Origin of the sequence: Marinomonas sp. CT5, from assembly GCF_018336975.1 — a bacterium.
Taxonomy (GTDB): domain Bacteria; phylum Pseudomonadota; class Gammaproteobacteria; order Pseudomonadales; family Marinomonadaceae; genus Marinomonas.
The window spans coordinates 2,313,727-2,368,054 of sequence record NZ_CP025572.1 but is presented as its reverse complement, the minus strand read 5'-3'; the positions used below and the strand labels follow the sequence as shown (position 1 = coordinate 2,368,054).

57 protein-coding genes and 3 tRNA genes (1 of these 60 cut by a window edge) are annotated in these 54,328 nt (G+C 40.2%); 18 read left to right on the top strand and 42 right to left on the bottom strand.

Annotated elements, in window-relative coordinates:
- A partial coding sequence (locus C0J08_RS11110; RefSeq protein ID WP_212652675.1) for a helix-turn-helix domain-containing protein occupies window positions 1–258 on the bottom strand: 258 nt, incomplete at its 3' end.
- 235 nt (window positions 259–493) lie between these two features.
- Between C0J08_RS11110 and C0J08_RS11105 the strand changes: the two genes are divergently transcribed.
- Both C0J08_RS11105 and C0J08_RS11100 read left to right on the top strand, forming a co-directional pair.
- Window positions 494–799 (top strand): hypothetical protein, encoded by a 306-nt coding sequence (locus C0J08_RS11105; protein WP_212656192.1) that lies wholly within the window; start codon window positions 494–496, stop codon window positions 797–799.
- Between the two features lie 40 nt (window positions 800–839).
- Entirely contained in the window at window positions 840–1,433 is a 594-nt protein-coding gene (locus tag C0J08_RS11100) for a CBS domain-containing protein (protein ID WP_212656191.1), read from the top strand.
- Between the two features lie 61 nt (window positions 1,434–1,494).
- Here the strand turns inward: C0J08_RS11100 and tusA are convergent, their stop codons facing one another.
- Complete coding sequence (tusA, locus tag C0J08_RS11095; RefSeq protein WP_212656190.1) at window positions 1,495–1,722, bottom strand: sulfurtransferase TusA; 228 nt, start codon at window positions 1,720–1,722, stop codon at window positions 1,495–1,497.
- On the bottom strand, window positions 1,700–2,317 hold the full coding sequence (locus tag C0J08_RS11090) for an alpha/beta family hydrolase (protein ID WP_212656189.1): 618 nt from the start codon (window positions 2,315–2,317) through the stop codon (window positions 1,700–1,702). Before C0J08_RS11090 ends, tusA begins: the two co-directional genes overlap by 23 nt.
- Window positions 2,318–2,484: 167 nt before the next feature.
- Here C0J08_RS11090 and hemN point away from each other — a divergent pair, with 167 nt between their 5' ends.
- The 3 genes from hemN to C0J08_RS11075 are packed head-to-tail and all read left to right on the top strand — an operon-like array spanning window position 2,485 to window position 5,204.
- Window positions 2,485–3,855: an oxygen-independent coproporphyrinogen III oxidase gene (hemN, locus tag C0J08_RS11085; RefSeq protein ID WP_212656188.1), complete on the top strand. Its 1,371-nt coding sequence runs from the start codon at window positions 2,485–2,487 to the stop codon at window positions 3,853–3,855.
- Window positions 3,856–3,875: 20 nt separating this feature from the next.
- Window positions 3,876–4,637, top strand: a complete 762-nt coding sequence (gene fnr, locus C0J08_RS11080) for a fumarate/nitrate reduction transcriptional regulator Fnr (protein WP_212656187.1) — start codon at window positions 3,876–3,878, stop codon at window positions 4,635–4,637.
- Between the two features lie 24 nt (window positions 4,638–4,661).
- Window positions 4,662–5,204 (top strand): adenine phosphoribosyltransferase, encoded by a 543-nt coding sequence (locus C0J08_RS11075; RefSeq protein WP_212656186.1) that lies wholly within the window; start codon window positions 4,662–4,664, stop codon window positions 5,202–5,204.
- 53 nt (window positions 5,205–5,257) lie between these two features.
- On the opposite strand, the gene C0J08_RS11070 is transcribed toward C0J08_RS11075, so the two are convergent.
- The 4 genes from C0J08_RS11070 to C0J08_RS11055 form a co-directional block, all read right to left on the bottom strand.
- Window positions 5,258–5,821 carry a YfaZ family outer membrane protein gene (locus C0J08_RS11070; protein ID WP_212656185.1) on the bottom strand — a complete coding sequence of 188 codons (564 nt, stop codon included), beginning with the start codon at window positions 5,819–5,821 and terminating at the stop codon, window positions 5,258–5,260.
- A gap of 11 nt (window positions 5,822–5,832) precedes the next feature.
- Complete coding sequence (gene ttcA / locus C0J08_RS11065; RefSeq protein ID WP_212656184.1) at window positions 5,833–6,672, bottom strand: tRNA 2-thiocytidine(32) synthetase TtcA; 840 nt, start codon at window positions 6,670–6,672, stop codon at window positions 5,833–5,835.
- Window positions 6,673–6,793: 121 nt separating this feature from the next.
- Window positions 6,794–7,309 carry a SprT family zinc-dependent metalloprotease gene (locus C0J08_RS11060; RefSeq protein ID WP_212656183.1) on the bottom strand — a complete coding sequence of 172 codons (516 nt, stop codon included), beginning with the start codon at window positions 7,307–7,309 and terminating at the stop codon, window positions 6,794–6,796.
- On the bottom strand, window positions 7,300–9,051 hold the full coding sequence (locus C0J08_RS11055) for a RecQ family ATP-dependent DNA helicase (protein WP_212656182.1): 1,752 nt from the start codon (window positions 9,049–9,051) through the stop codon (window positions 7,300–7,302). The genes C0J08_RS11060 and C0J08_RS11055 overlap by 10 nt, the downstream gene beginning before the upstream one ends.
- A gap of 96 nt (window positions 9,052–9,147) precedes the next feature.
- On the opposite strand from C0J08_RS11055, the gene C0J08_RS11050 reads away from it, so the two are divergent.
- Window positions 9,148–9,792 (top strand): YecA/YgfB family protein, encoded by a 645-nt coding sequence (locus tag C0J08_RS11050; RefSeq protein ID WP_212656181.1) that lies wholly within the window; start codon window positions 9,148–9,150, stop codon window positions 9,790–9,792.
- A gap of 27 nt (window positions 9,793–9,819) precedes the next feature.
- On the opposite strand, the gene C0J08_RS11045 is transcribed toward C0J08_RS11050, so the two are convergent.
- The 7 genes from C0J08_RS11045 to C0J08_RS11015 are packed head-to-tail and all read right to left on the bottom strand — an operon-like array spanning window position 9,820 to window position 17,514.
- On the bottom strand, window positions 9,820–10,971 hold the full coding sequence (locus tag C0J08_RS11045; RefSeq protein WP_212656180.1) for a fused response regulator/phosphatase: 1,152 nt from the start codon (window positions 10,969–10,971) through the stop codon (window positions 9,820–9,822).
- A 10-nt stretch (window positions 10,972–10,981) separates the two neighbouring features.
- On the bottom strand, window positions 10,982–11,353 hold the full coding sequence (locus C0J08_RS11040) for an STAS domain-containing protein (RefSeq protein WP_249344623.1): 372 nt from the start codon (window positions 11,351–11,353) through the stop codon (window positions 10,982–10,984).
- Window positions 11,310–11,615: a BolA family protein gene (locus tag C0J08_RS11035; protein WP_212656179.1), complete on the bottom strand. Its 306-nt coding sequence runs from the start codon at window positions 11,613–11,615 to the stop codon at window positions 11,310–11,312. Before C0J08_RS11035 ends, C0J08_RS11040 begins: the two co-directional genes overlap by 44 nt.
- Window positions 11,616–11,626: 11 nt before the next feature.
- The gene (locus tag C0J08_RS11030; RefSeq protein ID WP_212656178.1) at window positions 11,627–15,043 is read right to left on the bottom strand and encodes an SbcC/MukB-like Walker B domain-containing protein; all 3,417 of its coding nucleotides are present in this window, start codon (window positions 15,041–15,043) and stop codon (window positions 11,627–11,629) included.
- 9 nt (window positions 15,044–15,052) lie between these two features.
- Window positions 15,053–15,706 carry a DUF4194 domain-containing protein gene (locus tag C0J08_RS11025; protein ID WP_212656177.1) on the bottom strand — a complete coding sequence of 218 codons (654 nt, stop codon included), beginning with the start codon at window positions 15,704–15,706 and terminating at the stop codon, window positions 15,053–15,055.
- A complete protein-coding gene (locus C0J08_RS11020) occupies window positions 15,706–17,097 on the bottom strand; it encodes a Wadjet anti-phage system protein JetA family protein (protein ID WP_212656176.1) in 1,392 nt (463 codons plus the stop codon). The genes C0J08_RS11025 and C0J08_RS11020 overlap by 1 nt, the downstream gene beginning before the upstream one ends.
- A gap of 39 nt (window positions 17,098–17,136) precedes the next feature.
- A complete protein-coding gene (locus C0J08_RS11015; RefSeq protein ID WP_212656175.1) occupies window positions 17,137–17,514 on the bottom strand; it encodes a sirohydrochlorin chelatase in 378 nt (125 codons plus the stop codon).
- Window positions 17,515–17,573: 59 nt separating this feature from the next.
- On the opposite strand from C0J08_RS11015, the gene C0J08_RS11010 reads away from it, so the two are divergent.
- Window positions 17,574–18,596 carry a TIGR01777 family oxidoreductase gene (locus C0J08_RS11010; protein ID WP_249344622.1) on the top strand — a complete coding sequence of 341 codons (1,023 nt, stop codon included), beginning with the start codon at window positions 17,574–17,576 and terminating at the stop codon, window positions 18,594–18,596.
- Window positions 18,597–18,603: 7 nt separating this feature from the next.
- On the opposite strand, the gene C0J08_RS11005 is transcribed toward C0J08_RS11010, so the two are convergent.
- From C0J08_RS11005 to C0J08_RS10980, 6 genes are all read right to left on the bottom strand, one after another.
- Window positions 18,604–19,119, bottom strand: a complete 516-nt coding sequence (locus C0J08_RS11005) for a DNA topoisomerase family protein (RefSeq protein WP_212656174.1) — start codon at window positions 19,117–19,119, stop codon at window positions 18,604–18,606.
- Window positions 19,120–19,124: 5 nt separating this feature from the next.
- A complete protein-coding gene (locus C0J08_RS11000; protein ID WP_212656173.1) occupies window positions 19,125–19,496 on the bottom strand; it encodes a hypothetical protein in 372 nt (123 codons plus the stop codon).
- Window positions 19,493–20,233, bottom strand: a complete 741-nt coding sequence (locus C0J08_RS10995; protein ID WP_212656172.1) for an HAD family hydrolase — start codon at window positions 20,231–20,233, stop codon at window positions 19,493–19,495. Before C0J08_RS10995 ends, C0J08_RS11000 begins: the two co-directional genes overlap by 4 nt.
- A 1-nt stretch (window position 20,234) precedes the next feature.
- Window positions 20,235–21,227, bottom strand: coding sequence for a ferrochelatase (gene hemH / locus C0J08_RS10990; RefSeq protein WP_212656171.1), 993 nt, complete (start codon window positions 21,225–21,227; stop codon window positions 20,235–20,237).
- A 145-nt stretch (window positions 21,228–21,372) separates the two neighbouring features.
- Window positions 21,373–22,188 (bottom strand): sulfite exporter TauE/SafE family protein, encoded by an 816-nt coding sequence (locus C0J08_RS10985; protein WP_212656170.1) that lies wholly within the window; start codon window positions 22,186–22,188, stop codon window positions 21,373–21,375.
- Window positions 22,189–22,266: 78 nt separating this feature from the next.
- On the bottom strand, window positions 22,267–23,202 hold the full coding sequence (locus C0J08_RS10980) for a chemotaxis protein CheV (RefSeq protein ID WP_212656169.1): 936 nt from the start codon (window positions 23,200–23,202) through the stop codon (window positions 22,267–22,269).
- 113 nt (window positions 23,203–23,315) lie between these two features.
- Between C0J08_RS10980 and C0J08_RS10975 the strand changes: the two genes are divergently transcribed.
- Together C0J08_RS10975 and C0J08_RS10970 are read left to right on the top strand one after the other, a co-directional pair.
- A complete protein-coding gene (locus tag C0J08_RS10975; protein ID WP_212656168.1) occupies window positions 23,316–24,500 on the top strand; it encodes an EAL and HDOD domain-containing protein in 1,185 nt (394 codons plus the stop codon).
- A complete protein-coding gene (locus C0J08_RS10970; protein WP_212656167.1) occupies window positions 24,497–25,279 on the top strand; it encodes a TatD family hydrolase in 783 nt (260 codons plus the stop codon). Before C0J08_RS10975 ends, C0J08_RS10970 begins: the two co-directional genes overlap by 4 nt.
- 6 nt (window positions 25,280–25,285) lie before the next feature.
- Here the strand turns inward: C0J08_RS10970 and C0J08_RS10965 are convergent, their stop codons facing one another.
- Genes C0J08_RS10965 through C0J08_RS10955 form a run of 3 tightly spaced genes read right to left on the bottom strand, consistent with a single transcriptional unit; the run spans window position 25,286 to window position 30,806 of the window.
- The gene (locus C0J08_RS10965; RefSeq protein WP_212656166.1) at window positions 25,286–27,634 is read right to left on the bottom strand and encodes a DNA polymerase II; all 2,349 of its coding nucleotides are present in this window, start codon (window positions 27,632–27,634) and stop codon (window positions 25,286–25,288) included.
- Between the two features lie 32 nt (window positions 27,635–27,666).
- The gene (locus tag C0J08_RS10960; protein ID WP_212656165.1) at window positions 27,667–30,126 is read right to left on the bottom strand and encodes an ABC transporter permease; all 2,460 of its coding nucleotides are present in this window, start codon (window positions 30,124–30,126) and stop codon (window positions 27,667–27,669) included.
- Window positions 30,123–30,806 (bottom strand): ABC transporter ATP-binding protein, encoded by a 684-nt coding sequence (locus tag C0J08_RS10955; RefSeq protein WP_212656164.1) that lies wholly within the window; start codon window positions 30,804–30,806, stop codon window positions 30,123–30,125. The genes C0J08_RS10960 and C0J08_RS10955 overlap by 4 nt, the downstream gene beginning before the upstream one ends.
- Window positions 30,807–30,831: 25 nt before the next feature.
- On the opposite strand from C0J08_RS10955, the gene C0J08_RS10950 reads away from it, so the two are divergent.
- From C0J08_RS10950 to C0J08_RS10940, 3 genes are read left to right on the top strand one after another with little or no spacing between them, the layout of a single operon-like run.
- Window positions 30,832–31,467 carry an arylesterase gene (locus C0J08_RS10950; protein WP_212656163.1) on the top strand — a complete coding sequence of 212 codons (636 nt, stop codon included), beginning with the start codon at window positions 30,832–30,834 and terminating at the stop codon, window positions 31,465–31,467.
- A 13-nt stretch (window positions 31,468–31,480) separates the two neighbouring features.
- On the top strand, window positions 31,481–32,419 hold the full coding sequence (locus C0J08_RS10945; RefSeq protein ID WP_212656162.1) for a D-2-hydroxyacid dehydrogenase: 939 nt from the start codon (window positions 31,481–31,483) through the stop codon (window positions 32,417–32,419).
- On the top strand, window positions 32,416–33,144 hold the full coding sequence (locus C0J08_RS10940; protein WP_212656161.1) for a pseudouridine synthase: 729 nt from the start codon (window positions 32,416–32,418) through the stop codon (window positions 33,142–33,144). The genes C0J08_RS10945 and C0J08_RS10940 overlap by 4 nt, the downstream gene beginning before the upstream one ends.
- Here C0J08_RS10940 and C0J08_RS10935 read toward each other — a convergent pair.
- Window positions 33,113–33,661: a GNAT family N-acetyltransferase gene (locus C0J08_RS10935; RefSeq protein ID WP_249344660.1), complete on the bottom strand. Its 549-nt coding sequence runs from the start codon at window positions 33,659–33,661 to the stop codon at window positions 33,113–33,115. The two genes, C0J08_RS10940 and C0J08_RS10935, sit on opposite strands and share 32 nt — an antisense overlap.
- A gap of 140 nt (window positions 33,662–33,801) precedes the next feature.
- Between C0J08_RS10935 and yciH the strand changes: the two genes are divergently transcribed.
- From yciH to C0J08_RS10915, 4 genes are all read left to right on the top strand, one after another.
- Window positions 33,802–34,149 (top strand): stress response translation initiation inhibitor YciH, encoded by a 348-nt coding sequence (yciH, locus tag C0J08_RS10930; RefSeq protein ID WP_212656159.1) that lies wholly within the window; start codon window positions 33,802–33,804, stop codon window positions 34,147–34,149.
- Window positions 34,150–34,318: 169 nt separating this feature from the next.
- Window positions 34,319–35,329 carry a GGDEF domain-containing protein gene (locus C0J08_RS10925; RefSeq protein ID WP_249344621.1) on the top strand — a complete coding sequence of 337 codons (1,011 nt, stop codon included), beginning with the start codon at window positions 34,319–34,321 and terminating at the stop codon, window positions 35,327–35,329.
- A 24-nt stretch (window positions 35,330–35,353) separates the two neighbouring features.
- Window positions 35,354–35,761, top strand: coding sequence for an acyl-CoA thioesterase (locus tag C0J08_RS10920; protein WP_249344619.1), 408 nt, complete (start codon window positions 35,354–35,356; stop codon window positions 35,759–35,761).
- 55 nt (window positions 35,762–35,816) lie between these two features.
- On the top strand, window positions 35,817–37,718 hold the full coding sequence (locus C0J08_RS10915; protein ID WP_212656157.1) for a metallophosphoesterase family protein: 1,902 nt from the start codon (window positions 35,817–35,819) through the stop codon (window positions 37,716–37,718).
- Window positions 37,719–37,780: 62 nt separating this feature from the next.
- On the opposite strand, the gene C0J08_RS10910 is transcribed toward C0J08_RS10915, so the two are convergent.
- Together C0J08_RS10910 and C0J08_RS10905 are read right to left on the bottom strand one after the other, a co-directional pair.
- A tRNA-Ser gene (locus C0J08_RS10910) sits at window positions 37,781–37,868 on the bottom strand.
- Window positions 37,869–37,954: 86 nt separating this feature from the next.
- The gene (locus tag C0J08_RS10905; RefSeq protein ID WP_212656156.1) at window positions 37,955–38,521 is read right to left on the bottom strand and encodes a nitroreductase family protein; all 567 of its coding nucleotides are present in this window, start codon (window positions 38,519–38,521) and stop codon (window positions 37,955–37,957) included.
- 110 nt (window positions 38,522–38,631) lie between these two features.
- Here C0J08_RS10905 and C0J08_RS10900 point away from each other — a divergent pair, with 110 nt between their 5' ends.
- On the top strand, window positions 38,632–40,146 hold the full coding sequence (locus tag C0J08_RS10900) for a coiled-coil domain-containing protein (RefSeq protein WP_212656155.1): 1,515 nt from the start codon (window positions 38,632–38,634) through the stop codon (window positions 40,144–40,146).
- A 40-nt stretch (window positions 40,147–40,186) separates the two neighbouring features.
- Here the strand turns inward: C0J08_RS10900 and nadA are convergent, their stop codons facing one another.
- From nadA to C0J08_RS10830, 14 genes are all read right to left on the bottom strand, one after another.
- Window positions 40,187–41,233 carry a quinolinate synthase NadA gene (nadA, locus tag C0J08_RS10895; RefSeq protein ID WP_212656154.1) on the bottom strand — a complete coding sequence of 349 codons (1,047 nt, stop codon included), beginning with the start codon at window positions 41,231–41,233 and terminating at the stop codon, window positions 40,187–40,189.
- 43 nt (window positions 41,234–41,276) lie between these two features.
- Window positions 41,277–41,352, bottom strand: a tRNA-Lys gene (locus tag C0J08_RS10890).
- A 26-nt stretch (window positions 41,353–41,378) separates the two neighbouring features.
- A tRNA-Lys gene (locus C0J08_RS10885) sits at window positions 41,379–41,454 on the bottom strand.
- Window positions 41,455–41,495: 41 nt separating this feature from the next.
- Window positions 41,496–42,296, bottom strand: a complete 801-nt coding sequence (gene ybgF, locus C0J08_RS10880; RefSeq protein WP_212656153.1) for a tol-pal system protein YbgF — start codon at window positions 42,294–42,296, stop codon at window positions 41,496–41,498.
- Entirely contained in the window at window positions 42,296–42,874 is a 579-nt protein-coding gene (gene pal, locus C0J08_RS10875) for a peptidoglycan-associated lipoprotein Pal (protein WP_212656152.1), read from the bottom strand. Before pal ends, ybgF begins: the two co-directional genes overlap by 1 nt.
- A 19-nt stretch (window positions 42,875–42,893) precedes the next feature.
- Window positions 42,894–44,192 carry a Tol-Pal system beta propeller repeat protein TolB gene (gene tolB, locus C0J08_RS10870; RefSeq protein WP_212656151.1) on the bottom strand — a complete coding sequence of 433 codons (1,299 nt, stop codon included), beginning with the start codon at window positions 44,190–44,192 and terminating at the stop codon, window positions 42,894–42,896.
- Window positions 44,192–45,133: a cell envelope integrity TolA family protein gene (locus tag C0J08_RS10865; RefSeq protein WP_212656150.1), complete on the bottom strand. Its 942-nt coding sequence runs from the start codon at window positions 45,131–45,133 to the stop codon at window positions 44,192–44,194. Before C0J08_RS10865 ends, tolB begins: the two co-directional genes overlap by 1 nt.
- Window positions 45,133–45,561, bottom strand: coding sequence for a protein TolR (tolR, locus tag C0J08_RS10860; protein WP_212656149.1), 429 nt, complete (start codon window positions 45,559–45,561; stop codon window positions 45,133–45,135). Before tolR ends, C0J08_RS10865 begins: the two co-directional genes overlap by 1 nt.
- Window positions 45,561–46,241, bottom strand: a complete 681-nt coding sequence (tolQ, locus tag C0J08_RS10855) for a protein TolQ (RefSeq protein ID WP_212656148.1) — start codon at window positions 46,239–46,241, stop codon at window positions 45,561–45,563. Before tolQ ends, tolR begins: the two co-directional genes overlap by 1 nt.
- A gap of 9 nt (window positions 46,242–46,250) precedes the next feature.
- The gene (gene ruvB / locus C0J08_RS10850) at window positions 46,251–47,264 is read right to left on the bottom strand and encodes a Holliday junction branch migration DNA helicase RuvB (protein ID WP_212656147.1); all 1,014 of its coding nucleotides are present in this window, start codon (window positions 47,262–47,264) and stop codon (window positions 46,251–46,253) included.
- Window positions 47,265–47,267: 3 nt separating this feature from the next.
- A complete protein-coding gene (gene ruvA, locus C0J08_RS10845; protein ID WP_212656146.1) occupies window positions 47,268–47,870 on the bottom strand; it encodes a Holliday junction branch migration protein RuvA in 603 nt (200 codons plus the stop codon).
- On the bottom strand, window positions 47,867–48,424 hold the full coding sequence (gene ruvC / locus C0J08_RS10840) for a crossover junction endodeoxyribonuclease RuvC (RefSeq protein WP_212656145.1): 558 nt from the start codon (window positions 48,422–48,424) through the stop codon (window positions 47,867–47,869). Before ruvC ends, ruvA begins: the two co-directional genes overlap by 4 nt.
- A gap of 159 nt (window positions 48,425–48,583) precedes the next feature.
- Window positions 48,584–50,353 (bottom strand): aspartate--tRNA ligase, encoded by a 1,770-nt coding sequence (gene aspS / locus C0J08_RS10835; RefSeq protein WP_212656144.1) that lies wholly within the window; start codon window positions 50,351–50,353, stop codon window positions 48,584–48,586.
- 187 nt (window positions 50,354–50,540) lie between these two features.
- Window positions 50,541–51,035, bottom strand: coding sequence for a GreA/GreB family elongation factor (locus C0J08_RS10830; RefSeq protein WP_212656143.1), 495 nt, complete (start codon window positions 51,033–51,035; stop codon window positions 50,541–50,543).
- Between the two features lie 237 nt (window positions 51,036–51,272).
- Here C0J08_RS10830 and C0J08_RS10825 point away from each other — a divergent pair, with 237 nt between their 5' ends.
- On the top strand, window positions 51,273–52,013 hold the full coding sequence (locus C0J08_RS10825; RefSeq protein WP_212656142.1) for a siderophore-interacting protein: 741 nt from the start codon (window positions 51,273–51,275) through the stop codon (window positions 52,011–52,013).
- 58 nt (window positions 52,014–52,071) lie between these two features.
- On the opposite strand, the gene cysN is transcribed toward C0J08_RS10825, so the two are convergent.
- Both cysN and cysD read right to left on the bottom strand, forming a co-directional pair.
- Window positions 52,072–53,685 carry a sulfate adenylyltransferase subunit CysN gene (cysN, locus tag C0J08_RS10820; protein ID WP_212656141.1) on the bottom strand — a complete coding sequence of 538 codons (1,614 nt, stop codon included), beginning with the start codon at window positions 53,683–53,685 and terminating at the stop codon, window positions 52,072–52,074.
- Between the two features lie 18 nt (window positions 53,686–53,703).
- Window positions 53,704–54,328 carry the 3' portion of a sulfate adenylyltransferase subunit CysD gene (gene cysD / locus C0J08_RS10815; protein ID WP_212656140.1) on the bottom strand. It continues 281 nt past the right edge of the window, so only the last 625 of its 906 coding nucleotides appear in the window; the start codon falls outside the window, past its right edge — the gene reads right to left on this strand; its stop codon occupies window positions 53,704–53,706.

Below are 54,328 nucleotides of genomic sequence, written 5' to 3'. Positions count from 1 at the left end.
TCTTTTGATTGTTTGAGCAGGTGTCTCTTTGGCTTTCGGGGATTTAGACATGGGTAGCCTCACTTTGGTAGACCAATCCATTTTGCCGTGTTTTCGAAGCCAAGTCAGCACCGTTGATCGCCCTTGGATTCCATAGATTTTTTGAGCTTGCTTATAAGTCATGTCGCCTTTTTCGACGGCCATCACTATCTGTAATTTAAAGCCCATTGTGTAGTCACGTTGAGTACGCTTGCGCTTGGTATTACTTGATGTCCCCATAATAGGTCTCCTAGGTGTAAACCTATTTCAGGACGGGACAACTGATATAAAAAAGGCGACTTCTCTTCTTAAAGAGGTCGCCTTTTTTGTGGCATCAATGATCTGATAGAAAAAAATCACAATGCTTAGGCAAAGAGGATGATCGTGAAAAAAAGAGGCATTTCTATAAAAAGACTGGGCTTTATGAAGTGGCAGGCCTATATTTAAAGTCATAGAACAGGGATTAGGTGTTGCTATGAAAATTCAATTACTCGTGATCATTGCCGTGTTAGCCTCGTCTTTATTGACGATATCTCAGCGCGCCAATGCTCAAGAAGTGAATCAATTCAGATGGCTAGAACCTAACTTGGAGCAATTATGCGATGATTCTGTCTTAGCTGACTTAAACAACGAAGTAGACGATGACGCTGCTTTGTATTTTTCTCTCAACGCAGCCACAACACCTCCTATTTCCATTCTTTTTCCAAATCATCACTTACTAGTCACGTCAGCCGCTGATAACAACGGCAACCCAAGAGCACCACCAATTTCATCGATATAAATCGCCAAAATTCAATCCATTTTTATATCGAGGAATTATCATGAAAACCTTAACTTATGTTTCAACAAAAGATGTGAGTAATTTGACTTGGCCTATTACAACCGAGGATATAAACCTTTATTCTCCAGCATTAACTGTTTTTACCGATTTTCGCACTACTGGACCACGCGTTATAGAATCCAGTACACGCGCTGATGAGCTTGTTCAATTAATGCGCAAAGAACACGTACGAATGAAAATCGTAGTGGATACCAACAACCAATTTATAGGTGTTGTCAGTCTTGAAGACCTATCCGAAGATGTATTCATCAAGCATGTTGCTAATGGCTTTAAGCGCTCAGAATTAATGGTTTCTGACCTAATGAGAGGCAAAGAAGACCTACTTGCTTTGTCTTATGCCTCTTTAAAAAAATCCGATATAGAATCACTTTTATTTAGCCAACGAAACAACCGACTACAACACTTATTGGTCATTGATGAGCATAGCAAAGCCATTAGTGGTTTGATTTCATCAAATGACATTGCGCGCCAGTTAAGATTGGATATCGATATTACTTTTTCAAGCTTTGCTTACCTCTATGAAAGCGCAATCATAGGCCAAAGAAACCAACCCAAAAAGCTAAGAGTCGCCTAACGCTTAGCTTGCTATAAGTTTGAAAAGCTCAAACAACACGGCTGTTTGGGCTTTTTTAAGCTTATTTTTTCTCGATCCAATAATAATAGATATTGTCATTTTGCTCTTGCTTAAGGAGCTTATGACCAAGGAATTGACAAAATTTTGGAATGTCTCTAGTTGTAGACGGGTCAGTAGCAATGACCTTTAAAACATCTTTGGCCGCTATTTTACGCATTTCAACATGAAGCATCATGACGGGTTCTGGACAAAGTAAGTCTGTTGCATCAAGCACGGCTTGGTGTTCCATAGAATTTCTCTCTAGCTAAGTGTTTTTTAAGCCAAGCGTCAGTATGGCTGGCAATCTCTAAAATAGTGTCATCAATCGTTCTATTGTATTTTTTTAAGGTTTTAAAGTCATGATCTGCACCCTCGACCCAAATAATATCCACGTTATCTGGGAGTGTTTGCCGACTAACCCAATCATATGAGCCAAGTTGGTCGCGTGTGCCTTGAATAATAAGGCATGGAACCTTCATATCTTGTAGAAACGAAAGTCTATGTTTTTCTGACTTTCCTGCTGGATGGAAAGGAAAGCCAAAGCAGATAACAGCCTTGACCATTGAATGATGAGTCAATTGAGTGGCTACACGCCCTCCCATGGACTTGCCTGCCACAATACAGGCATTTTCATCCTGAATATAACTCTCGTATTCTGGAATCAACGTATTAAACCTAGGGGGCGGCCTTTTTTTTCCTGACACTTCTTGCTGTTGCATATAGGAGAAAGTAACAGGAGTAACAACATAATGTTGCTGGACTATAGCCTTAGATAATTTTTGTAAAAAATCATTGTGGTGGCCAGCACCAGCACCATGGGCAAAGTATATAGGAAGTGAAGTCATTAGATTGTATTCAAAACGGCTATTAGACCAGATTTGATAAAGGGTTAGAAGCGACTAATACTTAAGCGCTTTTGCTTTGCAGTATGCTAATTCTTGATCTGTGTCAGCAAACATCCAAGACCTAACGTGTAGACTACTATTAGAAAATTTAATAGGAACGCATCATCATGATCTGGGACTCCTCACTTATCGCTAAATACGACCTGTCTGGGCCTCGTTATACTTCTTACCCAACAGCGCCACAATTTAATTCCGGCATTAGTAAAATTGCATTAATTGATAAAATGCTAACGCCTTCACAAGCCCCTATTAGCTTGTATTTCCATATTCCATTCTGCGCCCATCTTTGCTACTACTGTGCCTGCAATAAAATAGTAACTAAGCAGTATGAAAAAGGTACTGAGTATGTGGAATTGCTTGGTGAAGAAATGCGATTAAGAAGTCTTATGCTTGATCACACAAGAAAAGTAACTCAACTGCATTTTGGAGGAGGCACCCCAACCTTTTTAACTGAAGAGTTGTTTGAAGTCTTATTCAATACTATTGAGCAGCATTTCAATCTAGTTAACGATGGTAGCCAAGACTACAGCATTGAAATCGACCCAAGAGAAATCAGCAAGCCTAAACTTAAGTTGTTAACAGAAAAAGGCATAAACCGTATCAGCATTGGTGTGCAAGATTTTGACATCAAAGTTCAAGAAGCCATTCACCGTATACAACCCGTAGACATGGTCAGAAATCTAGTCGATGACGCTAGAGAGCTAGGTATTAAGTCAATTAACTTTGATCTCATTTATGGGCTTCCGTATCAAACAATAGAAGGCTTTAAAAAAACGCTTTCACAAGTAGTTGAGTTATCACCAGATAGAATTTCGCTGTTTAATTATGCTCATTTGCCTGATCGTTTTCGCGCGCAAAAGCGCATCACAGATGACAGCTTACCTATTTCAAGTTTGAAACTTGATTTACTGAAAATGAGTATTGAATACTTGATTGCAGCCGGCTATGAATACATAGGTATGGACCACTTCGCAAAACCAACCGATAGCTTAGTGATCGCTCAGCAAGAAGGTCAACTACAACGTAATTTCCAAGGTTATACCACTCATGCAGATACTGAGCTGATTGCATTTGGTGTTTCAGCCATTAGTGACTTAAATGGTGTTTACATACAGAACCATACTGACTTATCCGAATATAGAAGCCGCATAGAAAAGGGACAATTAGCGATAGCGAAAGGATATATTAGTGATCTAGATGATAGAATTCGTCATCAAGTTATAATGACGTTGATTTCGCAGTTTGCGCTCAACACAAGCGCAATTGAACAGAAATTTAATATTCATTTCTTTGACTATTTCTCTAATGAAGTGGAAAATCTAACTCCCATGTTGGAAGATGGGATGTTATTAATTGAACGTAGTGGAGTGCAGACCACGATTCAAGTCACACCAAAGGGTAGATTATTAATACGCTGTATTTGTATGGCTTTTGATAAATATCTCAATGGCGCCATAAAATACTCAAAAGTTATATAGATCGAGATCAGGGAGATAACATGTCAATGACACACACACAGTCACGTTTTAACAGTACACTTACATCACAATGCCAAAACTGTAGTTTAAGCGCCCTCTGCCTTCCTATTGCACTGGCTGACGAAGACATTAATAGATTAGATCAAATCATCGAGCGCAAAAAACCACTTAAGAAAGGTGAGTTTTTATTCAGACAAGGAGAGCCTTTTGACTCTGTGTTTGCTGTTCGTTCAGGCACGCTAAAAACCTTCAACATCACTTCTGTTGGAGAGGAGCAAATCACTGGTTTTTATTGCCCTAGTGAGTTGGTCGGTCTTAGTGGTATAGATTCAAGCGTCTACCCTGTTTCTGCCAAAGCTTTAGAAACCACTACCGTCTGTGAAATCCCATTCAGTCACTTAGAAGAGTTGTCCTCTCAGATTCCATCACTAAAGCACCAGATTTTTAAAGTAATGAGTCGAAAAATATCGGATGATCAGCAAATGATGGTATTGCTTGGCAAAAAGAATGCCGATGAGAAAGTCGCCTCTTTTCTATTGAATTTATCCAGCCGCTTTAAAAAGCGTGGTTATTCTGCCAGCTCATTCAGACTATCAATGTCTCGTGGTGAAATTGGTAATTACTTAGGCTTAGCTGTAGAAACCGTTAGTAGGGTTATCACTCGTTTTCAAAAAAATGAACTAATCCATGTTGATGGCAAAGAAATTGAAATAATTGATTTCGAAGAAATTCAAAAACTCGTTGGGGTTGCTAGCGATTGTGGTAAAATCGCCCACATTTGATTCATACAACGAGGCTATACTGTAATGCTTTACGACGATTTTTACGTTAAATCACTCATACAAACAATAGAAGACTGGCCAAAAAAAGGTATTAGCTTCAGAGATATCACCCCTATTTTCAGCGATCCAAAAGGGATGAGAATGGTTGTTGATGCCTATGTACATCGTTACATTGGCACAGACATTACTCATATTGCTTGTATTGATGCTCGTGGTTTTTTGATTGCAGCCGTACTGGCTTACGAACTGCAAAAACCACTAATTTTAGTACGTAAAAAAGGCAAGCTTCCCGGCAAAACAATCTCACAGAAATATGCCCTGGAATACGGTGAAGCTGAGTTAGAAATTCAAGAAGGTGCGGTTGAAGCTGGCGACCAAGTATTATTATTTGATGATTTGATTGCAACTGGTGGCACCCTTTTCGCTGCAATTGAGCTACTTACTCAACAAGGTGCAAATATAAAAGAAGTAGCTGCAATCATTGATCTTCCGGACTTAGGTGGAAGCCAAAAATTGAGTGACAGTAATATTTCTGTCTTTAGCCTTTGTGCTTACGAAGGGGATTAATATAGACCTAAAAAAGGTGGCAAGAGCCACCTTTTTATCTTTTCATGTAAATATTAGAAATCTACACTAGCGCCGACAGAAAACCCATTATTGGCTATTTTACGGCTGTCATCTTCATAAATAACTGTCGTTTTACCGTAACTAATAAACGCCCTAGCATTTCGCATGGTCATATACTCTGCACGTAGCTCGTAAACATACATGTGATCTAAGTTTTTAAAAGACAATACTTCTGGAGCATAATACAAAGAGCCAAAGATACTAAGACGGTTAGCTTCAGGAAGTGTATAACGATACCAGCCACCCAAAGCAAGCGCTACAGATATATCATCATCTGGCTCCAAGTCAGCATCAATACCATACAAACGCGCACCAAGACCTACTTGTAACGGACCACTAGTATCTGAATCTTCTACTCCCAATTCAATATGTGCAGCAGTAACACTCTCGTCCTTATCATAAGAAACACCTGCACCAATACCAAACGTCCCCATATTAAAGTTAACATCACTTTTAACGGTTTCATTTGTTAATGCAACACTGGCTGTAGACGCGTTAACCAATGATGATCCTAGTATTCCAGCAGTAAGCAATAGTGCTTTATTAGTCAAATTCATTTTTAATGATCCTATAATGAAATAATATTTAGTCTATCAAAGGCATCAGGTGACTGTTTTAATTCTTTAAAATTAAATAAATTATTGTCGGCCAGATGCGATGGCACGACATTCTGAATAGCGGAAAACATTGTTTCAGTTCGACCAGGAAATTCTTTTTCCCATTTTTGCAACATGTCTTTAACAACTTGCCTTTGTAGGTTTTCTTGAGAGCCACAAAGGTTACAAGGAATAATTGGATATTCTTTTATCGTTGCAAAGGCTTCAATATCATCTTCTTTGCAATAAGCTAAAGGACGAATGACAACATGTTTACCATCATCACTTAATAATTTAGGTGGCATTGATTTTAATTTTCCACCAAAAAACATATTTAAGAATAATGTCTCAAGAATATCATCCCTATGATGACCAAGTGCAATTTTGGTGGCTCCAATTTCTTCGGCAAAACCGTACAAAGAACCTCTTCTTAAACGAGAGCATAACCCACAAGTCGTTTTGCCTTCAGGCACTATCTCTTTAACAATGCTGTAAGTGTCTCGTTCCAAGATATGAAAATCAACCCCTATCTTTTTGAGATAAGCTGGCAAAATATGCTCTGGAAAGCCTGGCTGCTTTTGATCTAAGTTAACGGCAACAATACTGAAATTTATTGGTGCGCTTGACTGAAGATTCCGTAAAATCTCAAGCATGGTATAAGAATCTTTACCGCCAGATAAACACACCATTACCTTGTCACCTTCTTCAATCATATTGAAGTCAGAAATGGCCTGGCCAGTCAATCTACGAAGACGTTTTTGGAGCTTATTTAACTCCAGTTTTTCTTTAGGTCGAGTCGATAAATCCATCATAAGTACGCTATAAATAAAACGGCCCTATACTACTATAAGCATCTGATAATCGCATCAAAAATGGCATATATCAGAGGGAAATACACGTTATCGAATTAATCTTTGTGTGCACCTAGGTATTTTAAATCGTCAATTGCAGAATTTTTCGACAGTCTTTACAAATATACTCGACTCCCTTTTGAACTTTATTGTGACGCAGTTTGCTAAGTTCATGGCTCTTACAGGAGCAGTGGTATTGATAAACATTTTTGGGTTTTGGTACATCAAAGTTATGAGTTCTACTGGGATTAAGGCCGTATACTTTAAGCATTACTGCCTTCCACTCCTTACCATGTGGCCTGACTGTCGTACCATAAATCTGAAAAACAATAAGATGGGCTACCTCATGCGGCACAACCGTTTCTAGAAATTCGATAGGGTCCTGCTGATACATAAAGTGATTAAAACGCAGTTCATTTTTTTGTAAATGGGCAGTGCCTGCAGCCCTTCCCTTTTGTTTGAAATTACAACTAGCCCGCTTGAACTTTGTTGCGAAAAACTCATCTGCTCTATCAAAACAATCTTGAGTTTTGTCTTGAATAAGCTGTAAAGCAACTTGATTATTAGAAAACTCCATTTCCGGTGTAATTAGGGGCATAAGGCATCTACCTCATGAATCATTTCAATTAAAGGTTCGGCAAAGGCTTCAACACTTTTCTTAGGCAACCCTGTGAGACGACTAAGCGATGCCACCGAGTTAGGTTTATGCAGGCAAATCAACCTCAGTTGATTATCGCTTAAATCTACAGAGCCATAGGTATATTTCCAGGCAAGAATTTTATGCCAACTGACTTTATCTACAGTCAATTGGTCTTCATTAAGTATTGGATAATATTGCTCATTAGCAATTATGACGTGTGTTTTTCCCTGCAAAACGCCGCGGGCCTTTTCATTGATATGTACAGAAAAAGTACTGGAAGAACCAATCTGTATATACTCGAAAGCGAGTAAGTGACGAATGACAGACTTCCATTGGGTGTCGCCAAGTTCTTTTCCTTTGCCAAATAAGGACATAGTATCCGCTTTAATGGCTAAAACCTGTTTCGTTTTTTTTCCGAGCAAAATTTGAATGAGTACAGAGAACGGTTGCAAACCTTTTGTATGATAAATCAGTGACAATATTTTTTGACTGGCTATTGTCATGTTCTGCTCTGACTTATTTGAAAGGCATCTATCGCAATAATTACAAACAGGAATGATTTCATCAAAGTGGGACAATAAATTCTGACGACGACAACCACGCCCTTCCAGTATTTGAAATAAGCTAATCAGGCTTTTATGCTCTTTCTCTGAGTCTTTAGGCTGCAAGACAGCGAATTGTTGTGCTTGAAGCATGTCTTGCAAACCATATAAAAGAAGTGATTTAGCAGCTTTACCATCACGACCAGCACGACCAATTTCCTGAAAATAGGCTTCTGGGCTACTAGGTAAATCTAGATGTATAACAAATCTAACATGAGAAACATCAATTCCCATTCCATAAGCTGTTGTTGCAACCATAACGGTGCCTTGCTTATTAGCAAATTTGGCATGATTATTTTGCTTGTCCTCGTTAGACATTGCGGCGTGGTAGCTTAAACTAGCAATTCCGAGGTTATTTAACCAATAAGCAAACTCTTCAGACTTTTTTCTTGAACGGCAATAAATAATGCCGGTTTCTCCTGGGACCTCATGATGCAGAAAGTATAAGATTTGTTGTTTGGCTTTCCTTTTTTGCGCTATTTGAATTTTGATATTGGTTCTATCGAAACTATTACGCAGTACTTGGCAATCCCTTAGTTTTAATGAGGTTTGAATTGCCGTAATAGTCTTTTTATCGACGGTTCCAGTCAGGGCTATAATAGGCACTTCTGGAAAGAAATCTCTCAATTGGCCTAATTGGCTATATTCAGGGCGAAAAAAATCCCCCCATTGAGAAATACAATGCGCTTCATCAATTGCAAATAGTGCAATTTCAAAACTGCTAAGAAAACCTATGACCGATGATTGAACAAGCTTTTCAGGAGAAAGATATAACAAATCAATATGCTTATTCCGTAAGGCCCAAATAAGGTCATCTTGTTCACCTGGGTTCAACGTAGAATTTAAAAATTGAGCCCGAATGCCTTTATTATTTAATTCTTCAACTTGTTGTGACATAAGAGACAGCAAAGGACTGACAACCACCGCAACACCATCACGCATCAAACCTGCAGCTTGATAGGCTAAAGACTTACCTCCTCCCGTAGGAGCCGCAAGTAAGACATCCTGACCTGCACACAATGCGTCAATCGCTTCTTCTTGCAATGGACGGAATGAAGAATGTTTTAACTGAGAAAGTATCTGCTTCTTTAAATTCATTTGCGAATTATCTCTTAACAGCAGCGTTTCTGCATCGATTTTTCGCCCTCTTTTCGCTAGAATCATTCACTTAATTTGTATTAGGGAAACAATTGCATGGCACACCAACCTCTTGATGATCTTGAGTTAGAGACGTTAGAAACATTTTTGGAGTCAGATCAAGTTCATGAGGAATGCCAAAACTTTGTTATGGCACATGGCTTTCTAACAGCATTGGCTATTTGTCCTATGCCTACACCGGAACAAAAATGGCTGCCGGTTATTTTTGAAGACACGCCTAACTTTGATAATGACAAACAAGAAAAGCAGATTCTGCAATATTTGTCTCGCTTAATGCTAGATATTCAGAAAGAACTTGAATCTGAAGACGGCTTTATAATTCCTTGTGAGCTTGAGATGGGTGAAACACCTGAAGAGTTAAGTGAGCTTCAAGAATGGGCTACAGGATTCATGGAAGGTGTTTTTTTCACTGAGAGTCAATGGTTTGAATCCGATAAAGAAGAAGTGGTTGCAGAACTTCTTTTACCCATTATGGTGGCATCTGATTTGTTTGATGATGAAGAAGTTTTGCAAATTCGTAAAAGTGAGAAGCTGACTCATTCCTGCATTGCACAAATACCTGAAGTGGTGACGGATTTGTTCTTAGTACTCAGAACTGAGCCTGAAAAGCGTCCTTTTCCTAAACCCCAATCGAAATCTAAGAATGGTAAAAATAAAAAGAAAGGTGGTAAAAAGTCTTAATCTAGTTAAGCCCTTCTATCAAAAAATTTATTGAAGACAAGAACTTCTCAGTGCAACTAAAGTAATGTCATCGAGTTGCACTGAATTACCTTGATATTTAGCAAGTTTATCTTCTATTAATTTTTGCGCTATGAGTAAGTCCTCTTCCTTATAAGAACTTGCAATCAATTCCTTAACTTTATCATTGCCTAGCATTTCATCACGACAGTTTTTTAGCTCTAAAACACCATCTGAAACAACAACCAACGTGTCACCTGCATTCAATTTATTACTTTGAAGACCTGATTCAAACTCATGTTCAGGTAACACGCCAAGTGGCATATGATTTGACTTTAAAAAGCCCACTTCACCACATGATCTACGAATGTAAGCATTTGGCATACCGCCGCCCCAATAAGTAATCCCTCCTCCTTGTTCAATAAGCATGATGTAACCCGCACAAAACATATAATCAGGGAGAATATTAAAAAGGATTCTATTTATTCGTTCCGACAAGCGATTAATGCATAACAAATCATCAACGGCGTCAAAAAATGCCTGCATTACAGGTAACGCACCAATAGAGGCTGGAAGTCCATGCCCAGTAAAATCACCAACAAAGATCAAACGGGCGCCGTCTGATCGAGTTTTAACTAAAGCGAGATCGCCATTAAAACTTGCCGCAGATAATCTTGTTATAGCAAGATAATTAGAGTTTTTTTCACTACGGGTTTGAATATGGTCTAGAACATGATGGGCCATTTCATGCTCTCGCTCAATCATTGTTTGGTAATATGTCATTGCCTTATTTTTTCGGTACATTTCTTTTATTAGCTCAACATGGCGAATATGTGTTTTGAGCCTTATGTTGAACAAAACTTCGTTAAATGGTTTTGGTATGAAATCATCTGCACCAGCCTTAAAGCATTTATTCATAATAGAATCAGCTGTATGGGAGGCTAGAAAAATCATCGGAACAAAACGACTACCGGAAAGGGCTTTAAGTTTTTTTACCAACTCAAGGCCACAGCCTCCTTTAACAATGATATCTAAAGTGACAATGTCGGGGGCATAATCGACAAATGCCAGTATAGCCTCTTCAAAGGTTGAGACGGTTTTCACTCTTACAGATTCTTTTTCTGCACTTAATGAAATAATTTCGCGATAAACTGGTTCACTGTCGATACACAGTAATTTCATCAGTTTGGCCTTATTGAATATTAAACCGTTTATCGAAACGAGAAATCATCAGAATATTTTTGATGAAGTCATTCGCTCCTTTTAACTGGATTTCACTTTCAGTATCAATAGCGTTGCGCATGCTAAGCAACATACCAAGAGCTGCGCTATCAAGATACTCCACCATCTGCATATCAATGATATAGATATTATAGACCTCTGAAAGGTCAGAATAAGCGGCACGAAAATCATTGAATAATGAGAAATCAAAACTCCCAATAATGGTAATTGTGACAATCTTTTGCGAATCATTAATTTGAACTGAAATACTCATTACTAAACCGAGTTTGGGGGCTTCCCTACTCGCCTCCATGGCATTTGGGTGATAATGGAGCAAGCGCATTGCGCTCGCCCCACTCTTTTATTGAATATAGGTGCATAGCTAAAGCATGAATTTTCGTCATTTCTTCTTGCAGCACGCCATAAACAAGCTGATGACGTTGAACGAGCCTTTTACCTTCAAAAGCATCACTAACAAGAACAAGCTTAAAGTGAGACTCACTTCCTTTAGGCACATTATGCATATAACTCTCATTTTCAAGTGTCATATGATGAACATCCAGTTGTTCTTTGATACGTTGATCTATTTGATTTTGTATAATCATATCGTTCTCGGCTATACCGGAGCACCTAATTGTTCAGATTGTCCATTAAGTAATACTTGCCCTTTTTCTTTTGGGTAAGCCACATCAATCGATACAGCACCGCCTTCACGCCAAACACTAATAATAGTATCCATATTAGCGGCCATAACGGCACGTTTATCATCGGGTGCGGCTGCTATAACTTGAAGCCCAATGTCTTTCATGAAGCCCATACAAGTAGACGTTTTTACCATATCGATCTTATTGAAGGCTTCATCAAACATAGCCAATGAGAAACCACCCACAATTTCGCCTTCCATTGTTTCATGCAAGCGATAAGTGGTCGATAAGGCCGCCGCAATTGCTAAGTAGAATGGAATTTGGTGCTCACCACCTGAACCTGTTTGAATACGCTGACTAAGGGTAGTTTTCTTATTGCCATCCGCGTCGAGAATATCGACTTCAAAGTTATAGAATTTTCTGTAATCAGCGAGATCTTGTTGTTTCTCTTCATCTGAAATCAGTTCTTGAATGGATTCGATTGCACGCAAATGGTCAGGGTCATCGTTTAAATGCGGATCGAATAAACCACCTACATTCGCTTGATCTTGCGCACTGAATCGTTCAACTAGGTCCAAAATATCCTTCATATCACCATTAGGATAATAGCGGAATTGATAAATTTCTTGGTTAAATGGTCGACGCTTCAAGCTGTGATTAAGTTCACGAATAATGTGGGCCACTTGATCAAGAGAGTCTTTCAATTTAGATACATAATCTGAACGGAAGGTTTCTTCAGCCTCTCTGCGAGCTAGCTCAGCTCGTTTAGCGTATTTGGCTAACTCTGTTTCGCTTAGCACATCGATTTGGTAAGAAACATAATGCTCAAATTCTTCAAACTTAGATTCTAAGTAATCCAGCTGAACATCATTATCTAAATTGGCATTATGATATTTACCATAATGGTCAGCCACTTCTTTACGTACTTTTTGATCAAAGCTACGTGCTTTTTCACTGGCTTTTTCAGAACGACTAATGGCCTCTTTGTATATAGCCGCACCATTTACCATACTGCTTTCTAGCAAGGCATATCGCTCACTGGCGAATTCGGCATCGTATCTTGGATTGGACGTCAGGCGATTACGTTCTTCATCAAGGGCTGCCAAAGCAGAACTCAACTGGCTTTTTTGAGTATTTAAAGCACCAAACTGCTCTGCGATCTGCTGGCGCTCACGATCCAATTTCTTCTGATCAAGTTCAACGCTAGCGATACGAGCTTTAAGCTCTTCTATTCGTTCTTGTAACTCGGTATCGTCATGCTTTTGCAATTGGGCTATTTCTGCTTCTACAGATTCTAGCTCTTGAGTTAAACGAGTAACCGTATGGCTGGCATTACCAATACTCTCTGCATCGAATTGATTATTAACCATTATTCGACCAAGCAGTGTATCGGTCTGCTCTAAGCGTTGATCCGCTTTAAGGAAGTTCATTAACTCGCCACTTAAACTTGCAAGCTGTTTTTCCCTTGATTCGCGCATGCCTTCGGTATTAATACCAACCATCATATGAGGCACAAAGCGGATCGTAGAGATAGTACCAGCAAGCTTCAACATGCCATCCGCTGTCATAGCGCTGTCTTCACGAAGAAGTTCACGCTCAGTGTCTACCGGTTTGATACCACCAAGACGACGGTTTAAATAAGCTTGCGCATGGTCATTATTGCAACGAATAAATCGTAAAGCAGAATTGTGATCACCACGATTTAGCCAAAGTCGAGTCTGAGTTGTATCAATAACACGACAACCCATTAATTGGCGTCGGTGAGCACGGAAGATTCGAATGGCTTCTTCGGCATCTTCAGGTTCTACAATCAAAGCTTCACGCTGAGCCCCAAGGTAACCTTCAATGGCGTCTTGCCACTTCCTGTCCGTCACTTCGGCTAAATGACTCAATGGTGTAGCAACAATATTGGCGTCTTTTAATAAAGCGATTAGTCGTTTTGTATTCTGAGAAAGAGGACTAACTCCCCCTTTCAATGAAGACACATCTGACTCTAATTGCTTGCATTCATCTTTTAAGTTAAGAATTGTGCGGTTCAATTCAGATCGTTGAGCAAATATCTGAGACTTCTCTTTGTCTAAAAGATCATTCAATTCAGCAAGCTTTTGAGTGAGAGGCTTAAGGTTGCCTTCTATGCGACCTTCTTCTGTGATCAATTGACTAAACTGGGAAAACTCGTTTACCAGCGCGATCGCTTCTTTAGAAAGTAAATCCTCAAAAGAATGTAACGCAGATAATAAGATAATTAACTGTCGAACTTGTAAAATAGCTTTCTGATCTTGCTGACCTTGAAGTGTTAGCAACTTCTTATTCTGCTCTAACTGCTGCAATTTTAAACCAACATCGGAATGCTCATATTGCTGCTCAAATCGAAGCAACTGACCTTGCAATTGCTTAAGCAAGCTAGCTTGAGTCGCTAATTCTTCTTCAATCTCTTCTTCACGCTCTTTTTGAAGTTCGTACTGATCTTGAATGTCATCTTGCTTACTGCCAAGCTCATCAAAGCGAGCCTCAGTTGCAATCCATTGGTAGTTAATTGCACTCTGCTCATGTTGATGTTTCTTTTCACAGTCTTGTTGAATCAGTTTTAAATCATCAATACGCTTTGATACTTCAAGTGTTTTTGCTTCTAGTTGACGGTATTCAGTCAAAGATTTCTGATAGGCACCCACCTGCAATGGCGCTTCAGCCAAAACAAAGTCTTGAACAAATCGCGTAGGAGAAGCAATAGGCACAAATTTTAACGCATTCTTAAAGTTTTTAAGAAAGCTATCCAATGTAATCAGATGATCTGCACTGGGGCTAAGTTCTTCAAGGTAACGATTAATATACTGAGTTGCTGAAGCACTGCCTGACTTGATATATGGGTCTAGACAGACTTTTTTCATTGCCTCACGTACTTCAATCCATGGCTTAGCTTTGTAGCTTTTGCCTTCCATTGCATCAATAAAGTCTGATTTTCTTACGCCATAGTTAGACAGAACAAAACGACCAAGTACATCTTCATCTGGTGAGGCTAGTGATGCGCTCAGCGCTAAGCCAACAGTAGACTCTTTACCTGTAATGCTATCTTCGAACACAAGAGCAAGATAACTCGTCGCATCTTGTCTTGGCTGTGTACCAAAAGCTTTTGCATTGGCTTGGCCAGCATCAATCATCCCCAAAATATAAGAACGAATACTACGACCACTGGCCTTGCCATCATTGGCACTCGCGTTGTAGTTAAGGTGACGTTTGCTCGCACCAGTCAGAACGGTTTGAATGGCGTCCAATAATGAAGATTTACCTGAACCGGTTGGTCCTATGATGGCAGTATTACCGCGGATACTGATTTCTTCTGCACCAAGAAGGTACCAATTTACTAATACGATTCGATTTAACTTTTTCATATTTTGGCCCTAGTCCTGATTTGTTTCTTGCGTTGTTTCTGTTTCGGCATTTGCATTTTCATCCGCAACTTCATCTTCATCTGGATCAGTACCATTGAATGACTCTAATTGTCGTAGATACGCTTCCGTTACAATCAAGCGAACAACAGGAGTAATGTTGATCATTTGGTTTTTACTGTCTTCCTCATAGGATTTGCCGCGAATGATAATCCCGTGTCGACTAAATAAGGCTAAGATATCTTTGAATCGCGTTTCCGTTGGGATCTCACGCTTAACCAATTGAACAAATCGATCTAAGATAGTGTGAGTGTTAGTTGCAACAAAGCCGTTATCGACTTCAAAGTTCTCAATTTTTTCTTCGTAAATTTGGCGAAGAACTAATAAAAATAAGGTTTCATCTGTTTTCAAACGGACAAAAGCCTCTTTCTGAATGGGTAAAACACCCGCCAATCGCTCGTTTTCGTTAATGTAGAGTCTCATGCCTAACGCATCAAATAAATTATCGAAATAATCTTGGTAGGACTCTAAAAGCAAATAGTGTTTACGTTGGCCATGTTTGTAGGCGCTGGCAAATTGATTGGCAATGACAAAGTTTGCTGTCTGTTGGAATTCTTGAGCGTCCTTACCAGACTCTTCAACAACTTTTTTTAATTCTCTAAGCATTACGCTTTGCTCCTACGCACTACAGTAAATTCACGACATTCAACGAAGCCGTGCACATCTAAGTACTGATTAGTAAACTGAACTTCGAATAAATCTTCTATCTTCTTCGCACTCACGCCTAGTGAGCCGATGTAACGCAAATGATCAAAGCAAACAAAATCTTCAACAGATTCAATCGTAAAATCGAGAATATGTTTTTGTTTGCCTGTCGCAATTTGCGAATCCAAGTAATTGTGCATTTTTGGGATTGTTACTTGGCGAGCCTCATGGAAACGACGCTGTTGATCCCTTAATTTTATCGCATCGGCAGACACTTCCGTTGGGGTCATGACTCGCGGTGGTGGCGGCTCTCTGCGTTTTGTCGGCTGTGCCGCCGAAGACATACCAACAAAGCGGGCACCCACAACGTCTTTTAAGATCGGAAGCTTCTCGAATTTTGCGACATCACTAATAATGCCCGCAATTTTGTTGGCCATACCTGGTCTTGAACTATCCATGTAACGAGCCGTATCCGCCGCGCGTTTTTCTAAGCGATAACGGTATTCATCGATACGCTCTAAGCGTTGCTCAATATTACTGAATGTTTGGATGATATCTCGGCAATCTTTTTCAACCATGGCTTGAGCTTCTGCCATCGTAATTAACTGCTGATCAACATAACACTGTGCAACTTGCCCCATGGTTTCGGGGTTGTTTAAAAACTCCTGAGTTAACTCAAGAATTTGACGCCTAAAACGGAACGGGTTATTGCTGGTTTTAATGGTCTTATAGTCAGCGATTAATATGCCTTCTACAAATAAATCAAAGAATCCCGCGACAATTGCTTTAGGGTCTCTACTCGCAAAAAGCTCTCGTTGTAGACTACGAATACCAAGCAATATCTGATTTAAGTGTGCCGAAAAATCTCTTGATGCCTCAGCTGACTGCCGAAGTGTTACTCCTCGCTCTTTAGGATGGTTCGCAACGGATTCTAAGTTACTAAGAATACTAAGTACGGTGGCACCGTAATTTCGCTTACCATGGCGGCTGATTTCGACCAGTGAACGAAGTAACATAGAGATTTGTGGAGTCATTAGTACACTGACTCGGTACAACTCCTGCTCTTCTACTAACCAACCGGTATTAACCAAGCGGTGATAAATTCTTAATGCATAATCATGAATGGTTTTTGGTGAGTCAAAAGATTCTTTTTGATCATCATGCCAAGCAAGCGTATCAAGTTTATGAAGGGTATCTTCAATCGATTCAATGATGGTCGACTTATCTTTAATTGGATCTTCAGCGTGATCGTAAAAAACATCTGCGAGATCATTTAATACTGCTTCTATTAATGCTCGATTTGAGCCGCTTAGCGCTTGAAATATTTCATCAGGCAAGTGTCTAAATAGCATCCATTAGACTCCATGAATTAACTAAAAATAAGAGCATTGTTAAACCTTACCTAAATGGTTCGCAACAACGGATTTCATTGCCTCTTTGACTAGCTCATCCTCACCGATTGGAGGTAACAACTCTATCTTTAGCATTTCTGTTTGTAACGCATCGATTTGGGCTGGAACATCTTGCCTCAGATGGCGACCAACAGCTAAAAAAAGAGGCAGGACGGCGACTTTATTAACGTTTGTATCTAATTGTGCTATTGCATCTTCTAATGAAGGAGAAGTTAGCTCCATGTATGCGAGGCTCGCGTTATCTTCACCATAAACATCCACAATTTGCTGGTACAACGATTCGAAAGGTTGCTTCCAAAGAGGGTCTGGACTTCCATGTGCAAGAAGTATGATGTGATCGTATTCTTTGCGTAGCATTTTGATACCTAATGTTTCTTGATTTAGCCATTTTATCCATCCTACTCTAGAAAAAGAAGGTGCAGTGCAAAAAACCTTTTAAACTTGTACCTAAATTGATTAAAAAATCATTTCTTACTTATATTTTGGAAGTGATTGATCCTCTTTTTATTTTCATACGTATTATGAATTTCATCCCTGTTGAAAAGGAGCTTAGTTCAATGAAAATTCTCGTATCGGGCGCTACTGGATTTATTGGGCAATCTTTGACCAAAAAACTGCTTAATGACTCCCACGAAGTATTTGCCTATGTGAGAAAAGTAGATAATCGTCTCGATAAAAAGATACATCAACTTACCCTACCATTACTTTCTGAAATAAATGAACAATTTGATGTTTTTATTAATTTGGCCGGAGAGAATATTGCAGGAAAAGCTTGGAGTGAAAAACGAAAAAAGGCTTTATACGATAGTCGAGTAACGTTAACTGACAATATTAAAAATGCATTAAACCAACCTCCAAAACTGGTCATCTCAATGTCAGCGGTAGGGTTCTATGGCTTATCAATTAACGATATATTTTACGAAGATACTCCCCCTTCTTCAGGCTTTGCGCATAAACTTTGTGCTGCCTGGGAGCAATCGGCTAAAGCTTTTTTAAATGATGGTGCGCGAGTTGTAATATTTCGTCTAGGTGTCGTTTTAGGAAAAGGAGGCGCTCTTGCTAAAATGCGACTTCCTTTTAAGTGTGGAGCAGGAGGCCCTATTGCTGGTGGAAAACAGTGGTTTTCTTGGGTTCATATTGATGATGTTATTAAAGCGATTGATGAAGCAATACAAGACAAATCATTTTCTGGAGTTTACAACTTGGTGTCTCCACAAATAGTACAGCAAGGCCAATTCGCTCGCTTATATGCCAATTCATTAAATAGACCCGCTATTTTACCGACTCCAAGGTGGCTATTGAGCATTATTTTTGGTGAGATGGCTAGTTTGCTAACTGAAGGTCCTAAAATTATCCCCAAAAGACTCATTGATCAAAACTTTTGCTTTAAGTACAAACAACTAGATTCTGCGTTAAAAGCTGTAGAAAAGAGCTATTAGTTAGTATTCAGCGTTTTTTCTTTAAAACAGGAAGCCCCTTATCATCATTAAGTGTATTTGTGCATTTGGGATAAGTAATGCACCCCCAAAAATAACCATTTTTACTTTTCTTCCTAACCAAGTAATGACCACATTTACGACATGGGTATTTTTTGGTGCTTGAAGGAGCACCATTATCATCTTCAACTGTTACCTTGCAATTTGGGTAGTTTGAACATCCCCAAAAAACATTATCTTTAAAGCTTTTCTTTCTCAGTGGGGACTGACAGGCGGGACAGAAATAACGCTTTGCTCTTACAGGCTTACCCGCCTCATCATTAGCGGTGTAATCGCAGGTAGGATATGACTCACATCCCCAAAAAGGGCCATTAGATCCTTTCTTAAGAGTTAATAGGCTTTCACATTTGGGGCATCTATAACGAACTTTGGCCGCTTTAATGTGTACGTCATTTTGTTCTAGAAACTCTTGTTCCCAGTTACTCGACACCGGTTCTCTTGATGCTTTATCGGACTTTTCCTGCATTTACTTTATTCTTTGTCTTTATAGCAAAATACTGTGTCTTCATCACACCCCTTTCTTTCCCCCACATAAGTTCTTATTTTAGAAGCACTATTTCTTGCCCCTTCTGCGGCAGCAGCACCGACTTCTTGCATTTTATCCCAAACGACTTCACCCGTTTCTTTTGTCTTCTTTGATACCTTTTTGCCGACATCTGAAGCTTTTTTACCAAATTCGGACGCTTTTTCGGTAGTTGTTTGAGCAATCTCCTCGGCAGTTGTTTTTGTTTTATCCCATAAATTAGCGGCACTATTCTTGGCTTTATCTAGGGAGCTTTCTTCAGAGTGGACCATCATTGATATTAGAGCTAGCATGCACACACAAATTTTTAAAATAGTCATAAAACTGTTGCCTTTATATTTGATGAGGAAAGCGCTAAGTAATCAAAAATATGACAAATATCACTAATCGTTTCGATGTTTTGATACGAAGATAAAGTGTCATCAGTCACTTTCTCGTGATCCCATGTTGTATGGTAAGGTATGTGTAAGGCTTTCGCTCCGATATCGAGCACTGGCAAAATATCTGATTTTAAAGAGTTGCCAATCATTAAGAAGTTCTCTGGAAGCACATTGTGCCTTTGCAAAATTTGCTTGTAAGTCAGAGAGTTTTTTTCACTAATGATTTCGATAGCATCAAAGTATTCAGCAATTCCCGATCGGGCTAGTTTACTTTCTTGATCGAGTAAATCCCCTTTAGTAATAACCAATAAACGATACTTAGCTTTCAACTTGGTGAGAACAGTTTCAATATTCGGTAATACTTCTACAGGCGACGCGAGCATACATTTTGCAAGCTCAATGATAGTTTGTATTTCACTCCCAATTATACGGCCTTCCGTTAATTCGATAGCCGTTTCTATCATTGAAAGTGTAAATCCCTTAATACCATAACCAAAATGCTGCAAGTTTTTGATCTGTACTCCAGCTAGATGAGAACGAATATAAGACTCGTCATGATACGGTAGGAGAAGATTTATAAACTCATCTTGTGCATGAATAAAAATATCTTCATTTTTCCAAAGCGTATCATCTGCATCAAAAGCAATTGTGCTTATCTTTGAATTACTCAGTACCATTCTAAATCCATTGCTTAGTGTTTTTCTCAATTAAGTCGACGTACAAATCAACTTGATCCGGGGAATCATTTAAAGCGGGAATGTAATCAAATGCTAAGCCGCCATTATTTTTAAATTCATCACCTAATTCCAAAGTCACTTCTTCAAGCGTTTCAATGCAATCAATGGAAAAAGCAGGACTGATGACATTAATTTTTTTCACTCCCATCGAGGGCAACGCCTTCAACGTAGCATCGGCATAAGGCTTAAGCCACTCCTCCCGACCAAACCGTGACTGATACACATGCGTCCATTCATGATCGCCCAGCTCTAATGCTTCTGCAACCAAACGGCTGGTTGCTTCACAGCGACGTGAATAAGGATCGCCATTTGTTACATAACGTTTTGGAATACCATGATAAGAAAAAACAAGATGACGCCTCTCCCCTTGCTTGTCCCATTGGGTCCGCACTGAGTTTGCTAAGGCTTCAACGTATAAAGGGTGTTCTGCATAATCATGCAGAAGCTGTAAAGATGGCCAGTGTGGACAATGTTTTAATGACTTCATGAGACGATCATAAGCCGCCGCTGTCGTAGTAGCGGAGAATTGTGGATACATAGGAATCACCACAATATTTTTAACGCCTTGATCTCTTAGCTTTTTGGCCGCATTTTCTACGCTCGGATTCCCGTAAGTCATTGCTAATTCCACAGGGACTGCCCGTCCAGTTTTTTTGACTAAAGCGGATTTAACATTATCTTTCAAGCGCTCACTAAGTACTAATAAAGGAGAACCTTCCTCCATCCATACTTGTTGGTAAATTTTAGCTACCTTGGGTGGGCGTAACGTTAATATAATTAAATTAAGGATTGGTTTCCAAATAAGAGGATTAAGGTCAACAACACGAGAATCTGAAAGAAATTCTCTAAGATAGCGACGTACTTCTGGAGTTTTCGGTGCATCCGGTGTCCCCAAATTCATCATCAATACGCCATAGTCGCTTGAGTTTTTCATGTTATACCTTTTAATTGAAATTCTCAGTTCATTATAAGTCAAGAAACCGCAGACAATAATGAAAATTCTAAGCTTATTAGGGGCTTATTTGTTTATTTTCGTTTCCGAGAGAGTGTACTTTGTCAACTTTACTGACAAACATAATCTAGCTAAACCATAACCGAAATAAAGAACAGACCACAAAAACCACAAAACTTATCTTCAATACACGCTTATCTAATTCTGTGCCTCTATCAAGGCAAAGCCAGAAAAAAAACAAATGGCTGATTGCTAAAATAGTGACTGATGGTATATGTAACGCTCCGACAAAACCACTTAGATTATAGTGATCAAAGCTTTGTGCTGGGTAAACAAAACCAACCAGAGCAGCAATAGATGAGAATAACACTAGCCCTTCAACAGTACCCTGTTGTCTACTTAATGCTATTTTTTTAAATTGGCATAAGATACGACTAAAGACTTCACCATTGCTTCCTGTTATGAGTGACATCCCTCCTATGGCTAGGCCAAGTGGTAGGTTCGTCATTGTTGATTCGGTGGTTATGTTTTTATCTTCACTCTCATTTTCATATTTGATAAAAAAGACACTACTTAATATGGCAATGACAGCCATACAAGAAAAAAGAAATTTGAAGGTTGTAATATCAATAAGAGATAAAAGCTGTGCACCAATGACACCACCCATAGCGATACCCGGAGCGTATTTCATCAAAGTTTGATGATCTACAGCACCAGACCTCATTGAACTTAACCAAGCATAAAGATTCGCAGGAATGAATGCGATAATGCAAGTCGCGACAATGGGTAACATTAACCCCTCAAAAGAAAGGTCAAAGACTGGAAAAAAGAAATATAAGCATGGGATAGCAATAAGCGTTGGAGAAGTTTTAATAAGAGCAGTAACCGAGCCAGTTGCTGCACCAATAAGAACCCATAAAAGAAATATTTCGTAAGTTGGCATAAGAGACAAGTATCCTTCCTAGCCATTATAAAAAAGCAGACAACAAATGCCTGCTTTTACATTGAACGTATCTAATATCTACTCTTTTTCGATAACAGAACGAATTCTTTCTTGTATCAAAGAAGCGAGCTTATCTGGCTGAAACTTAGATAAAAAATCATCGCAGCCAACTTTTTGAACCATTGCCTTGTTAAAACTTCCGCTTAATGATGTATGTAAAACAATGTAGAGATCCTTTAGCATAGGATCTTCACGCACTTCACGAGTTAGCCTATAGCCATCCATTTCAGGCATTTCGGCATCGGTGATCATCATAAGGAGCTTTTCAGGTACAACTTCACCCTCTGCCGCCCACCTCTTTAAAGTCTCAAGGCCTTTTTTACCGTCAGTTGCCGTATGTACTGTAATTCCCATAAAATCGAGTGTGGAGCGACACTGAGCAAGACCAACCGAAGAATCATCGACGACAAGCACTTCCAACCCTTTTGCCAAAGACATTAGCTCTTTATCAATAATGTCATCGCTGACTGTTGTGTCGTAGGGTGAAATCTCAGCTAATACTTTCTCCACATCAATAATTTCGACGATACGATCATTAACTCGAGTAATGGCTGTTAAATAATGCTGGCGTCCAGCGCCATCTGGTGGAGGTAAAATTTCATTCCAATTCATATTGATAATACGATCAACTTCCCCAACCATAAACCCTTGAACAGTATTGTTATACTCTGTAACAATAAGGTTACATGGCTGGCTGCGATCAATTGGACGCATACCAATGGACTCAGACAAATCGATGACTGGAATAGTACGGTTACGAAAATGCGTTACCCCTGCTACCGATGGATGTCTATGTGGCATTAAATTTAATTTTGGCAGTTGAACTACTTCTTGGACTTTGAAAACGTTGATTGCAAACATCTGCATTCCGCCAAGACGGAACATGAGTAGCTCCAAGCGGTTTTCACCTACTAACTTGGTTCTTTGGTCTATAGCGTCTAACATGCTTGCCATATAAAACTCCAAACATTTTTAAATTAAGGCATTAATCCATTATAACCATGATATTGTATTCGGCTAAGCGTTACAGTATTTTTTTGTGACAACTCTTCTATCAAGGAACTTAAATGAAGAACAACGATGTGCTTTTTTGTACTAAAGCAGTTGTAAACCTTAATTCACAGACGATTGCCTACTTTATAGTACACCCAGATAACAAAATAGAAGAAAAGGATGCCTCTTTTTTAAGCTCTCTCTTTATCGATTCTAATATTACCGAAATAACTCAACAAAAAACCATTTTTTTTCAAAGCCATATTGACCAGCTTAGCAAGCTTCCTCTGCAAAGCAATATTCATATGGTTATTTTTATTGATGGCATAGAGTTACAAGAAGAACATCTTGATACACTTTCAGCTCTTCGCTTAGATGGTTACGAACTAGGTATTAAAAATCCCGATTTAAAGGCTATTCCACCCGCAATTTTAGATGTATTCACTTCTGTTGTTTTTAATTTGAACCAATGTTCTATCGAAAACGTAATCGAGAGCTGCAAGAACGAACTGATATCAACAAAAAATATCTGGATAGATGAAGTAGAAAAAGAAGATCAGTTTAATACACTTAAGCAAGCCATTCCTGAAGCGTCTTTTAGCGGTAACTTCATCAAACGAGTCAATACAATTAAAGGGAAACGAATTCTCGCTTACAAAGCCATTTTGATTGATTTATTAATCGCATTAAATGATCAAGAGTCCTCACCTCGTGTATTGGCTGATTATATTGAACGGGATCCAACCTTAACTTATAGAGTAATAAAACTAACCCATACCGCTCATTATCGTAGTCAATTTAACGTCTCTAGTGCTCAGCGTGCTGTCGAAATAATCGGGATTAGAGACCTTATAAAGTGGGTAAGTTTGGTCATGTTAAGCAGCATATCAGGAAAGCCTGATTGTTTGTTTCCAATGGCCGTGTCTCGTGCCTGCTTCTGCCAAAGTCTAGCCAAAGCATTATCGCCAAAAGTAGATGGTGCTTTTATTGTCGGTCTTTTCTCTTATTTACCGAGCTTTTTAGATGATGACCTTCCTAGTCTTTTGAAAAACCTTCCCCTCGAAGAAAATATCAAGGCGGCCTTACTTGAGTACAAAGGTAATTTAGGCGGTGTGCTGCGAATTGTAGAAGACTACGAAGCCGGTCGATGGGAAAAAATCCCTCTTGAACAGTTACAAAGCAAAAACATAACCAAACAATCACTGAAAGACTTATATGTTGAGAGTTTTAAAGAAGCAAAAGAGATGATGTCACTATGATAGATATTGGCGTAAATATTAATCATCGCTTCTTTCTTGATGATTTAGATAAGACCATTGATGAAATGCTACAGGCAGGAGTTCACGGCATGATTTGCATCGCTTCTGACCTAGAGGAAAGCAAGCAAATCCAAGCCTTATGCGACAGCCGCTCAAGCATGTGGAATACATTAGGTTGCCATCCTCACCAAGCTAAAACTTGGAATGCGGATACAAAACGTCACCTTGCCGACCTTATTAACATTAAAAGACCGGTTGCCATTGGCGAAACTGGTTTGGACTTCAACCGTAATTACTCCAGTCGACAAGAACAGTTCTACGCATTTGACGAACAAATAGAATTAGCAACGGACCACCAGCTTCCGCTGTACCTTCATGAAAGGGACGCCCACACAGAGATGGTCGAGATTCTGAAAAAACACCCTTCTTTGGCTCAACACTCTATCATTCATTGCTTTACAGGTAGCCGAGCTCAGCTAGATCGTTATTTAGAGTTAGGCTTGTCAATCGGTATCACAGGTTGGGTGTGCGATGAGCGTCGAGGCGAAGATTTACAATTATCGATACCGCACATTCCTCTCGATAAATTGTTACTCGAAACCGATGCGCCTTACCTTCTACCTCGTAACATTCGACCACGTCCGAAGAAAAACCACCCAAAGTTCTTACCTTGGGTAGCGAAAGAGGTAGCTAGACTTAAAGGCATTTCAGTGGAAGAGTTGATTCAAGCCAGCCTCAGCAATACGGAAAGAGTGTTTGGCATTCGCACAAGTGATTAATTAAAATCAAAGCAAAGAAATTTGCTGTGAGAGCAAACTAGCCATATCAGTTTTAAAAAATGGCAAAATACTGTCTGCGATAGGCTCGATCTGCTTTTCAATATAATGCTCGTAATCTAAATCAACCAAATCTTCGACGCTTTCATAAGGCACGACACCAGAACGTTGATAGACGTAATACACTCTCTTTCGTCCTTTGTTGTACTCTAAGGGAAGCCCCTGCTCTGCTCTTTTTTGATCAATGATGGCGGCCGCTCGAACGTGAGGTGGCTTATTTTTAGTGTAAGAGGATAAAGGACGGCTCAACTGTTTACTGTAGATCAGCTGTTCGTCATAGCCACCAGCCCTGAGCGTTGCAATGGTTTCTTGAATAAAGCTAACTGGGTTTTCATCATTAAACACTTTTTCAAATAGAGTACGTTGAAATTGCCTTGCCATCGGTGTCCAATCCGTTCGAGCGGCTTCCAATCCTTTGAAAACAAGCTCACCTTTCGATCTTCCCGCGTATCGTTTTTTACTGCCTTCCTCTTGCCCTCGTATTGTTGGCATAAAAAAGCGCTCATAGACACGCTCGAACTCAAGTTCTAAGTGAGAATCGAGTTGGGCGTATTCTTCACACCATTCAGATAAACACGCATTAATATCATCACGTAATTGCTCACCTAGTTTTTGAGGATCTAACGCATCGTCATCAAGCGTAACAAAAAGAGAGTCTGTGTCGCCGTAAATAACTCTAGCGCCCCTTTCCTCCATCCAAGATTGCGTTCTTGCTAGCAGCTCATGACCACGCATAGTAATAGAGCTGGCTAATTCTGCATGATAGAAGCGACAGACATTAGAACCGAGAACACCGTAAAAGGAATTCATAATGATTTTGATGGCGTAGCTTAAAATGGCATTACCGACTTTTTTGGCTTCTTCACGCGCCTGAGCAAGCTCACCGACAAGAGAAGGTAAAATGGCCTGATGTCGGTCAAAACTGGCGCCTAAAAATCCAGGTACCAAGTGATCACCAGTTGGTTCGTTATTACCGGTATTGACGGAGTATTGCGCTGAAATGCGCGCCAAAGGGTCAATGTGAAAGGTACGGATAATACTTGGGTACAAACTCTTAAAGTCGAAAACGAGCACATTTTTATACAAGCCAGGCCGAGATGACATAACAAAGCCTCCGGGGCTTGCAACAAAATCATCATCACTCCAAGCGGGGGCAACCCAACCAGCAGAGTGTAAGCGAGGTAAATACAAATTCTCAAATGCCGCGACTGAGCCACCCGTTTGTTCAAAAGGAATCCCAGTTAAATCGACTCGCGTTTGCTGTAGTTCGATAAGCTTTAGCTTTTCAAATATACGCATAACAAGATCACAGTCTTGTAGGTTGTAGGCCACAAAAGCGTCTAGATCTTCCCTATGCAATCTTTCTATTTCTTGCCAGCGCTCATTTCCGTGCAATAGCTTGCCATCATCAAGGATTTCATTGCTGACATTATTAAGACTATAAGATTCAAAATGGTAACCACCCACTTTTAGTAAAGTAATACCGTCTAACGCCACACGCCCAGGAATGCTCGCAAAATACTTTCCTTGGTTGTCAGATGATCGAATACTCCAACTTTCACCATTAACACCGAATGCGGGGCGGATTCCTAACAGTTGACAGCGTTGATCAATAAACTGCAAATCAAAACCAATCAAATTCCACCCAATGAAAATATCTGGAGAATGTTTCTTCACATACCGAATAAAGGCGAGCAATAAACTTTTCTCATCACTGAAACGGCGGATGGTTGGGGATGAGGTCTCTATATCAGTGACAACAAAAGCAACCCTCTGGTCCTTTGATGTAATACCGATAGACAGTAACGTATTGGTGGAAACAGAGGTTTCTATGTCCAATGACCAGACATTCCAATTAGGCTGCCAATCACCGGCAATCACTCTTGCCTGTCGAAATGTCTGATTATTCGCATCAGGGATACCAATAAAACGTACGGCACCACGTATATGGCGCTCCATCAAATAACGGTTATGTGCCTTAATATCTTCTTCGTACACGGCATAACCATGACGCTTTACTAAGCTAATCATTTGCTGATGAAGCATTAAACTTGCGCTTTGAACCAATACAACAGGCTCGTTGTTGAATGATTTTAGGCCGGGGTCACTATACTTGATCCCAGGCAGATCATTTGGAAGACTTTGTAACGGAGCATTGGTGAAAAAAACACTAAGCTGTCTATCTGGTAGAACTTTTACTGTTCCTTCAGGTGTTTTTATAAATAGGCTCATTTCAATGTGGCCACTCACATCTCGAGTGTGACGACTCACAATGTAGCCAATTTTTTCTACAAACATCTAAACAGCCTAGTATTTTAACAAATACGCAATTATAACCCACGCAATAGAAGCATGGGGGGAACTTTTAACACGGTTCTACTTGCAAAAATACCAATCGTTGTAATGATCACAACACCGATCAATGGCCCCAGTATCCATAGCAGTGGATGAAAGCTCGCTTCGGCATCAAATACAAACACTTGTAAACCAAGTAAACAGGTTTCTGCGCCAATCGCCGCGATGAGCCCTGAAAAGAAGCCAAGAGCACCAAACTCTACCAACAAAGCCTGACGAACCAATGCACCTCGAGCACCAAGAACACGTAGCAAAGCCCCTTCCTCCAAACGCTCCTCTAAAGTCGAGCGGACACTTGCGAGTAGGACCAAAGCGCCAGCACTGAGTATACAAAGCAAGACCAATTGAATCGCTTGTGAAAGCTGCCCTATTATTGTTTGAACTTGTTTTAAAATATCCCCGACATTCAAAATTGAGACTGTTGGGAAGTTCGCCATTGACCGATAAAACGCTTGCGCTTTTGTATCACTTACAAACAGGCTACTTACAAAATTAGCCGGATAATCTTCCAGCGCACTCTTAGGCAAAATGAGATAAAAGTTCGGTTGCATTGATCCCCAATCAACTGAACGTACTGACGTAATGGGCAGTGTGATAACATTGCCTCCAATATTAATAGTCAGCTTGTCTCCTATTGTTAAGTTGGCCTCTTCAGCGGCTCTTTCTTCTACCGATAAACCTTCAGCAGCAAAGTCACCCTCGACAAGCTCGTTGCCTTTACCAAGAGTATCGGACCAGGTTAGGTTTAATTCTCGTTCGTAAAGTTCTGGCTCGCCTTTCTCTTCGGGATAAAGTGACTGTATTGACTCATCATTTACCGCCGTCACTCTGCCACGAACCATGGGAAACCAGTCCGACTTCTTCAGTCCTAATTGGGTGGTTTGATCATCAATTGGCGCAATTTGATCAGCTTGAACATTAAATAAATAATGGTTTGGCGCATCTTTTGGCAACTGCTGCTGCCAGTCAGCAATCAAACTTGACTTGATTCCAACTAAAATCAAGGTAAGCATGATTATTAGTGTAAACACCAATAGTTGGAACAAATTAGGTATCAGCCTGCGATAAAGTGAAGCAAGGCCAATTTGCCAACCACTGGTCGCTCCAGATGTTAAAGAGCGCCCAAGTTTGAATGCGAACCAACCAATAGCCGCCACAAACAAAGCAATCCCTAAAATAGCAACGGTCATAATACTGGGCAGTAAAAATCCCTTTGTGTAAAGACACATCAGGCCAAACATACCGATAAATCCCACAACATAAATAGCCAAGCTATTAAATTCGATTTTTGCGGTGGGTTGTAATACAGATAATGGTGAGATTTTAATGAGACGTGACATCAGAGGAAAACAAAAAACCACCATCGATATCAGGCCTGTTGCCGCTCCCAACCATAATCGATCAATAGATGGTTCAGGTAACTTGGTAGACATGAGGCCAGATAACAATGAGGCAATGATTTCCTGCATCCCCCAACCGATAGCCAGACCAATCACAGCCCCCACTACAAACAATATCAGTAATTGCAATAAAAACAGTCGCCCCAAGATCCTTGGTGTAGCGCCTATTGTTTTTAAAATAGCGACTTGCATGAGATGGCGTTTAACAAATCTTGCGGAGGCTAACGCCATAGCCACACCAGACATAACGACCGCTAAGGTGCCAGCCAATAACAGAAAAGATTCAGCACGGCCAATTGTATCTCCAATACGCTCTCCTCGCTGGGTGGGAGTTCTCCATCGTTGACCGTCTTTAAGTTGCGGCGTTATCCAATCTTCATATTGCTGAAGCGCCTCTTTGTCTCCCGCCAGCAAAAGATAATAGCGAACCCGACTACCCGGGATGATCACATTGGTCGCCGCAAGGTCTTCCATACTCATAACGGCTCGTGGTGATATAGCAAATGCTGAACCACTGGAACCAGGATCTCGGACTAGGTATTTACTAACCTTTAATGAAATATCACCCACTTCTACCAGATCGCCAAGCTTGATATTAAGCAAACTAGCCAAACGTGAAGATACCCACACCTCCCCTTTATTTGGCCTTTCAGTAGAACTTTTGCCACTGCCAAACAAGGTATCATCGACAAGATAAGCGCCTTTTAATGGGTAGCCACTACTCACAGCGCTTAATTGCGAAAGCTGTAAAGAATTATCCGCAAACATCATGGTTGTAAAAGATGTTCTTTGTGTTGTTTGCAAATTTAATTCGTTGGCTTTCCCTATCCACTGATCAGGAATAGGCTCATCTGATCGTATTAAACGATCCGCGGCCAATAAATTGGCCGATTCTTTCTCGAAAGACAGCTGTAAACGGTCGATAAATAAACCTATGGATGACACTGTGCTCACCGAAATAATTAAGGCCAACAACAAGGTAATCAGATCACCGCTGCGGATGTCTCTAAGCATTAAACGTAAGGCAAAACTCATAAGGATCTTTCCGTTAGCTGACCTGCAGACATGACCAACTGACGGTCACACATCTTGGCTAGCTCATTGTCGTGAGTCACCATGACTAATGTCGTACCTTCGGACTGGTTAAGATCAAACAATAATTTAATAACAAGCCGGCCATTCTCTTCGTCAAGATTGCCTGTGGGTTCATCGGCAAAAAGTATCTTAGGGTTAGAAGCAAAGGCGCGAGCAATAGCCACCCGTTGCTGCTCACCACCTGACAGTTGGTTTGGATAATGCGTCAAACGATGAGAAAGTCCGACTTTCTCTAATAGAGACTCTGCTTTGGCGCGCGCCTCTTTATCGCCTTTTAGTTCGGCAGGCAACATGACATTTTCAATGGCTTGTAAACTGGGTAGCAAATGAAAAGATTGGAAAACAAACCCCACATATTGACCACGAGCCAAGGCTCTCTGCTCTTCTGACTGTTGGGAAAATGCTTCGTCATATAGGAAAATGTCACCTGATGTATTGACGTCTAGGCCTGCTAACAGGCCCAATAAAGTTGACTTTCCAGAGCCTGACGAGCCAACAATCGCGACCGACTCGCTTTCCTTGATTTCCATATTAATTCCTTTCAATATGGTCAAATCACCTGTATTGGAAGCCACTGTATGGGTTAAATTAGATACTTTAATCGCAGTACTGCTAGCCATATTTATATACTCTAAAAGGGTTCTTATGTTTTTAAAAAGACAATTCGCTCAGTTACTGATAATCATAGCAACGCTACTTATTAGTTCATTTTCATCCGCTTCTACTTTACTCGTTATGGGAGACAGCTTAAGTGCGGCCTATAACTTACGACAACAAGATGGCTGGGTTAGTTTACTTGAAAATAAACTTTCTCAATCTCACCCTGAATTAAAGGTCATTAATGCTAGTGTAAGCGGAGAAACAACCCAAGGTGGCCTTTCACGCTTTGCAGATTTATTAGAAAAACATAAACCAAACTGGGTAGTGTTAGAACTTGGTGCCAATGATGCTTTACGAGGCTACCCACTGAATCAGACCACAATTAATTTAGAAAAGATGGTTAAGCAAGCTCAACAATCTGGCGCTGATGTGTTGCTAATTGGCAATCGGATCCCACAAAACTATGGAAAGCGCTACACACAAATGTTTTTTAGCCTATATGAAGAAATTGCCAATAAATATAACTTAGCGTACCTGCCATTCATGCTTGAAAATGTAGCACTGAACAAAGAGTTAATGCAAAATGATGGATTACACCCTAACAAGGCAGGCCAACCAATTGTGTTAAAAAACGTACTGCCATACCTACTGCCACTGTTAGATGGCGCTAACAAAGAATAAGGTTGAGGATGAGATGAAAGCGGTTTTTCTAGACAGGGGATCCTTCCCAAAGCATATCAAGGTTCAACTCCCCTCACAGATTAAAGAGGTAGTTGAATATGAAAACTCCGCCATAGAATTGGTTGCAGAGCGTATTAAAGACGCAACCATTGTACTGACTAATAAAGCCATTATAGATGCCCAAGCTCTAAGCAGTGCAGACAACCTTGAGCTAATACAAGTAATGGCCACGGGTATGAATAACGTTGATCTTGATGCGTGCAAGGCCAAGAATATTACCGTTCAAAATGTGGCCGACTATTCAACCATCAGCGTTCCTGAGCATACTTTTGCTATGCTCTTGGCTTTAAGAAGAAACCTTACTTGTTATCTCGATGCCGTAAAAGCGGGGCAATGGTCGGAATCTGAGTATTTTTGCTTTGTTGATTTTCCGATTAAAGATTTGTCTGGGTCAACGATGGCCATCATTGGCAATGGAACATTGGGTAAGAAAATCGCAGCTATTGCCCTAGCTTTTGGAATGCATGTCGTATTTGCAGACCGTAAAGGCGCACTAACTCACAGACACGGTTATATCCCATTTGAAGAAGCAATAAGGGTTGCCGATGTAATCAGTATTAATTGCCCTCTAACGCCCGAAACAAAACACTTAATCAGTGATGCTGAGTTTTCATTAATGAAACCCAGTTGCTTATTGTTAAACATTAGCCGTGGTGGCATCGTAGATGAGTATGCTTTGGCACGGGCGTTTGATAAGAATATAATTGCAGGTGCGGCTTTTGATGTGTCAAGCCAAGAACCTATGCCATTAGATCATCCACTCCAAGCACTAACAAATCATCCTAATTTTTTACTGACGCCTCATATTGCATGGGCAAGTGACGAGGCGATGCAGACCTTAGTCGATATGGCCATGGATAAAATTACCTCTTACATAGAAACCATAGAATGATATTGGAAATACTCTTTCAAGATGACGATCTCGTTGCCGTTAATAAACCGGCTGGCCTACTTGTACACCGTACTCACTTAGCCAAGGATGAAGAAGATGCTGTGGTACAAAGATTACGGGATCAAACAGGAAAATGGGTCTTCCCTGTTCATCGTCTTGATCGCGGAACCTCTGGTGTATTAGTTATGGCATTTAGCCCTGACGTTGCCCGAAAACTTTCGACTCAGTTCTCTGAATCTCAAACACAAAAAACCTATCATTGTTTAGTTCGTGGTTACTGCAATGAGTCCGGTGTTATCGACTATCCTCTGGCTAAATTAAATGAACAAAAAGGACGATCTCGATTTAAAATAGAAGGTACAGAAAAAGAGGCAGAAACACATTTTAAAAGATTAGATCAATTTCTCCTCCCTATACCTGTTAGCCGATACGATAGTATGCGTTTAAGTTGGGTGGAGGTCATTCCCAAACAAGGTAGGAAACATCAGATTCGCCGCCATTTTAAGCATCTACTTAACCCTTTAGTGGGGGATACTTGCTATGGTTGTCGCCATATAAATAAAGCTTTGAAAGAAGTATGGCCGGAAGAGTTCAGGCTAATGTTGCATGCTTCAAGCCTTAAGTTTAACCACCCAATAACTAATCAAGTAATTGCTTTGCATGCTAATTTTAACGACAAAATGATGAATATGCTTAACAAGTTGGCATCTTATCGTGTCTCATAACTTTATAAAAAGTTCCCTCGGTAATAGACCAGCGAAAGAGTAAGCTATCATGAATCACATTGCCTAACTTGATTGCATCCTTTTGTATTTCCTCTATTTCAAAGCCACATGACAATAGTACTTTAATAGAGGCCCTATTGTGCTCCGCTACATTTGCATAGACTTCTTTAACTCCAAAACTTGCCCAAATCAGTAAAAGTCGTCGTAACACAAATCTAGCAATTCCCTGATTAACAAAGTTTTTAGCTACTCGATAAGACACCTCTAAAGAAGCAGCATTGTTATCAAGCAATTGAGCACTGAAGCGACCGATTAAAATATTATTTGGCAAATATACCAAGTATTGCATGTGTTTGAATTTACTTCTCAGTAAGCGCTTAAAATACACCTCTGTTTGCTTATAAAGTGTCTGTTGAGGTAGGAATTCGGAGAACCAGCCTTTATTACGAAATTCAAAAAGTAAGATACTTTTCAAATCATCTTCTTTGGCCTGTCGGATTGTAAGCGATCTAATCATGCTAAACACACTCTGCACTAAGCTAATATCATTAGCTTAGTGCAGAAACAAATTAAATGCAGAAGAAAATTTTTCTGAATCAGCACCGCGGAAGTGTTAAAATGACTCGCTGCGAGAAATATCATGAGGCATAACCGTTTATGAAAAAACGAAATTTAGTTTACTCAACCGATCAAGGTCGACTTTGTTCAGATTGCGAACAGCCTATTGCCGATTGCATGTGTAAGAACGAAAGCATTGTCGGCAATGGAAAAGTTCTTATTGCCTTAGAAACCAAAGGACGTAAAGGTAAGGGCGTAACCGTTGTTACTGGACTTCCTCTTGCAGAAGATATGTTAAAAAACTTAGGTAAAAAACTAAAAACGCAATGCGGCACAGGCGGTTCTGTTAAAGATGGTCAAATTGAAATACAGGGTGATAACAGGCAGAAAGTAAAGGAGCTACTTGAAAAAGAAGGATTTCCTAGCAAATTTACAGGTCGACAATAGCCAATATATTTTTTAGATTTACTATGATTTTATTCCTTAAAAAGACAACACCATTAACTCGTTCTAGAACCACAGTCTAATGTTACCAAGCCTATAAAGCTTCTTTTTAAAATCTACCATTTAATAAACAGGGATTTTTAAATGATAAACCGTGACAGCAGAGGTTCCGATGTTCCAACAGAATATAAAACAAGCGAATAAACTGATGCGCTCAGCGGTTCCGCTTATGATGAAACTGAATATCCCACCAACACCGTATAATTATGGGATATGGTACGAATATGCTTCCAATAGGAGCCCTAAGCTCAACCAAATAGTTGACCGAGCGCTACGCCGATTTGGCAGTTTACCGACTTTTGTTTCTGAAGATCTTTTCAATGAATTCTTAATCCCTGAAGAATTTCGCTCTGCTCATCGTCAGAGCCCAGTGTTAGTAGACTTAACTGATGATTTAGAAAAAGATACATCTGCTCTCTCTGATGAATTAATGACATTCAATTCTACATTACAAAAAACACGCAAAGCCCTAAAAGATACAACCGAAATAAGCAAAATAGAACAGATAGCGTTATTGCTTGAACATGGATCTATAAAGGCGAAGCAAGCTATTGATAATTTTGGACAATCATTAATAGCTGCCCAGACAGAGCTAGCCGCATTACGCGAAGAATTGTCCGAGATGAAAAAAAATATTGAACTAGATCCCATAACTTTTCTTGCTAATGAAAAAGGTTTTGAAAAGCAGCTGTTTTCCTTAGTTCCCTATGCAGAAGATGACCTAAGTTTGTTACTCGTTGATATTGATAGCTTGGGTGAAATTAATAAGGAATATGGCAATAAAGCAGGCACTTCTTTAATACGATATATAGCCAAGCTATTAGTGGAATTGTTACCCAAGAATGGATTTATTGCGCGGCTTAATGGTGGACGATTTGCTATTTTGTTAAATCAAACAGAATTAAGTCAAGCTTCTGAATTAGCGGAATATTTACTTAATCAGGTTTCGATTCAGAAGATTCGCTATAAAAATACTAAAGTCTTATTAAGACAGGTGACCGTTTCGATCGGTATAGCAACTCTGCTTGGTGATGAAAGTCCTAATGAATTGGTTGAAAGAGCGAACCATTACTTATTATACGCGAAGCGATCCGGCAAAAATCAAATTGCACACCATCAATAAACCATTAAGATTTAAGGTTAAATAGTGATAGACCCACAAGACGATACAAGCAATGTAAAAAGCACTTATTTTGAAGTACGTGACTATGAATGTGATATGCAAGGTATTGTCAATAATGCCGTTTATCAAAATTATCTTGAGCACGCTAGACACCAGTTTCTAAAGTCTAGTGGTCTAGACTTTGACGAAATCACTAAAAAAGGCATTTATCTTGTACTGGTAAAAGCGGAAATTGAATACAAACGCTCTTTGGCCAGCGGTGACGCGTTCCATATTGAATCGAGAGTAGAACGAGTGTCTAGATTAAAACTCAATTTTATTCAAAATATATACAAAACTGACGGTATGCAATTAATACTGAGCGCAAAAATGACTGTCACATCAACCACGAAGGAAGGAAAGTATATTGTTGATCACTTGGTTGCATCCTGACCTATTAACTTGTTGAATAAAGGAATCCATTCAACAAGTTGATGTGAGGAAATTTATGCTGGTATTAGCTGGCCCGCTATTAAGAAGGATGACGACTGACCGGCTAACGTTTTGGTTGATGACTGCTGAGTCTGTAGAAATAGAATTAACTCTCTATCAGGACAAAGCAGAGCTGATCACGCTTGATAGCGAACAAATAAGCAAATACCACACGGAATTGAAAGCTGGTGACAAACTGTTCATACAGCTTTTAGATATTGAGCTAAATGACACTTTACCAACCAGTCAAGCCATTCATTATGACTTACGTCTTAATGGGATTGATTGGACTCAGTGGGCCGAAGACCTTGTTTATCCAGATCATTCTTTACCCTTCTTTATCCTTGAGCCAACTCTAAAAAACATCCTACATGGCTCATGTCGCAAACCACATCACCCTAGCAAAGACGGTCTTTTGAGAGTCGATGAATTATTGCAAAAGACACCTCTAGAAAAATGGCCAAGTGTATTGATCATGAGTGGTGATCAAATCTATGCAGATGATGTAGCCGCTCCAATGCTATGGGCCATTCATCAACTCATACCTCATCTTGGATTACCCAATGAGAAACTGCCTTGTATAGAAGTTGAGAGCGCACACAAGCTCCATAAAGAAACGGCTTACTATTATGCTCGCGAAGAGTTGCTGCCAGATAACAAAGCCAGCGTAACAATGATTGATCAAATCTTTGGTGGTGTGAAAAAGCCTGTATTCACAACAGATACCGCACAAAACCATTTAATTTCACTAGCTGAAATCCTTGCAATGTATGCTCTGGTTTGGTCGCCCGTTGGTTGGAATCTCGTATTCAAAAGTAACGATATGTCTAAACCACCTTCTGGGTTATCTGATGATCATGCGCAAACTTATAAGCAACAAGCCCCTATCATACAAGAATTTGCCGAGGGCTTATCCAAGGTACGTCGAGCACTCGCCCATATTCCGACTGCAATGATTTTTGATGATCATGACATTACTGATGATTGGAACCTTACAGCGGCATGGGAACAAACCGCATACAACCATTCTTTTTCATCACGTATCATTGGCAATGCGCTACTAGGATATTTACTCTGCCAAGGTTGGGGGAATTCCCCTGATTCATTTGCCCCAGAACTACTCGACGAAGCACAAGAAGTTTTACTTACACCAGGCACATCAAAACATGATGAATATCTTTATAAACTCGTTCGATTATCAAATTGGAATTACACCTGGAACACCTCGCCTCCTCTGGTTGTTCTGGACACCCGAACACAACGTTGGCGCTCAGAAAAATCCACAGCAAAACCTTCAGGATTAATGGACTGGGAATCCCTAACGGATCTTCAGCAACAATTAAAAGGACTTGATTCCGTTATCATGGTGTCAGCCGCACCGATATTTGGCGTCAAGCTGATAGAAAGTATTCAGCGGGTATTTACCTGGTTTGGCCAACCCCTGATGGTGGATGCCGAAAACTGGATGGCCCACCCTGGCGCCGCCCACGCTTTGATGAATATGTTTAAACACAACAAAACACCGAAAAATTTTGTGATACTGTCTGGCGATGTTCATTATTCGTTCGTTTATGATATCCAATTGAGAAGTGAACAACAGTATTCAGACATATGGCAAATTACCAGCAGCGGTGTTAAAAACGAATTTCCCAAACGACTACTCGATATTTTCGATCGTCTAAACCGCTGGTTATACTCACCTAAGTCGCCATTAAACCTTTTCACTAGACGCCGTAGCATGAAAGTCACCCCCCATAAACCGGATAAGGCGGCACATGGAAAGAGACTGCTCAATCAGTCAGGCATTGGATTAGTCACATTTAACAGTGATGGATCGCCAGCCAAAGTGATGCAAATGTGCTCAGATGGTCGTGACATTCATTTTGAATTATCGGAAAAGGACGCGACTTGGGAATAAAAACCAAGTTTAAAAATTCGGGGCAAAAAAAAGACATCATTTGATGTCTTTTTTAAGAAAAATGGCGGTGAGCAAGAGATTCGAACTCTTGATGCCTTTCGACATACACGCTTTCCAGGCGTGCTCCTTCGGCCACTCGGACAGCTCACCATACTTACGCTCTGCGTAATTTGTGCGCGTATTTTAGTGATGCCTCAAAGAGATTGCAACAAGTTTTATTAAATAAACCTTAAAAATTAATCTCTTACCCATTTTAAACGACTTTCTAATTCAACTTCGATCAAGGGCTGCTTCTTATCAACAGATTTTCCTGTATAAATAAGTCCAACGATCTGATCATTTGACTCTAAGCCTAATAGTGTTTTTGTCTTTTGAGTGAAACAAGCTGGACCACTCCGCCACATCGCGCCATAGCCAAGCGAATTGAGCCCTAATATCGCTTGTTGAGCCGCTGCAGAAGCCGCCATAATCTGTTCGATAGGTGGAACTTTAGGGTGTTCTTGTATATGAGCATAAACCAATAAAATAGCAGGCGCTCTGTAGGCTTTTTTTACAAAAGCCTCTTCCTTTTCTGCGGGCATAGAATCTAATTCCGATAAAGCATGCTGCCAATAAATTTGCCCAAGTTTAGAACGGCCTTCTCCTTCATATATACGGAACCGCCATGGCTTTAAATTACCATGATCTGGTGCTCGACTTGCGGCATTAAGAATAGATAACCATTCACTTTCACTGGGAGAAGGAGCAATAAGCGTTGGCTCTGATACACGATTACGCATAAAGTCTATAATTTCTTTACTCATATAATATGTTAATCCACTAATATTACGATTAAAGTGATAAGTACAAAATATATTTTCATGTTAGATGATAATCGATATCAAATCCATTGGTATATGATTTTGGAGTTTCTATGTCAAAGTGGATGATTTGGACTTTACTTGAAGCAAGCACCCTTCTTTTGTGTGGCAACCTAATTGTCTGGTGGCTTAGTCGATCTCTTTCCAAAAGACTAAAAGCAAAAAATTCAAATATTGATAAAAAATCAGCCAATTTGGCTGCAACGAATAATGAAACTCACGCATTTAAAAGACTTGCACATTATCTAGATCTGCAAATTAATTTTGCAGCCAACTCGATCACACCTAGGACAACTGAACCTTATAAAGTTAATCAATTGAAAATCTGGGGAACTATTCTTAGGGCCGAAAGAGCAATTCTTCTCAATCAAGCCAGTGACCAGCCAAGACCAATTCTCAATAGGTTTTTATCCAGTCTTATCTATGCATTATCCGCTCCAAAATTACAAACAACAAATACCGAAGAGCTTCAACAAAGCCTAAAAGAAATGGAAAAAGAGTTTTTACAAACCGCAGAAATTCTCATTACCAAAGAGTCTTTATTAAAAAATCAAACTTTATTAAATGATGATTTACGTAAAAATATAGACCGAGCAACAAAGAGAGTAAGACAATTAGACCAGAAAAAAATCGAGCAAAAACGCCTAGAAACAGAAATTGATCATTTACGTAAAAAAATTCAATTACTAGAAGAGCATCAAACAAACAAACCAGATGAATTACAAAAACTAAGCCTACATGCTCCAACTCACCAGGTGCAATTGAAACAAACTAGGACGACCAGCTTCAAACAAGTTTCCAGCCTAAATAGTCTCGCTGAACGACAAAAAATGGTAATTGAGCAATTAAAAATTGAAATCGAAAGAAACAACAGTCTTCCGAATCCTCAAAATACACTCGAAGCACAAAAAGTAGCCATAAGTAAGATGGAACGAATGTCAAAAGAAACACAATCCCTAATCATACAATTGGAGCAGGAGCTGGAGACTTCAAACCTTTCTATTGCCACATTAAGACAAAATATTAGTGAAAAAGATGCTAAATTGGTTGAACTCGAAAAGCAATTAAATAAAAACAACCAGACGGCAATTGGCAATCTTGAAACCTTACATGCCAATAAAAAAGAAACTTTAGTTTCCTACCGTGATGGTTTAAGTAATGCCTTAGAAAATACACCTCACTCTGATAGTTTGGTTGAACAAGAAAAAGACAGCAAAATGCTTGAGCGATTATTACTAGAATCCGAAACTTGTGTAACCTTGTTAGTTCAAGAGCTAGATACCGCAGAGGAAACAAATCAACAATTAAAAGAAAAAGTTAATGCACTAATCAGTGAAACTAACCCTCTTTCTTTAAAGACTTCTAAACCTCTCCAAGAGCAGAGAGAGAAAAATAGGCAGTTAGTCCAAGAGACAACAGAACTAAAAGATAAAGTTGCTTCCATTGTGTCAAATCGAGATTATCAAGAGCTTAAAAGTATCTTTAATAGAAAAAGCCTTGAATGCGACCGCTTACAGTTGGCATATTCTGATTTAGAAATGAAATATTTAGGGACGCTAGGAAATTAATCCTGCGTCCCTACTCAATGCATATTATAAATTGATAAGATTAGCTGGCCTGAAAATTCAACATTCTTTGAAGTGGTATGAGTGCTTTTACTCTTGTCTCTTCTGGAACGAATATTTCACCAAGATTATCTTTAAGTGAATCGCGAAGTGCTTCTAGGCTATTTAGCGCCATCCAAGGACAATGAGCGCAACTTCTGCAGTTCGCGCCAGAGCCAGCGGTCGGGGCTTCTATAAAGCGTTTATCTGGGGAAGCTTGCCTCATTTTATAGAATATACCCCTATCTGTAGCAACGATAAAAGTATCATTAGGCATAGCCTTTGAGGCATTAAGCAATTGAGAGGTTGAACCAACAACATCTGCAACCTCAACGACAGACTCAGGAGATTCAGGATGAACTAAAACTGCAGCGTCAGGGTAAACTGCTTTTAAATCCAAAATTCCTTTCGCCTTGAATTCCTCATGAACGATGCAAGCACCATCCCAAAGAATCATATCAGCCCCTGTTTCTTTTTGAATATATCCACCTAAATGTTGGTCTGGGGCCCAGATGATTTTTTCACCTTGATCAACAAGATGCTCAACAACTTTTAAAGCAATACTTGAAGTTACAACCCAATCAGCACGAGCTTTAACGGCGGCAGAGGTATTGGCATACACAACCACTTTCCGGTCTGGGTACTGGTCACAAAAATCAGAAAATTCTTCGATTGGACAGCCGATATCTAATGAACAAGTTGCTTCTAATGTTGGCATTAAAATTGTTTTTTCTGGGCTGAGTATTTTTGCTGTCTCTCCCATGAATTTAACACCGGCAACAATCAGTGTATCTGCCTCATGATTTGCACCAAAGCGAGCCATTTCTAAAGAGTCGGCTATGACACCTCCCGTCTCTTCTGCCAGCTCTTGGATAGCATCATCAGTATAATAATGAGCCACCAAAACAGCATTTTTCTGTTTAAGCAAAGATTTTATCTCAGCACGAATTTGGTCGTTATCAATGTTTTTTGTTTCGAGGCTTTTTTCGGCTTCTGACAAATATTTTTGGACCGTCTGACGAAGTGCTACTTTATTGGAAAGTTCAGACATATCATTACCCCTTAAGAAACTGGGAGCGGAATGAGTGTTTTTTTGGTGGGTCGTACTGGATTCGAACCAGTGACCAATTGATTAAAAGTCAACTGCTCTACCAACTGAGCTAACGACCCAAAAATCACAAAAGGAAAATAAAAGTTGGTGGGTCGTACTGGATTCGAACCAGTGACCAATTGATTAAAAGTCAACTGCTCTACCAACTGAGCTAACGACCCAACGGGATGCGTATAATACAGAGCCCGCCGAGGATTGCAAGTTATTTAATTTTACTTAGATACCCTGCCGCTAGTTTGGCTGCTTTACTATTTGGAAAACGTCGAATGACATCTTGCAAATAGGATTTTGCTTTTGCGGAATCGCCAACTTGATCACTGACAATTCCAAGTTTATACAAAGCATCTTGCTCCTTGCTGTGACCAGGAAAATCATTAATAACAGTCAAAAAGGAGTCAATTGCTTGTTGAGATTTCCCCTGAACTAATTTCACTTCTCCTAACCAATAATAGCCATTTCCAGTTAAAGTATTACTTGGATAATCTTTTACAAACTTTGTAAATGCTACTTCAGCCTCATCAAATTTTCTCTGCCTAATCAAATTGTAAGCGTTATCATAAGCTTGTTGAGATAATTCAGAGGGCTGTTTCAGTTCAACAGGAGCTAAAGGTGAAACAGAAAAACTTTTTTTAACATCAGGATCTTTGTTAACAGCACTATTATCCGAACCAGTAGATGGCTGAGCAACTTGCGCTGTTACTGGTGAAGATTGACTTTGCTGAACCGTAGTAGACATGAGCAAAGAGATGCGCTTATCTAAATCAATATACCTATCTCTCTGATTTTCTTTCATTAATTTAAGTTGATGACCTTGTTCTTCCAGTTGTCCACGAAGGCTTTGAACCTCCTGTTGCAGTGTTTCTAATTGGAAAAGTAGGTCAGCAGCAGCACTTGGTGAAAGACCTAAACCAGCCCCAGCCTGTGGCGCCTCAGCTATTGCAAATGGCGCTGTGAAACACAGCGCCATAGCAAAAGAGCGAACTTTACTTTTTTTAGCGATCATTATTCGTAACGAACTTCTACTCGACGGTTTAACTGCCAAGCTTCGCTGTCATGGCCGAAGGCAACAGGAACTTCTTCGCCAAAACTTACGGTCTCAATTTGAGAAGGCGCAACACCCTGAATAGTTAAGTAACGAGCTATCGCTTTAGCTCGACGTTCACCTAGAGCCATGTTGTATTCACGAGTACCACGCTCATCAGCATGACCTTCAAGGACAACACGAGCATCAGGGTGAGAAATTAAGTACTCAGCATGCTTAGCTAGAGCTTCACGAGACTCTGGACGTACGATTGATTTATCAAAATCAAAGTAAAAAACTGTTTCAACGCCCGCCAACATATCCATATTAGAATCGTCAACAGCTACAGTTTCTTCAACAATAACACTTGTCAATGCTCCGTCTTCACCTGCACCAAAGGACTGATCGGTATTATCAGCTGTATCATTTGCTTGTTCAGTTGAATTTGCATCTTCAGCTACAGTTGATGTATCTGTTTCAGTAGCCGTAGTACTACAACCAGCAATCCAAGCTGCAGACAATCCTATTACAGCAAACTTTCCTAATTTGTTTACACTCATTATTCACTCCTCAATGTATTTATTTGAAATACGGGGACCAAGATGGTTCACGTACATCTCCGTCTGCTGATGGTAACTTGTATTTAACAAGGCCATCAACGGATACTACAGCTAGTATACCCTTCCCACGATAGGTTGTGGCATACATAACCATGCTACCATTTGGCGCAATACTTGGCGATTCGTCTAAGTATGTCTCTGTAAGGATTTGAACACGGCCTGTTTTCATATCTTGCAAAGCAATATGATAGTTACCGTCGTTCTTTTGAACTGTGACAAGATAACGTCCATCAGGAGTCATTCTCGCTCTAGTATTCAGTTCACCTTCAAAAGTCACCCTTTCCACTCGCTTACTTTTTACATCTAATCGATATATTTGTGGATTACCACCGCGATCAGATGTAAACACTATTCCTTTTCCGTCTGGCTCCCAGCTTGGTTCCGTATCGATAGCATAATGATTCGTCATACGCTCTAATTTCTGTGTCGCGATATCCAAAGTATAAATCTCAGGATTATTATCTTTAGATAAAACTAAAGCTAACTTTTTGCCATCAGGAGACCACGCTGGAGCACCATTTAAACCTCTAAATTGCGCAATCTGTTGACGTTTACCAGTGGCCAATTCTTGTATGAAAATATTTGGCCTACGATTTCTAAACATAACATAAGCAATTTTTCTTCCATCCATACTCCAAGATGGAGACAAGATTGGCTCTTTTGATTCAACTACGACCTGTGGTCTATGTCCATCAGCGTCTGCCACCTGCAGCTTAAATAATGGCGCTCGTTTATCTCCTTCCGCAGTAACATATAATATTCTAGTACTAAATGCGCCCTTTGTACCCGTAAGTAACTCGTAAATTTTGTCACTGATATAATGAGCTGCATCACGAAAGTTTCTAGAACTTACATCAATAGAACTATGCTTCTGTACAGGCTTTTGACTAAGCACATTCAAAAGTTCAAAACCAATTCTATATTGAGAGTTTGGCAATTTTTTTACAGTACCAATGACAACATAATCACTTTTAAGAAGTCGCCAATCCCTATAAAAAACTTCAGATTCCGTTGAAGGCATACTTAACATATTTGAACGTGGCACGGGTTTAAATAAACCACTTCGTGCTAAATCATCTTGTACTATTTGAGCGATATCTTCTGGAAGTGCATCAACACCATTATATCCAAAAGGCACAACAGCAATTGGGAGTAATTGATCCGCACCACTTGTTATTTCTATTACTAATTGAGCTTTGGCTGTACTTACAAATAATAAACAAGTGAATAAAACACTCAACCATTTTTTATACATCATTAGTTTCTCAAATCTTGCGGGTTAAAAATCAAATCCACTTGGCGAAAATTACGTTCAAAAACATAGGAATCAATCTTTGATAATTCATCAATCTTCGCCACTTTATACACAGCATCAACGGCTTTTTGGTCAAATAGACCATCGCCACTAGATTTAGTTATTTCAACATCCCTAACTTCGCCATTTGGTAAGAAATAAATTCGTAAATACGTTTTCATTCCATTACGCGCATTAGGAGGCCTAGTCCAAGCGGCTGTAATCCTATCATTAATTAGACCACTAATAGATTGAACCATTTGAGCTTCTTCTGCAGCTCTTTTTTTCGCTTCTTCTGCTGCGGCTAATGCCGCAGCTTCTTCAGCTTTTTTTTGCTCGGCAAGTCTTGCAGCCTCTTCCTGATGCTTACGTTCTTCCTCTGCTAAACGTTCAGCCTCTGCTTTACGTGCCAACTCATCTTCTTTACGTTTCTTCTCTTTTGCCACCTTTTCTTCAAGACGTTTTTTCTCTGCTTGTTCAGCAAGGCGCTTTTTGGCTAATTCTTTTTCTTTAGCTAGCCGTTGTTGCTCCGCTTTTTTCTGCTGTAGAAGCTTTTCTTTTTTTTCTGCTTCAGCTTTTTCACGTTTTGCTTTCGCTAGCTTTTTCTTTTTATCTTCTAAGGCTCTTCGTTTAGCTTCTTTCTTTTTGTTTATTTCGGCTTCTTTTTTCTTCTGAGCCGCCAGAGCGGCTTGTTGTTTTGCCGCTTTTTCTTGTGCTTCACGTTTACCTATCACGGTTTGAGAAATATCAACCACCGTAGCCTTAACTATTGGCGGCCTTTTTGGCTTTGGAGCTTCATCATCACTAAAATCAATAGCAATTAACCCTACAATAACAATGCAAGCATGTAAGCCTATTGCTAGCAATGTAGGGATACTATAACTGTCACTACGCAACCACTTCATTAATTTTTATCCGGTTCAGTCACTAAACCTACATTAGGAACACCCGCCCCTTGCAGGGTTACCATGAGCCCAATAACGTCACCGTAAGATACATTTTTATCCCCTCTTACAAGCACAGACATCTTTGGGTTTTGATTAAATACCTTTCTCACCCTATCTTGAATTTGTGATAAAGCAATTGATTCCTGCTTGCCACCAACATCTAAATAATAATTGCCGTCAGAATCAACCGATGCGATCAAAACATCATTTTCTGTATCTTGTATTGGCGCCGCATTGGCATTTGGTAAATCAACATCAACCCCTTGAGTCAACATAGGCGCAGTAATCATAAAAATCACCAACAAAACCAACATAACGTCTATGTAAGGAACGACGTTAATTTCAGCCATCGGGCGGCGTTTATTTCTTCTTCTTGAGCGAGCCACTATGCAGCCCCTCCCTCTCTCACATGAACCTTACGATGAAGAATACTGGTAAATTCATCGGCAAAGTTTTCATAACTCGAACCAAGTGATTCAGCCGCAGAAGAAAAACGGTTATAAGCGATAACAGCTGGTATTGCCGCAGCCAAACCAATTGCTGTTGCAATCAAAGCTTCAGCAATACCCGGTGCAACCGTAGCCAGTGTTGCCTGCTGAACTTCAGCGAGACCTATAAAAGAATGCATAATCCCCCAAACCGTACCAAAAAGACCTACATAAGGGCTTGTAGATCCCACTGTTGCCAAAAACGGTAAATGTTGATCTAGTTTTTCTTCTTCACGATACAAAGCAACTCGCATGGCCCTTTGAACGCCATCCATAATCGCTTCGGGATCCACATTGTGATTCTGTCTAAGCCGAGTAAATTCTTTGATACCTGCTGTGAAGATATTCTCCATACCTTCAACCTTTCTACCTTCCTGTGTTAGCTTACGGTAGAGTTGGCTCAAATCAATTCCAGACCAAAAGCTTTCTTCAAAGGCTGTTCGTACTTTTTTGGCTTCTTTTAATACTCGTATTCTTTGAAAGATCACTATCCATGAAAACACAGAAGCAGCCAGTAGAGTCAGCATAACAAGCTGAACAACTAAACTAGCACTGGCGATAAGTCCCCAAATTGACATTATTAACCTCTATTTAAAATCTGAAGGTAGTTGGTAATTAAAATGTTCATACGCACGTTTTGTAACCTGACGCCCTCTTGGGGTTCGGATAACAAAACCTTGCTGAATCAAAAACGGCTCTATGACGTCTTCAATTGTATCTTTATCTTCGCCTAATGCTGCGGACACACTGTCTAGCCCAACAGGTCTTCCATCAAACTTTTCTATCATAGTCAATAACATACGTCTATCTAAGTGATCGAACCCTTGGCTATCTACACTTAACATATCCAATGCCCTCTGGGCAACTTTTTGCCCAACAAGTTGCTCTCCACTGACTTGAGCAACATCTCTCACACGGCGTAACAAGCGATTTGCTATTCTTGGTGTGCCTCTGGATCGCCGAGCCACTTCGAAACACCCAGATTGATCCAATTGCATCCCCATTTTACCCGCAGAACGAGCGACAATCGTTGTTAACGACTCGACATCATAAAACTCTAAACGCTGGACAATGCCAAAACGATCTCTCAACGGTGATGTTAAAAGTCCCGCACGGGTAGTTGCTCCGACAAGAGTAAAGGCTGGGAGTTCAATTTTAATTGACCGCGCAGCAGGCCCTTCACCAATCATGATATCCAGCATGTAATCTTCCATAGCTGGATATAGAACCTCTTCGATTGCTGGGCTTAATCTATGTATTTCATCAATAAATAGAATGTCACCCTCATTCAAATTAGTCAGCAGTGCTGCGAGATCTCCCGCTCTTTCCAAAACAGGGCCAGACGTTGTTCTGACCTCTGCTCCCATTTCATTACCAATGATATTGGCAAGAGTGGTTTTTCCTAACCCAGGCGGACCAAATATTAATGTATGATCTAAAGGTTCGCCTCGTTGACGCGCCGCCTGGATAAAGATTTCCATCTGTTCACGAACTACGGGCTGACCAATATACTCAGCCAATGCTTGCGGTCGAATAGCACGATCAACTTGTCTATCGCTCCCTTTAATTTCTGCAGAAATAATGCGATCTTGTTCAATCATTGTTTATTTCCTCAGCATTCCTTTCAGCGCAGCCTTAATGACATCTTCACTATTTGATGCGTCTACAGGAACACTCGCTATCGCCTTAGCAGCCTCTTGAGGCTTGTAGCCAAGTGATATTAGTGCCGCTTCAGCCTCTTGCCTTGGGTCGGCTTGCACTTGACGCAATACAGCTGGTGCAGTAAACAAGTCGGTTTTAGCGGCTTGGCCAAGTTTATCTCTTAATTCAATAATTAAACGCTCTGCTGTTTTCTTTCCAACCCCTGGAATACGAGTTAAGGCCGTTACATCAGATTCTTGTACATTATTTATTAGCTCTTCTGAAGACATACTAGATAAGATTGCTAGCGCCATTTTGGGGCCTATGCCATTCACTTTTATCAGCACTCTAAATAAAGCACGCTCATTTTTATCTATAAAACCATAAAGCGTATGAGAGTCTTCTTTAACAAGTAAGTGTGTATACAGAGTGACTTGCCCGCCGATTTGGGGCAAATCGTAGATGGTGGTCATTGATGCACTTATTTCATAGCCTATACCACCCACGTCAACCATCAATTCTGGTGGTGTCTTTTCTACCAAAGTGCCGACAATACGTCCGATCACAAAGTTTTCCTTACATTTAGTTCTGTCCAACGCTTAGAAGCGCGCCCTGCTCTTTTTCCGACACCATACTCTAAACCACCGGAGGTCCGGCTATTAGCATGACATAAAGCAATAGCTAAAGCATCAGCGGCATCCGCTTGGGGCTTGGAAGTCAGGTTCAGTAAAAGCTGAACCATCATCTGCACTTGGGTTTTATCGGCGTTACCATTTCCCACAACAGACTGCTTAACGCGTCGAGCAGCATATTCGTGTACAACCAACTCTTGAAGTGAAGCGGCGACAATGGCCGCGCCCCTAGCTTGACCCAGTTTTAATGCTGAATTGGCATTTTTTGCTAAAAACACTTCTTCGATAGCAAATTCATTCGGCTTATATTCTTCCAATAAAGCAGAAACATTTTGAAAAATATGCTTAAGACGAACTGATAACACTTCATCGGGCAGCCGTATGCAACCGCTATTAACATAAAAGGATTTACCATTTATAACATCAACGATTCCAAAGCCTGTAATTCTTGACCCTGGATCAATTGCTAATATTCTAGTCGTGGGCATAATTTAGTGCCTTATATAATAACTGTATATTTCAACAGCCCTTTACAAAGTATGCAATGCTAAATCATAAAAAAGGCCGCTAATAAGCGGCCTTTTACATTTTTCTTTCATTCCCTAAACATAACTTACTGTTTTACAATAAGTTTAAGAAATTTTCAATTATTCAACGATAGGTTTTCTAACTCGAATATTCAACTCTTTTAGTTGTTTTTCACTCACTTCACCTGGCGCTTGAGTCAGCAAACACGTAGCACTTTGTGTTTTAGGGAAAGCGATAACATCACGGATTGAATTCGAGCCCGTCATCAACATGACAAGTCGATCAAGACCGAATGCCAAACCACCGTGTGGCGGCGCACCGTATTTCAATGCATCGAGCAAGAAGCCAAATTTCTCTTCTTGTTCTTCTTTGCTGATATTCAACAACCCGAAGACAGTTTCCTGCATTGAAGGCTGGTGAATACGAATAGAACCACCACCAAGCTCGGTACCATTAAGCACCATATCGTATGCCTGTGACAATGCACTCAAAGGGTTCGCCTTAAGGTCTTCTGGTGAACAAGAAGGCGCTGTAAATGGATGGTGAATAGCTGTAATACCGCCGTCACCTGTTTCTTCAAACATAGGGAAATCAACCACCCACAGAGGCGCCCATTTGCAAGTATAAAGATCCAAGTCTTCACCCAATTTGCAACGTAGAGCACCAAGAGCTTCGTTTACGACTTTCGCTGAATCTGCACCAAAGAAGATTAAATCACCGTCTTCTGCCTCAAGGCGCTCCAATAAAGCGGCACGAACCTCTACTGGCAAGAATTTAACAATTGGTGATTGCAGACCTTCTTCAAGGTTAGATTTATCATTAACCTTAATATAAGCCAAACCTTTCGCACCATAGATAGATACGAATTTGGTGTAATCATCAATTTGCTTACGAGTCAGCGAGTTACCACCAGGCACTTTAAGAGCTGCAACACGACCTTTAGGATCAGTAGCCGGACCAGAGAACACTTTAAAGTCAACACCAGCCATCAAGTCAGAAACAGTAACAATGGTTAATGGAATACGTAGGTCTGGTTTATCACTACCGTAGGTTTCCATTGCTTCTGAATAAGGCATACGAGGGAAAGTTCCCAAATCGATATCCATTAACTCTTTAAACAAGCCAACAATCATATCTTCCGTCATGGCCATGATTTCTTGCTCACTCATGAATGACGTTTCAATGTCTACTTGAGTAAACTCTGGCTGACGATCGGCACGTAAATCTTCGTCGCGGAAACATTTGGCGATTTGGTAATAACGGTCAAACCCTGAAACCATTAATAGCTGTTTAAATAACTGAGGTGATTGAGGAAGCGCAAAAAAGCTACCTTGCTGAGTACGGCTTGGAACCAAATAGTCGCGTGCACCTTCAGGTGTTGCACGGGTCAAAATTGGTGTTTCAATATCCAAAAAGCCATTATCGTCTAAATAGCGACGTAATACTGAAGTTACCTTTGAACGGAAACGCATTTTTTGCTGAATTTCAGGACGGCGTAAATCGATAAAACGATTTTTTAGACGTACATCTTCACCAACAGATTGATGCTCATCCAATTGAAATGGTGGCGTTTGTGCAGCATTAAGAATTTCAAGCTCAGTGCCCAATACTTCAATTTCACCCGTGTTCATATTTGGGTTGACCGTACCTTCGGGACGAGCACGAACCAATCCTTTCAGTTTAACAACAAACTCATTACGAACACTGTCAGCAAGAGCAAAGCTCTCTGCGCGATCTGGATCGAAAACAACTTGGGTTATACCTTCGCGATCACGAACGTCTAAGAAAATAACACCGCCGTGGTCACGGCGACGATGTACCCAACCGCATAGGGTAATTTCTTGTGAAATATTAGAAGCATTTAACTCGCCGCAATAATGGCTGCGCATAATTTCTTTCCTATTACTGTCTCAGTAAGAGAGTGATTTGTTCTTAGAACGTTTTCTATTCGATCAGTAAGGTTTAGTGTTTTAAGCATCGAACAGAAGAACAGAATATTTTAAGGCAAAGCATTATATGCGAACACAGTCAGACTCTCTAGAGCCTGAGACAAATTTGTCCTTTTCAACTGTCGCTTTATGCAATACTGGTTATTTCGTAAGCCGTTTGCTCACCATTTTTCGGTAGTTTCAGTTCATCACCTACCATTTTTCCTAACAGCAACTTACCAACCGGACTAAATGGCGTCACCAGATAGACCGTTTCATCGTTTATTATAATATTGAGACCGCCAGAGCATGGTGACACAAAGAAGTACCTGTTTACTTCACTAGCTGAGTCAAAATTGCTTAATGTAACTAAACTCCACAGATCGACACTATCCTCTTCAGTAAATTCAACAAGCTGTTTTTTATGGAAAACAAGCCAGTCTTTTTCACACTCAACCACTCTCTGAGATTGGCCATGTGCTAGATATGAGGCCTCTAAGCCGAATGTGTCGTATTTGTTTTCAGCAATACTCTCTTCATTTGTGGCCGCTTCATGGGCCTGATTAGCCGCCCATTTTGCATTTTCATAACGCTTCAACAACGTGGCCGTTATTGTTTTGTATACGTCACTTTTATTCATCACCTTCATGTCCATTCACTTTTACTGCAGCATTGTAATGCTTCACTCTACTAAGAGCACCACCTCCACAACACTAAGAATCAAACTGAATAGTCATTGTATTTTGCAACAGAGAGAATATAGTTGACCATGTCAATTATATTCTTTTATTTTGATAATCATTCTCACATAAGAAATTACCTCAAATCCAATAATCAAATCCGTTAGGTATACTAAGACGCCCTAACGTAAGGGACCAAAATGAGCAAATTGCAACCTCGCGAACTCACCGTTATTCGTAAGACCAACATAACAAAAAACATGCTTCGCATTACACTAGGCGGCATGAATATTCACACCATACCTGATGACCAAGAAAGTGCTTATGTTAAGTTAATTTTTCCAAGCAAAGATCAAAAACCATTAATGAGAACTTACACTATTCGTCATCAACGAAAAGATGAAATAGATATCGATTTTGTTCTGCATAAGGACGGCGGCCCAGCCTCTTCTTGGGCTCTACATTCTCAACCCAATGACACTATTCTTGTTGGAGGTCCCGGCCCCAAAAAACAGATTGATAAATCCGCTGAGTGGATGTTATTTGTTGGCGATATGACCGCCCTGCCGGCCATTAGCGTGTCCTTAGAAAAGTTACCTCAAAACAGCAAAGGTTACGCTGTTTTGGAAGTGATTTCTGGGGAGGATATTCAGCCATTGAAACACCCGGATGGTATCGACATAAAATGGATCATTAACGCCCAGCCAGGTGAGAAAGATAGCTTATTACTAGAGCACGTTAAGTCATTAAATTTGCCCGAAGACAACATTTCTGCTTGGGTGGCCTGCGAATTTAGCAGCATGAAGTCTCTGCGTTCTTATTTAAAAAATGAGCTAAGAATCAAGAAAGAGAATTTGTATATTTCTAGTTATTGGAAACATGGAAATAATGAAGACCAGCATAAGAAAGTGAAGCAAATTGATGCTGAAGAAATGGCTTAGTCTTTAGTCGAAAAAAAACAGCTCAAGGCTGTTTTTTTTTCGACTAAAAGTTTATGCCTTAAAGCTGAACGCTTTCTGCAATCAAGTCCACAACTTCCTCAAGAGTCGCTTCAACAATTTCAGAATCTGCTACTGCGGTGTCTGCCACCAACAAAGCAACGCCAGTCTGTCGAATTAAGGCCGCTTCTTGAGCTGTCGCGTCTGCTTTTACTAAAGACACAACGCCTTTTCGCAACAAAAGACGTTCAAGAGCGTGACCTTGCTTCAAGACACTATCTGCTAAAGCAATGACAGCGGGTTTCTGCCCGAGTCTTGCTGCACGATCTTCTGCACTAACAATCGTGTCTTGATCCAGCTCTGCCACAGCTTCTTCAACCATGCCAGCACCCACGGTTACATTGGTCAAGCGATCAATGATGATCAATGCTCCAGTGAAGCGACTGTCTGTGTATTCATCAAACGCCACCGGTGCATCAAACTGTATAACCGCATCGCCAATACCGTTTAACTCCAATGAGTCAATATCACTCACTTCAAGCGTATTTACATCAATACGGTGATTAAAATGATGCACCTTACCCGGAACCGTTTGTGTGCCTAGCTTAAAGTCGTATAACTTACCTGGCACCAATGGCTGGTCTGCCATCCAAACAATAGAAGATCGAAGCGTTGATGCAATAAGTGACTCTTGACCAACATGTGACAACATGTCACCGCGACTGATATCTATTTCATCTTTCAATGTAATGGTGACCGCTTGACCTGCTTTAGCGCTATCAAGATCCCCATCAAATGTAACCACTCTATCTACTGTTGACTGTTTACCAGAAGGTAAAGCCACCACTTTATCGCCAGGCTTTACAACACCGGCAGCAATGGTTCCAGAGAAGCCACGAAAATCTAAGTTCGGACGATTGACATACTGAACAGGCAATCGGAAAGCATCACGCTTAACATCACGATTTATCTGAACGGTTTCCAAAATTGACATCAGTGGACCACCTTGATACCAAGGCGTACTTTCTGACGCATTCACCACGTTATCACCGCGCAATGCGGACATTGGAACAAAGTAAATATCTTCAGGCTTGCGATCGCCAAGTTGATCAACAAATTTCAAATAGTCATCTTTGATCTGGTTAAACTTCTCTTCAGAGAACTCAACCAAATCCATTTTATTGATCGCGACCACAACGTGCTTAATGCCTAACAAGGAAGCAATATAGCTATGACGACGTGTTTGAGTTTGCACACCATAGCGAGCGTCAATCAGAATAATAGCGAGGTCACAAGTGGACGCACCTGTTGCCATATTACGAGTATATTGCTCATGCCCTGGCGTATCGGCAATGATAAACTTACGCTTTTCAGTGGAAAAATAACGGTAAGCCACATCGATAGTGATGCCCTGCTCACGCTCAGCTTGAAGGCCATCAACCAACAAAGCCAAATCAACTTCTTCACCCTGTGTACCAGATTTTTTACTATCACGTTTTACGGCATCTAAATGATCTTCGTAGATCAATTTTGAGTCATGAAGTAAGCGGCCGATGAGTGTACTTTTTCCATCGTCAACATTGCCGCAAGTAAGAAGACGCAATAAGTCTTTTTCTTCATGTTGTTTCAAATAACCAAGTATGTCTTGGCTGATCAATTCTGATTGGTGAGACATTCTTTCTTTACTCCAAACTTAGAAATAGCCTTGTTTTTTCTTCTCTTCCATTGACCCAGATGAATCGTGGTCAATCATTCGCCCTTGACGCTCTGAACTTTTTGTCAGCAACATCTCCTGAATAATTTCAGGTAGTGTAGCGGCTTCGGACTCAACCGCCCCCGTCAATGGGTAACAGCCTAGCGTACGGAAACGAACAGACTTCATCTCAGGCACTTCACCGTTTAAAGGCATGCGCTCATCATCCACCATGATCAAAGTGCCATCACGTTCGACTACAGGACGTTTTGCAGAAAAGTACAAAGGCACAATTGGAATGCTTTCTAAATAAATGTATTGCCAAATATCCAACTCAGTCCAATTAGACAAAGGGAACACACGGATGCTCTCGCCTTTATTTACTTTGCCGTTATAAATATTCCACAGCTCTGGACGTTGGTTTTTTGGGTCCCAACGATGTTGTTTATCTCGGAAAGAATACACACGTTCTTTGGCGCGAGATTTTTCTTCATCACGGCGCGCTCCACCAAAAGCAGCATCAAAACCGTATTTGTCTAGCGCTTGCTTAAGACCTTGTGTCTTCATCACATCGGTATGCTTTGAGCTACCGTGTGTAAAAGGTCCAATGCCTTGCTCTATACCT

Excerpts from the sequence above, each read along its gene's own strand:
- C0J08_RS11060 (WP_212656183.1), bottom strand. The coding sequence starts at position 7,309 with ATGCCCCTAATTACACCGGAAATGGAGTTTTCTAATAATCAAGTTGCT.
- C0J08_RS11020 (WP_212656176.1), bottom strand. The coding sequence starts at position 17,097 with ATGCTATTTAGACACTTGCCTGATGAAATATTTCAAGCGCTAAGCGGC.
- ttcA (WP_212656184.1), bottom strand. The coding sequence starts at position 6,672 with ATGATGGATTTATCGACTCGACCTAAAGAAAAACTGGAGTTAAATAAG.
- C0J08_RS11105 (WP_212656192.1), top strand. The coding sequence starts at position 494 with ATGAAAATTCAATTACTCGTGATCATTGCCGTGTTAGCCTCGTCTTTA.
- C0J08_RS10950 (WP_212656163.1), top strand. The coding sequence starts at position 30,832 with ATGTTTTTAAAAAGACAATTCGCTCAGTTACTGATAATCATAGCAACG.
- tolB (WP_212656151.1), bottom strand. The coding sequence starts at position 44,192 with ATGATGTATAAAAAATGGTTGAGTGTTTTATTCACTTGTTTATTATTT.
- tusA (WP_212656190.1), bottom strand. The coding sequence starts at position 1,722 with ATGGAACACCAAGCCGTGCTTGATGCAACAGACTTACTTTGTCCAGAA.
- C0J08_RS11000 (WP_212656173.1), bottom strand. The coding sequence starts at position 19,496 with ATGACTATTTTAAAAATTTGTGTGTGCATGCTAGCTCTAATATCAATG.
- hemN (WP_212656188.1), top strand. The coding sequence starts at position 2,485 with ATGATCTGGGACTCCTCACTTATCGCTAAATACGACCTGTCTGGGCCT.
- C0J08_RS11005 (WP_212656174.1), bottom strand. The coding sequence starts at position 19,119 with ATGCAGGAAAAGTCCGATAAAGCATCAAGAGAACCGGTGTCGAGTAAC.
- C0J08_RS11025 (WP_212656177.1), bottom strand. The coding sequence starts at position 15,706 with ATGCTTAGAGAATTAAAAAAAGTTGTTGAAGAGTCTGGTAAGGACGCT.
- C0J08_RS10985 (WP_212656170.1), bottom strand. The coding sequence starts at position 22,188 with ATGCCAACTTACGAAATATTTCTTTTATGGGTTCTTATTGGTGCAGCA.
- C0J08_RS10980 (WP_212656169.1), bottom strand. The coding sequence starts at position 23,202 with ATGGCAAGCATGTTAGACGCTATAGACCAAAGAACCAAGTTAGTAGGT.
- cysN (WP_212656141.1), bottom strand. The coding sequence starts at position 53,685 with ATGTCTCACCAATCAGAATTGATCAGCCAAGACATACTTGGTTATTTG.
- ruvC (WP_212656145.1), bottom strand. The coding sequence starts at position 48,424 with ATGCCCACGACTAGAATATTAGCAATTGATCCAGGGTCAAGAATTACA.
- C0J08_RS11070 (WP_212656185.1), bottom strand. The coding sequence starts at position 5,821 with ATGAATTTGACTAATAAAGCACTATTGCTTACTGCTGGAATACTAGGA.
- hemH (WP_212656171.1), bottom strand. The coding sequence starts at position 21,227 with ATGAAAAACTCAAGCGACTATGGCGTATTGATGATGAATTTGGGGACA.
- C0J08_RS10905 (WP_212656156.1), bottom strand. The coding sequence starts at position 38,521 with ATGAGTAAAGAAATTATAGACTTTATGCGTAATCGTGTATCAGAGCCA.
- C0J08_RS11055 (WP_212656182.1), bottom strand. The coding sequence starts at position 9,051 with ATGAATTTAAAGAAGCAGATACTTTCTCAGTTAAAACATTCTTCATTC.
- C0J08_RS10965 (WP_212656166.1), bottom strand. The coding sequence starts at position 27,634 with ATGTTTGTAGAAAAAATTGGCTACATTGTGAGTCGTCACACTCGAGAT.
- C0J08_RS10915 (WP_212656157.1), top strand. The coding sequence starts at position 35,817 with ATGCTGGTATTAGCTGGCCCGCTATTAAGAAGGATGACGACTGACCGG.
- C0J08_RS10935 (WP_249344660.1), bottom strand. The coding sequence starts at position 33,661 with ATGATTAGATCGCTTACAATCCGACAGGCCAAAGAAGATGATTTGAAA.
- C0J08_RS10940 (WP_212656161.1), top strand. The coding sequence starts at position 32,416 with ATGATATTGGAAATACTCTTTCAAGATGACGATCTCGTTGCCGTTAAT.
- C0J08_RS11090 (WP_212656189.1), bottom strand. The coding sequence starts at position 2,317 with ATGACTTCACTTCCTATATACTTTGCCCATGGTGCTGGTGCTGGCCAC.
- C0J08_RS10955 (WP_212656164.1), bottom strand. The coding sequence starts at position 30,806 with ATGGCTAGCAGTACTGCGATTAAAGTATCTAATTTAACCCATACAGTG.
- aspS (WP_212656144.1), bottom strand. The coding sequence starts at position 50,353 with ATGCGCAGCCATTATTGCGGCGAGTTAAATGCTTCTAATATTTCACAA.
- C0J08_RS11050 (WP_212656181.1), top strand. The coding sequence starts at position 9,148 with ATGGCACACCAACCTCTTGATGATCTTGAGTTAGAGACGTTAGAAACA.
- C0J08_RS10825 (WP_212656142.1), top strand. The coding sequence starts at position 51,273 with ATGAGCAAATTGCAACCTCGCGAACTCACCGTTATTCGTAAGACCAAC.
- C0J08_RS11030 (WP_212656178.1), bottom strand. The coding sequence starts at position 15,043 with ATGAAAAAGTTAAATCGAATCGTATTAGTAAATTGGTACCTTCTTGGT.
- C0J08_RS11040 (WP_249344623.1), bottom strand. The coding sequence starts at position 11,353 with ATGCGCTTGCTCCATTATCACCCAAATGCCATGGAGGCGAGTAGGGAA.
- tolQ (WP_212656148.1), bottom strand. The coding sequence starts at position 46,241 with ATGTCAATTTGGGGACTTATCGCCAGTGCTAGTTTAGTTGTTCAGCTT.
- yciH (WP_212656159.1), top strand. The coding sequence starts at position 33,802 with ATGAAAAAACGAAATTTAGTTTACTCAACCGATCAAGGTCGACTTTGT.
- C0J08_RS11045 (WP_212656180.1), bottom strand. The coding sequence starts at position 10,971 with ATGAAATTACTGTGTATCGACAGTGAACCAGTTTATCGCGAAATTATT.
- C0J08_RS10975 (WP_212656168.1), top strand. The coding sequence starts at position 23,316 with ATGAAGAACAACGATGTGCTTTTTTGTACTAAAGCAGTTGTAAACCTT.
- C0J08_RS10970 (WP_212656167.1), top strand. The coding sequence starts at position 24,497 with ATGATAGATATTGGCGTAAATATTAATCATCGCTTCTTTCTTGATGAT.
- C0J08_RS10900 (WP_212656155.1), top strand. The coding sequence starts at position 38,632 with ATGTCAAAGTGGATGATTTGGACTTTACTTGAAGCAAGCACCCTTCTT.
- pal (WP_212656152.1), bottom strand. The coding sequence starts at position 42,874 with ATGAGTGTAAACAAATTAGGAAAGTTTGCTGTAATAGGATTGTCTGCA.
- C0J08_RS11100 (WP_212656191.1), top strand. The coding sequence starts at position 840 with ATGAAAACCTTAACTTATGTTTCAACAAAAGATGTGAGTAATTTGACT.
- C0J08_RS10960 (WP_212656165.1), bottom strand. The coding sequence starts at position 30,126 with ATGAGTTTTGCCTTACGTTTAATGCTTAGAGACATCCGCAGCGGTGAT.
- C0J08_RS10945 (WP_212656162.1), top strand. The coding sequence starts at position 31,481 with ATGAAAGCGGTTTTTCTAGACAGGGGATCCTTCCCAAAGCATATCAAG.
- ruvB (WP_212656147.1), bottom strand. The coding sequence starts at position 47,264 with ATGATTGAACAAGATCGCATTATTTCTGCAGAAATTAAAGGGAGCGAT.
- C0J08_RS11015 (WP_212656175.1), bottom strand. The coding sequence starts at position 17,514 with ATGCTACGCAAAGAATACGATCACATCATACTTCTTGCACATGGAAGT.
- ybgF (WP_212656153.1), bottom strand. The coding sequence starts at position 42,296 with ATGATCGCTAAAAAAAGTAAAGTTCGCTCTTTTGCTATGGCGCTGTGT.
- C0J08_RS10865 (WP_212656150.1), bottom strand. The coding sequence starts at position 45,133 with ATGAAGTGGTTGCGTAGTGACAGTTATAGTATCCCTACATTGCTAGCA.
- C0J08_RS11075 (WP_212656186.1), top strand. The coding sequence starts at position 4,662 with ATGCTTTACGACGATTTTTACGTTAAATCACTCATACAAACAATAGAA.
- C0J08_RS10995 (WP_212656172.1), bottom strand. The coding sequence starts at position 20,233 with ATGGTACTGAGTAATTCAAAGATAAGCACAATTGCTTTTGATGCAGAT.
- fnr (WP_212656187.1), top strand. The coding sequence starts at position 3,876 with ATGTCAATGACACACACACAGTCACGTTTTAACAGTACACTTACATCA.
- C0J08_RS11035 (WP_212656179.1), bottom strand. The coding sequence starts at position 11,615 with ATGATTATACAAAATCAAATAGATCAACGTATCAAAGAACAACTGGAT.
- nadA (WP_212656154.1), bottom strand. The coding sequence starts at position 41,233 with ATGTCTGAACTTTCCAATAAAGTAGCACTTCGTCAGACGGTCCAAAAA.
- C0J08_RS10925 (WP_249344621.1), top strand. The coding sequence starts at position 34,319 with ATGTTCCAACAGAATATAAAACAAGCGAATAAACTGATGCGCTCAGCG.